Origin of the sequence: Jannaschia pagri (assembly GCF_019655435.1) — a bacterium.
GTDB classification, from domain to species: Bacteria; Pseudomonadota; Alphaproteobacteria; order Rhodobacterales; family Rhodobacteraceae; genus Jannaschia; species Jannaschia pagri.
Window position 1 is genome coordinate 109,002 of record NZ_BPFH01000004.1, and the last position, 54,847, is coordinate 163,848.

The 54,847-nt window shown below is 64.3% G+C and carries 58 protein-coding genes, 1 other RNA gene and 1 pseudogene (2 of these 60 only partly in view); 33 read left to right on the forward strand and 27 right to left on the reverse strand.

Annotation, left to right across the window (positions count from 1 at the left end):
- Positions 1–930 carry the 5' portion of a dihydroorotase gene (gene pyrC / locus K5R33_RS11490; RefSeq protein ID WP_220749191.1) on the reverse strand. 87 nt of this gene lie to the left of the window's left edge, so only the first 930 of its 1,017 coding nucleotides appear in the window; its start codon is at positions 928–930; its stop codon lies off the left edge, out of view.
- 93 nt (positions 931–1,023) lie between these two features.
- On the opposite strand from pyrC, the gene K5R33_RS11495 reads away from it, so the two are divergent.
- The 8 genes from K5R33_RS11495 to K5R33_RS11530 all read left to right on the forward strand — a co-directional run bounded on the left by K5R33_RS11495 (position 1,024) and on the right by K5R33_RS11530 (position 5,871).
- Positions 1,024–1,845: an urease accessory protein UreD gene (locus K5R33_RS11495; protein WP_220749192.1), complete on the forward strand. Its 822-nt coding sequence runs from the start codon at positions 1,024–1,026 to the stop codon at positions 1,843–1,845.
- Between the two features lie 12 nt (positions 1,846–1,857).
- A complete protein-coding gene (locus K5R33_RS11500; protein ID WP_220749193.1) occupies positions 1,858–2,178 on the forward strand; it encodes an urease subunit gamma in 321 nt (106 codons plus the stop codon).
- The gene (locus K5R33_RS11505) at positions 2,175–2,366 is read left to right on the forward strand and encodes a hypothetical protein (protein ID WP_220749194.1); all 192 of its coding nucleotides are present in this window, start codon (positions 2,175–2,177) and stop codon (positions 2,364–2,366) included. The genes K5R33_RS11500 and K5R33_RS11505 overlap by 4 nt, the downstream gene beginning before the upstream one ends.
- A complete protein-coding gene (locus K5R33_RS11510) occupies positions 2,363–2,668 on the forward strand; it encodes an urease subunit beta (RefSeq protein WP_220749195.1) in 306 nt (101 codons plus the stop codon). The genes K5R33_RS11505 and K5R33_RS11510 overlap by 4 nt, the downstream gene beginning before the upstream one ends.
- Before the next feature lies 1 nt (position 2,669).
- Positions 2,670–2,963, forward strand: coding sequence for a hypothetical protein (locus tag K5R33_RS11515; protein ID WP_220749196.1), 294 nt, complete (start codon positions 2,670–2,672; stop codon positions 2,961–2,963).
- A gap of 8 nt (positions 2,964–2,971) precedes the next feature.
- Positions 2,972–3,421 carry an Rv1443c family protein gene (locus tag K5R33_RS11520; RefSeq protein WP_220749197.1) on the forward strand — a complete coding sequence of 150 codons (450 nt, stop codon included), beginning with the start codon at positions 2,972–2,974 and terminating at the stop codon, positions 3,419–3,421.
- A gap of 102 nt (positions 3,422–3,523) precedes the next feature.
- Positions 3,524–5,233 carry an urease subunit alpha gene (gene ureC, locus K5R33_RS11525; RefSeq protein WP_220749198.1) on the forward strand — a complete coding sequence of 570 codons (1,710 nt, stop codon included), beginning with the start codon at positions 3,524–3,526 and terminating at the stop codon, positions 5,231–5,233.
- 14 nt (positions 5,234–5,247) lie between these two features.
- A complete protein-coding gene (locus tag K5R33_RS11530) occupies positions 5,248–5,871 on the forward strand; it encodes a hypothetical protein (RefSeq protein ID WP_220749199.1) in 624 nt (207 codons plus the stop codon).
- A 7-nt stretch (positions 5,872–5,878) separates the two neighbouring features.
- Here the strand turns inward: K5R33_RS11530 and K5R33_RS11535 are convergent, their stop codons facing one another.
- Entirely contained in the window at positions 5,879–6,082 is a 204-nt protein-coding gene (locus tag K5R33_RS11535) for a hypothetical protein (protein ID WP_220749200.1), read from the reverse strand.
- Between the two features lie 56 nt (positions 6,083–6,138).
- Between K5R33_RS11535 and K5R33_RS11540 the strand changes: the two genes are divergently transcribed.
- The 7 genes from K5R33_RS11540 (at position 6,139) to K5R33_RS11570 (ending at position 9,840) form a co-directional block, all read left to right on the forward strand.
- Positions 6,139–6,597, forward strand: coding sequence for an urease accessory protein UreE (locus K5R33_RS11540; protein ID WP_220749201.1), 459 nt, complete (start codon positions 6,139–6,141; stop codon positions 6,595–6,597).
- Complete coding sequence (locus tag K5R33_RS11545) at positions 6,587–7,204, forward strand: urease accessory protein UreF (protein WP_255576348.1); 618 nt, start codon at positions 6,587–6,589, stop codon at positions 7,202–7,204. The genes K5R33_RS11540 and K5R33_RS11545 overlap by 11 nt, the downstream gene beginning before the upstream one ends.
- A complete protein-coding gene (locus tag K5R33_RS11550) occupies positions 7,201–7,572 on the forward strand; it encodes a carboxymuconolactone decarboxylase family protein (RefSeq protein WP_220749203.1) in 372 nt (123 codons plus the stop codon). The genes K5R33_RS11545 and K5R33_RS11550 overlap by 4 nt, the downstream gene beginning before the upstream one ends.
- Complete coding sequence (locus K5R33_RS11555) at positions 7,569–7,976, forward strand: DUF3995 domain-containing protein (protein WP_220749204.1); 408 nt, start codon at positions 7,569–7,571, stop codon at positions 7,974–7,976. Before K5R33_RS11550 ends, K5R33_RS11555 begins: the two co-directional genes overlap by 4 nt.
- A gap of 16 nt (positions 7,977–7,992) precedes the next feature.
- A complete protein-coding gene (gene ureG, locus K5R33_RS11560; protein WP_220749205.1) occupies positions 7,993–8,616 on the forward strand; it encodes an urease accessory protein UreG in 624 nt (207 codons plus the stop codon).
- A gap of 104 nt (positions 8,617–8,720) precedes the next feature.
- Positions 8,721–9,122: a VOC family protein gene (locus tag K5R33_RS11565; protein WP_255576349.1), complete on the forward strand. Its 402-nt coding sequence runs from the start codon at positions 8,721–8,723 to the stop codon at positions 9,120–9,122.
- Positions 9,123–9,126: 4 nt separating this feature from the next.
- Positions 9,127–9,840 carry a helix-turn-helix transcriptional regulator gene (locus tag K5R33_RS11570; RefSeq protein WP_220749206.1) on the forward strand — a complete coding sequence of 238 codons (714 nt, stop codon included), beginning with the start codon at positions 9,127–9,129 and terminating at the stop codon, positions 9,838–9,840.
- Between the two features lie 475 nt (positions 9,841–10,315).
- Here the strand turns inward: K5R33_RS11570 and K5R33_RS11575 are convergent, their stop codons facing one another.
- The 9 genes from K5R33_RS11575 to K5R33_RS11615 form a co-directional block, all read right to left on the reverse strand.
- Entirely contained in the window at positions 10,316–11,098 is a 783-nt protein-coding gene (locus K5R33_RS11575; protein WP_220749207.1) for a TatD family hydrolase, read from the reverse strand.
- Between the two features lie 152 nt (positions 11,099–11,250).
- The gene (locus tag K5R33_RS11580) at positions 11,251–12,315 is read right to left on the reverse strand and encodes a DNA polymerase III subunit delta' (RefSeq protein ID WP_220749208.1); all 1,065 of its coding nucleotides are present in this window, start codon (positions 12,313–12,315) and stop codon (positions 11,251–11,253) included.
- Entirely contained in the window at positions 12,312–12,908 is a 597-nt protein-coding gene (tmk, locus tag K5R33_RS11585) for a dTMP kinase (protein ID WP_220749209.1), read from the reverse strand. Before tmk ends, K5R33_RS11580 begins: the two co-directional genes overlap by 4 nt.
- Before the next feature lie 183 nt (positions 12,909–13,091).
- Positions 13,092–14,255, reverse strand: coding sequence for a D-alanyl-D-alanine carboxypeptidase family protein (locus K5R33_RS11590; protein ID WP_220749210.1), 1,164 nt, complete (start codon positions 14,253–14,255; stop codon positions 13,092–13,094).
- Positions 14,256–14,304: 49 nt separating this feature from the next.
- Positions 14,305–15,531, reverse strand: a complete 1,227-nt coding sequence (locus K5R33_RS11595; RefSeq protein WP_220749211.1) for an SPOR domain-containing protein — start codon at positions 15,529–15,531, stop codon at positions 14,305–14,307.
- 48 nt (positions 15,532–15,579) lie between these two features.
- A complete protein-coding gene (locus tag K5R33_RS11600; protein WP_220749212.1) occupies positions 15,580–16,836 on the reverse strand; it encodes an FAD-binding domain-containing protein in 1,257 nt (418 codons plus the stop codon).
- A gap of 312 nt (positions 16,837–17,148) precedes the next feature.
- Positions 17,149–17,865: a glycerophosphodiester phosphodiesterase gene (locus K5R33_RS11605; protein WP_220749213.1), complete on the reverse strand. Its 717-nt coding sequence runs from the start codon at positions 17,863–17,865 to the stop codon at positions 17,149–17,151.
- 113 nt (positions 17,866–17,978) lie between these two features.
- On the reverse strand, positions 17,979–19,244 hold the full coding sequence (gene clpX, locus K5R33_RS11610) for an ATP-dependent Clp protease ATP-binding subunit ClpX (protein ID WP_220749214.1): 1,266 nt from the start codon (positions 19,242–19,244) through the stop codon (positions 17,979–17,981).
- 227 nt (positions 19,245–19,471) lie between these two features.
- A complete protein-coding gene (locus K5R33_RS11615; protein ID WP_220749215.1) occupies positions 19,472–20,119 on the reverse strand; it encodes an ATP-dependent Clp protease proteolytic subunit in 648 nt (215 codons plus the stop codon).
- A gap of 171 nt (positions 20,120–20,290) precedes the next feature.
- Between K5R33_RS11615 and K5R33_RS11620 the strand changes: the two genes are divergently transcribed.
- Positions 20,291–20,992 carry an ArsR/SmtB family transcription factor gene (locus K5R33_RS11620; RefSeq protein WP_220749216.1) on the forward strand — a complete coding sequence of 234 codons (702 nt, stop codon included), beginning with the start codon at positions 20,291–20,293 and terminating at the stop codon, positions 20,990–20,992.
- A gap of 16 nt (positions 20,993–21,008) precedes the next feature.
- Here the strand turns inward: K5R33_RS11620 and K5R33_RS11625 are convergent, their stop codons facing one another.
- Together K5R33_RS11625 and K5R33_RS11630 are read right to left on the reverse strand one after the other, a co-directional pair.
- The gene (locus tag K5R33_RS11625) at positions 21,009–21,998 is read right to left on the reverse strand and encodes a GT-B fold glycosyltransferase domain-containing protein (RefSeq protein WP_220749217.1); all 990 of its coding nucleotides are present in this window, start codon (positions 21,996–21,998) and stop codon (positions 21,009–21,011) included.
- A 5-nt stretch (positions 21,999–22,003) separates the two neighbouring features.
- Positions 22,004–25,201 carry a valine--tRNA ligase gene (locus K5R33_RS11630; protein WP_220749218.1) on the reverse strand — a complete coding sequence of 1,066 codons (3,198 nt, stop codon included), beginning with the start codon at positions 25,199–25,201 and terminating at the stop codon, positions 22,004–22,006.
- A gap of 148 nt (positions 25,202–25,349) precedes the next feature.
- On the opposite strand from K5R33_RS11630, the gene K5R33_RS11635 reads away from it, so the two are divergent.
- The 3 genes from K5R33_RS11635 (at position 25,350) to K5R33_RS11645 (ending at position 30,126) form a co-directional block, all read left to right on the forward strand.
- Entirely contained in the window at positions 25,350–27,650 is a 2,301-nt protein-coding gene (locus K5R33_RS11635) for a xanthine dehydrogenase family protein molybdopterin-binding subunit (RefSeq protein ID WP_220749219.1), read from the forward strand.
- A 52-nt stretch (positions 27,651–27,702) separates the two neighbouring features.
- Positions 27,703–28,719: a T6SS phospholipase effector Tle1-like catalytic domain-containing protein gene (locus tag K5R33_RS11640; protein ID WP_220749220.1), complete on the forward strand. Its 1,017-nt coding sequence runs from the start codon at positions 27,703–27,705 to the stop codon at positions 28,717–28,719.
- A gap of 174 nt (positions 28,720–28,893) precedes the next feature.
- On the forward strand, positions 28,894–30,126 hold the full coding sequence (locus K5R33_RS11645) for a spondin domain-containing protein (protein WP_220749221.1): 1,233 nt from the start codon (positions 28,894–28,896) through the stop codon (positions 30,124–30,126).
- Positions 30,127–30,159: 33 nt separating this feature from the next.
- Here K5R33_RS11645 and K5R33_RS11650 read toward each other — a convergent pair whose 3' ends face one another.
- The 4 genes from K5R33_RS11650 to K5R33_RS19070 form a co-directional block, all read right to left on the reverse strand.
- Complete coding sequence (locus K5R33_RS11650; RefSeq protein WP_220749222.1) at positions 30,160–31,473, reverse strand: HlyC/CorC family transporter; 1,314 nt, start codon at positions 31,471–31,473, stop codon at positions 30,160–30,162.
- A gap of 455 nt (positions 31,474–31,928) precedes the next feature.
- The gene (locus K5R33_RS11655; protein WP_220749223.1) at positions 31,929–32,861 is read right to left on the reverse strand and encodes a site-specific tyrosine recombinase XerD; all 933 of its coding nucleotides are present in this window, start codon (positions 32,859–32,861) and stop codon (positions 31,929–31,931) included.
- Complete coding sequence (locus tag K5R33_RS11660; RefSeq protein ID WP_220749224.1) at positions 32,858–34,375, reverse strand: hypothetical protein; 1,518 nt, start codon at positions 34,373–34,375, stop codon at positions 32,858–32,860. Before K5R33_RS11660 ends, K5R33_RS11655 begins: the two co-directional genes overlap by 4 nt.
- Positions 34,365–34,493 carry a hypothetical protein gene (locus K5R33_RS19070; RefSeq protein WP_255576350.1) on the reverse strand — a complete coding sequence of 43 codons (129 nt, stop codon included), beginning with the start codon at positions 34,491–34,493 and terminating at the stop codon, positions 34,365–34,367. The genes K5R33_RS11660 and K5R33_RS19070 overlap by 11 nt, the downstream gene beginning before the upstream one ends.
- Positions 34,494–34,623: 130 nt before the next feature.
- Here K5R33_RS19070 and K5R33_RS11665 point away from each other — a divergent pair, with 130 nt between their 5' ends.
- Both K5R33_RS11665 and aroB read left to right on the forward strand, forming a co-directional pair.
- Entirely contained in the window at positions 34,624–35,187 is a 564-nt protein-coding gene (locus K5R33_RS11665) for a shikimate kinase (RefSeq protein ID WP_220749498.1), read from the forward strand.
- Entirely contained in the window at positions 35,184–36,290 is a 1,107-nt protein-coding gene (gene aroB, locus K5R33_RS11670; RefSeq protein ID WP_220749225.1) for a 3-dehydroquinate synthase, read from the forward strand. The genes K5R33_RS11665 and aroB overlap by 4 nt, the downstream gene beginning before the upstream one ends.
- Positions 36,291–36,371: 81 nt before the next feature.
- On the opposite strand, the gene K5R33_RS11675 is transcribed toward aroB, so the two are convergent.
- On the reverse strand, positions 36,372–36,599 hold the full coding sequence (locus K5R33_RS11675; RefSeq protein ID WP_220749226.1) for an N-(5'-phosphoribosyl)anthranilate isomerase: 228 nt from the start codon (positions 36,597–36,599) through the stop codon (positions 36,372–36,374).
- A 93-nt stretch (positions 36,600–36,692) separates the two neighbouring features.
- On the opposite strand from K5R33_RS11675, the gene K5R33_RS11680 reads away from it, so the two are divergent.
- Positions 36,693–37,229: a hypothetical protein gene (locus K5R33_RS11680; RefSeq protein WP_220749227.1), complete on the forward strand. Its 537-nt coding sequence runs from the start codon at positions 36,693–36,695 to the stop codon at positions 37,227–37,229.
- 21 nt (positions 37,230–37,250) lie between these two features.
- On the opposite strand, the pseudogene K5R33_RS19075 reads toward K5R33_RS11680, so the two are convergent.
- The 9 genes and pseudogenes from K5R33_RS19075 to K5R33_RS11725 all read right to left on the reverse strand — a co-directional run.
- Positions 37,251–37,463, reverse strand: a pseudogene (locus K5R33_RS19075) (ribbon-helix-helix domain-containing protein); the annotation flags it as partial.
- Positions 37,456–37,665, reverse strand: coding sequence for a DUF4169 family protein (locus K5R33_RS11690; protein ID WP_220749229.1), 210 nt, complete (start codon positions 37,663–37,665; stop codon positions 37,456–37,458). The pseudogene K5R33_RS19075 and the gene K5R33_RS11690, both read right to left, overlap by 8 nt.
- A gap of 7 nt (positions 37,666–37,672) precedes the next feature.
- Positions 37,673–39,064 (reverse strand): class II fumarate hydratase, encoded by a 1,392-nt coding sequence (gene fumC / locus K5R33_RS11695; RefSeq protein WP_220749230.1) that lies wholly within the window; start codon positions 39,062–39,064, stop codon positions 37,673–37,675.
- Positions 39,065–39,383: 319 nt separating this feature from the next.
- Positions 39,384–39,869, reverse strand: a complete 486-nt coding sequence (locus K5R33_RS11700) for an SspB family protein (RefSeq protein WP_220749231.1) — start codon at positions 39,867–39,869, stop codon at positions 39,384–39,386.
- A 117-nt stretch (positions 39,870–39,986) separates the two neighbouring features.
- Positions 39,987–40,338: a transfer-messenger RNA gene (gene ssrA, locus K5R33_RS11705) on the reverse strand.
- Positions 40,309–40,689, reverse strand: a complete 381-nt coding sequence (locus K5R33_RS11710) for a DUF4345 family protein (RefSeq protein WP_220749232.1) — start codon at positions 40,687–40,689, stop codon at positions 40,309–40,311. The genes ssrA and K5R33_RS11710 overlap by 30 nt, the downstream gene beginning before the upstream one ends.
- 116 nt (positions 40,690–40,805) lie before the next feature.
- Complete coding sequence (locus K5R33_RS11715; RefSeq protein WP_220749233.1) at positions 40,806–41,804, reverse strand: glycosyltransferase family protein; 999 nt, start codon at positions 41,802–41,804, stop codon at positions 40,806–40,808.
- Entirely contained in the window at positions 41,804–42,835 is a 1,032-nt protein-coding gene (locus K5R33_RS11720) for an extracellular solute-binding protein (protein WP_220749234.1), read from the reverse strand. The genes K5R33_RS11715 and K5R33_RS11720 overlap by 1 nt, the downstream gene beginning before the upstream one ends.
- Positions 42,836–42,905: 70 nt before the next feature.
- Positions 42,906–43,643: a FadR/GntR family transcriptional regulator gene (locus K5R33_RS11725; RefSeq protein ID WP_220749235.1), complete on the reverse strand. Its 738-nt coding sequence runs from the start codon at positions 43,641–43,643 to the stop codon at positions 42,906–42,908.
- Positions 43,644–43,708: 65 nt separating this feature from the next.
- On the opposite strand from K5R33_RS11725, the gene K5R33_RS11730 reads away from it, so the two are divergent.
- The 11 genes from K5R33_RS11730 to K5R33_RS11780 all read left to right on the forward strand — a co-directional run.
- Complete coding sequence (locus K5R33_RS11730; protein WP_255576352.1) at positions 43,709–44,419, forward strand: DUF2182 domain-containing protein; 711 nt, start codon at positions 43,709–43,711, stop codon at positions 44,417–44,419.
- Positions 44,416–45,102, forward strand: a complete 687-nt coding sequence (locus K5R33_RS11735) for a DUF1326 domain-containing protein (RefSeq protein ID WP_220749236.1) — start codon at positions 44,416–44,418, stop codon at positions 45,100–45,102. Before K5R33_RS11730 ends, K5R33_RS11735 begins: the two co-directional genes overlap by 4 nt.
- Positions 45,099–45,605: a DinB family protein gene (locus K5R33_RS11740; protein WP_220749237.1), complete on the forward strand. Its 507-nt coding sequence runs from the start codon at positions 45,099–45,101 to the stop codon at positions 45,603–45,605. The genes K5R33_RS11735 and K5R33_RS11740 overlap by 4 nt, the downstream gene beginning before the upstream one ends.
- On the forward strand, positions 45,599–46,678 hold the full coding sequence (locus K5R33_RS11745) for a dimethylsulfoniopropionate demethylase (RefSeq protein WP_220749238.1): 1,080 nt from the start codon (positions 45,599–45,601) through the stop codon (positions 46,676–46,678). The genes K5R33_RS11740 and K5R33_RS11745 overlap by 7 nt, the downstream gene beginning before the upstream one ends.
- Positions 46,679–46,691: 13 nt before the next feature.
- Complete coding sequence (acuI, locus tag K5R33_RS11750; RefSeq protein ID WP_220749239.1) at positions 46,692–47,678, forward strand: MDR family oxidoreductase; 987 nt, start codon at positions 46,692–46,694, stop codon at positions 47,676–47,678.
- Positions 47,679–47,781: 103 nt separating this feature from the next.
- Entirely contained in the window at positions 47,782–49,173 is a 1,392-nt protein-coding gene (locus K5R33_RS11755; RefSeq protein ID WP_220749500.1) for a cryptochrome/photolyase family protein, read from the forward strand.
- 65 nt (positions 49,174–49,238) lie between these two features.
- Positions 49,239–50,450, forward strand: coding sequence for an SAM-dependent methyltransferase (locus K5R33_RS11760; protein ID WP_220749240.1), 1,212 nt, complete (start codon positions 49,239–49,241; stop codon positions 50,448–50,450).
- A gap of 1 nt (position 50,451) precedes the next feature.
- Positions 50,452–50,913 (forward strand): TrgA family protein, encoded by a 462-nt coding sequence (locus tag K5R33_RS11765; RefSeq protein ID WP_220749241.1) that lies wholly within the window; start codon positions 50,452–50,454, stop codon positions 50,911–50,913.
- Positions 50,910–52,031, forward strand: a complete 1,122-nt coding sequence (locus K5R33_RS11770; protein ID WP_220749242.1) for an NUDIX domain-containing protein — start codon at positions 50,910–50,912, stop codon at positions 52,029–52,031. Before K5R33_RS11765 ends, K5R33_RS11770 begins: the two co-directional genes overlap by 4 nt.
- A gap of 44 nt (positions 52,032–52,075) precedes the next feature.
- Positions 52,076–53,104: a cysteine synthase A gene (locus tag K5R33_RS11775; protein ID WP_220749243.1), complete on the forward strand. Its 1,029-nt coding sequence runs from the start codon at positions 52,076–52,078 to the stop codon at positions 53,102–53,104.
- Positions 53,104–54,847 carry the 5' portion of a mechanosensitive ion channel family protein gene (locus tag K5R33_RS11780; protein ID WP_220749244.1) on the forward strand. 674 nt of this gene lie beyond the right edge of the window, so 1,744 of the gene's 2,418 nt are visible here — the first part of the coding sequence; it begins with the start codon at positions 53,104–53,106; its stop codon lies beyond the right edge, outside the window. Before K5R33_RS11775 ends, K5R33_RS11780 begins: the two co-directional genes overlap by 1 nt.

The window sequence follows — 54,847 nt, forward strand, 5'->3', positions numbered from 1 at the left end:
CGCTGCCCCTTTCGTGAGGGTGACTGTATCCTCATTGGGTTCCAGCCCGTAATGGGCAGGTCCATGGAGGCTGGTGAAGCCTTCGAGTTTGTCCAGTGCTCCCTCTTCCTCAAACACATGGGCCAGACAGCTCAGCGCGATGGGCGCCGTGAAGCACCCTGCGGCACAACAGGTCGCCTCTTTCGCATGGGTCGGGTGCGGTGCGCTATCTGTGCCAAGGAAGAACTTCGGGTCACCGGACGTCGCCGCCTCTCGCAACGCCTCTTGGTGGGTGGATCGCTTGAGGATCGGCAAGCAGTAGAAATGCGGCCGCATCCCGCCGGCCAACATATCGTTGCGGTTCGCCATCAGGTGTTGGACCGTAATTGTCGCGCCGATGTTCTTGTTTTCACGGACGAAATCTACGGCCTCTTTGGTGGTGACATGTTCCGAGGTGATCTTAAGCTCCGGGTACGCGTTGCGCAGAGGGGCGAGGGTGCGATCAACGAAGGTCGCTTCCCGGTCGAAGATGTCGATCTCCCGGTCGGTGACCTCTCCGTGGATGCAGAGGGGCACGCCCGCCTCTTCCATTGCGGCGAGGACGGGGCGCACGGCCTCAATGTCGCGGACCCCCGACGCGGAATTGGTGGTGGCGCCAGCAGGGTACAGTTTGACGGCTGTGATCACACCAGCCTTGTAGGCGGCGACAACATCCGCTGGGTCAGTGGCTTCCGTGAGGTAAAGCGTCATCAGCGGCTGCGCGAAACCGGCTGTGATCACGCGCTCGCGGTAGGCGGCGGCCTGCGCGCCGGTCACGACGGGCGGGACCAAGTTCGGCATGATGATGGCGCGGGCGAAGTGGTGCGATTGCGGGGCCACGAGGCGCAGCATATCGCCATCGCGTAGATGCAGGTGCCAATCATCGGGGCGGCGGATCGTGAGGGTCTCCATGACATCGGCCCATAGCGCGAACCGCCCCGCGAAGGCCAGAGGCCCCCGTAAATCGGAGGTATGATCCCTGTCGGATCTGGGTATGATCTACGGATGACTGCACTTTTGCAAACTCCATCGACACGCATGCAAAGGGTCCATGGGGCGGCCAGCGTCCGACTGACGCGCGCGGGCCTATCAGATCTGCGCCAACAGGGCAGCGCCAAGGCGCTGTTGCCGCGTACGGATGATCCGGCGCCGGAGGTGGTGTTTCTGAACACCGCGGGGGGCGTGACCGGTGGCGATCGGCTCGACTACACCCTGACCCTCGGGGCAGGAGCTATGGCCACCGGGGCCACACAAACGGCGGAACGCGCCTATCGCGCCACGGGTGAAACGCCTGGCGTTGTGGCGACGACGATCAAAGTGGGGGCGGACGCGCGTCTGGACTGGTTGCCACAGGAGGTGATCGTGTTTGATGGCGCCCATCTGCGCCGCGAAACGGAAATCGACCTTAGTCCTGGTGCAACGGTTCTCTCCGTTGACGCGCTGGTCTTGGGCCGGGTGGCCCACGGAGAAAAGGTGACCTCAGCCCGTGTCGATGATGTGCGGACTGTGCGCCAAGGCGGTCGCCTGATGCACCAGGAACATGTGACGCTGTCCCCCGAGGCGCTTGGGTCGCTGGATGCCTTTGGCGATCATCGGGCCTTTGCCACCGTCGTCTTTATTGGACCGGGCGCCTGCGATGCCCTTGGGCCGTTGCGCGCAGCGCTGCCAACCGACGGGCCGGTGCGCGCCCAGGCCTCCGCTTGGGACGGGCGATTGGTGGCCCGATTTGCCGCATCGACTTTAGCCCCGTTGCGCCGTGCGCTGATCCGCGCCATCCTGCCCCTACGCGGACGGCCTGTGCCCCGTGTTTGGCAGAGCGATGTGTAAAGAGGTCCGTCCATGAATCTGACCCCACGGGAGAAGGACAAGCTGCTGGTCAGCTTGGCCGCCATGGTGGCGCGCAATCGGTTGGAGCGCGGCGTCAAGCTCAACCATCCCGAAGCCATCGCTTTGATCACGGATTTCGTCGTCGAGGGCGCACGCGATGGGCGCAGCGTTGCCGACCTGATGCAGGCTGGCGCCCATGTGGTGCGGGCCGAGCAATGCATGGCTGGAATCCCAGAGATGATCCACGATGTGCAGGTCGAGGCGACATTTCCGGACGGCACCAAGCTTGTCACAGTCCATCATCCCATCCGCGCAACGGAGGATGCGGCATGATCGGGATGACGGTGCCGACTGGTCGCGGTTTGATGGGCGAGGCCGGGGCGATTTGGCGGGATGCGCCTAGTATCTCAAACCAGGCGTCCCGCTTGGCGACTGTTTTGCTCGCGGCCAGTGATGCCGTGATTGCCGCGTTCAGCAAGGGATTTGCGGCCCGAACCGCCCGGTCGGAGGTGCTCCTATGATCCCCGGTGAAGTGATTTGCGCGGCCGGAGAGGTGACGCTGAACGCAGGCGCACCCGTGACCGAGGTCGAGGTGGCGAACACAGGCGACCGGCCGATCCAGGTCGGCAGCCACTATCACTTTGCGGAAACCAATGGCGCCTTGGACTTCGACCGCGCTGCGGCACGGGGACAGAGGCTGGATATCGCGGCTGGCACGGCCGTCCGGTTTGAGCCGGGACAAGTGCGGCGTGTCCGGTTGGTGCCCTTGTCAGGTGACCGGATCGTCCATGGGTTTAACGGTGCCGTCGGCGGGGCTCTCTGAAATGTTGCTACCGCTTTGGACGTCGCAGTTGCGCACGGCGCGCGTGATGATGGATGCGCATACGGTCATCGGCCTTCGCATGTTGGGATTTGCCGGTGTGATCGACAGCGCGCGGGATGAACCGCTGCGCATGGTCATGGAAAAACAGCACGCTTTCGCAGAGGCCGGGGCCGAAGCGACACGGGCGATGTGGCAAGGTCAGTCCGCGCTGCGGGCCTATGATCGCGCTTTGGCGCCCATCGGACGCACGGCCCACAACAATGCCAAGAGGCTGCGCGCGCGGCGCCTGTCCTGAGGTGAGCGATGACCACCCTGGTGTTTCGCCACCGGTTTGAGGCGCCAGCGCGAATGGTCTGGGGCATTTGCACGGATTTCGGGTGTTTGGCGCAGGTTTGCGCCCCTTTGATCCGCTTCGATGATTTGCCTGCTGGTCGGGTGGCCTCGGGCCAGGACCTGACGGTCGGGGTTCGGCTGGTCGGGATTTTGCCGCCCCAACCGTATCGCATGCGGGTGGTGGCATTCGATGACAGTGCCATGACCCTCCAAAGCGAAGAGACGGGCGCGGGTGTGCGCCGCTGGGCCCATGCCATTACCGTGCAGCCCAGGGGCGCGGGGCAGTGCGATGTCACGGATAGGCTCGACATCGACGCTGGTCTACTAACGCCGCTCGTGGCCACCTGGGCACGGATCTTTTTTCGCCATCGCCACCGGGGCCGCCTGCGGCTGGTGGCTGAGGCGCTCCGGTCCGCCTAAGGATTGGGCGCTCTGGCGGCGGAAGCGCTGTCAAGGCTTTGACAATAGGCCTGACAGGGGGTCTGACTGTGCGCACAGATACTCTCGTTTTCGGAGCCGCCCATGCCCGCCACCATCAGCCGCCGCAGCTATGCCGATATGTATGGGCCAACCACGGGCGACCGGGTGCGTCTGGCCGACACAGAGTTGTTCATCGAGGTGGAGCGGGATCACACCACCTACGGCGAAGAGGTGAAATTCGGTGGCGGCAAGGTCATTCGCGACGGGATGGGGCAGTCCCAACGGACGCGGGCCGAGGGGTCCATGGATACCGTCATCACCAACGCGCTGATTGTGGATCATACGGGGATCTACAAGGCAGACGTGGGTTTGCGGGACGGGCGCGTCGCGGGGATCGGGAAGGCCGGAAACCCGGACACCCAGCCCGGCGTGGACATCGTGATCGGACCGGGGACCGAGGCCATCGCCGGTGAGGGGCGGATCCTGACGGCGGGCGGGTTCGACGCCCATATCCACTACATTTGCCCACAGCAGGTGGAGGATGCCTTGCACTCCGGTCTGACGACCATGTTGGGCGGCGGCACCGGTCCCGCCCATGGGACGCTGGCCACGACCTGTACGCCGGGGCCGTGGCATATCGGGCGGATGATGCAGGCGATGGACGCCTTTCCCGTGAACCTCGCGCTGTCTTGTAAGGGCAACGCGTCGCGCCGCGCGCCTTTGGAAGAGATGATCGCCGCTGGTGCCTGTGCCATGAAGCTGCACGAGGATTGGGGCACTACGCCCGAGGCGATCGATACCTGTCTCAGCGTTGCCGACGACATGGACGTGCAGGTCATGATCCATACGGATACGCTGAACGAGAGCGGCTTCGTCGAGAATACGGTCGCGGCCATGAAGGGCCGCACGATCCATGCCTTCCACACCGAAGGGGCCGGCGGTGGCCATGCGCCGGACATCATCAAGGTCTGCGGGCTGGACCATGTGATTCCGTCCAGCACCAACCCAACGCGGCCCTATACGGTGAACACCCTGGAAGAGCATTTGGACATGCTCATGGTGTGCCACCACCTCGATAAGGCGATTCCGGAGGATGTGGCCTTCGCCGAAAGCCGGATCCGGAAGGAGACCATCGCCGCTGAGGATATCCTGCACGACATGGGCGCGTTCTCGATCATCGCGTCGGACAGTCAGGCCATGGGCCGCGTGGGCGAAGTCGTCATTCGAACCTGGCAGACCGCCGATAAAATGAAGCGGCAACGGGGTCGGTTGCCCGATGAGACGGGGGAAAACGACAACCTGCGGGTGCGCCGCTACATTGCCAAGTATACGATCAACCCGGCCATCGCCCATGGCATCGCCCATGAAATCGGGTCTATCGAGGTGGGTAAGCGCGCGGATCTGTGCCTTTGGTCGCCTGCCTTCTTTGGGGTGAAGCCCGAGATGGTGCTGGTCGGCGGAACGATTGCCTGTGCCCAGATGGGGGACCCGAATGCCTCGATTCCCACGCCGCAGCCGGTTTATTCCCGCCCCATGTGGGGGGCCTATGGCCGCTCGGTCGAGCGGGGCGCGGTGATCTTCGCAAGTCAGGCCGGGGTGGATTCGGGCGTCGGCGCATCGCTTGGGTTGGCCAAAGACCTGATCGCGGTGAAAGGGACCCGTGGGATCGGGAAGAAGGACATGGTTCTCAATGATTTGACGCCCGAGGTTGAGGTCGATCCCGAAACCTATGAGGTGCGCGCCAACGGAGAGTTGCTGACCTGCGAACCGGCCTGTGAATTGCCCATGGCGCAACGGTACTTCTTGTTTTGAGCGATGATGCGCCGGTGGTTGGGACTCCGTCGCGGCCGCATCCGAAGTATGTGCGCGTTGCGCGGGATTATCTGCGCGCGGCGCAATTGGTTGACGCCGAATACAAGCATGGTGACATTCGGTTTCAGATGCCGAGCTTGGCGCTCCTGTGCCACGGGACGGAATTGGCGTTGAAGTCGATGCTGATCGCAAATCCTGGTGCCGCAAAGAAGGCGGGACACAAGTTGCATGAAGCATTCGACATGCTGTCTGGGCAGCCGGCAGCGGATCACGTCTTTGCCGAAGCGGAAAACGCCATGCGTGACCTTCTCGCGCAAAAAACGCGGACATACGTCGTAGAGTCAGACAGTGGCGAGGCCGCGGATATCTCAGATAGTGGCGAGGACCTACAAATCGTAGCGCGGGATTGTTCCCAGTCGTTTGAGGTTTCCGACCTTCTCGCCTTTTGGGGACGCCGTCACGCTACAGATGGCGGTATGTTTCGATACCCTGGCTGGGAAAGGGATCGTCGGTACATGGCTTGGACGGCGGACGGCTTGATAGATGCCGGAGCACTCGCGCTAGGCGCCTGGGCGACCGCCCTGGTGGCAGCGCTGGAGAAACGCCTGCGCGCGCCCGAGACATCCGAGCAATCGTGAGCCTTGGTCACACCTGTGACGGTGACGCACCATTGCCAGCCGGGGGCCGCATCATAGCGATGGGCGGCAAGGGCGGCGGGTCCGCGAAGCTGAGAAGATGGGCACGCAGGCGCGATGCCTCGGCCTGGAGGATGTCGATCTGGGCCGTCACATCACCAAGTCGGTCGAGCGTGTCCGGCGCAGAGAGGGGAAGGGGGGCAGAACTGGTCATTCCCCTTCCTACCCCAGAAGGCGTAAACCAATGGTTAACAGAGCGGGAGCCTTACCATGACAACACTCGCGACGCCTGTTGAGGCTCTGCTGGACCATGTCCATGGGCCGTCGGAGGTGATCCGGCTGGACTATGATGGCCGTCTCCTGCGTCGCAAACGGCTGGTGACGGAGGGCGGTCGGCCCGTCATGTTGGACTTGGCCGAGTTGACGGATCTGAGCCATTACAAGGGGTTGCGCCTGTCCGACGGAACAGAGGTCGCGCTGGAAGCTGCGCCGGAGCCTGTCCTGATCGTGCGCGGCGACTTGCCGCGACTGGCCTGGCACATCGGCAACCGTCACACGCCTTGTCAGATGGCGGACGACCACCTGATAATCCGGGACGATCACGTGTTGCGCGGGATGTTAGAGGGGCTCGGCGCCCAAGTCACCGAGGGGCAACAGCCGTTCCATCCCGAGGGCGGAGCCTATGGTCACGGCCGCACGATGGGACATGCGCACGACCATGACCACTGACCTTCTGCGGCTGACGCAATGGCTGTCACCGGCCTTTCCGGTATCGGGCTATGCCTATTCCCATGGGCTAGAGGCCGCCATGGCGGAGGGTCGCGTTAAGGATGCCGAGACCTGCCGCACCTGGGTGGCAGCTGTTTTGGAGCACGGCAGTGGGGCCTTGGACGCTTGGGTGATCCGGGCGGTGATGGGCGGGGCAGAGGCCGCCGATATGGCCGATTTGATCCGAGCGCGCGCCGGTTGTGCCGAACGTTGGGAAGAAACACGCGCCATGGGGGCGGCGTTTTGTGAGGTCACCACCGGGATGGGTGAGCCGCCCTTGGCGGACTTGCCCTTGCCCGTGGCGCTGGGGGTGCGAGCACGGGGCATGGACGCGGGCCTTGTGGTGAGCCTCTACCTGCAGGCCTTTGCGGGGCAGTTGGTCTCTGCCGCGACCCGTTTCCTACCCCTTGGCCAGACAGAGGCCCAGCGGGTGACGCGCGCCTTGCACCCGGTGATCGCCAAGGTGGCCGCAGCAGACTGCGCGGACCCACCGGGCAACGCCGCACTGCTGGCCGAACTGGACGCCATGGCCCATGAAACCCTGCAACCAAGGATCTTTCGCACATGAGCACCTATGAGACCGGCAAGGCGCTGTCCGAACAGGTTAACCCGGGCATGGAGGACGCGCTGCGGGCGCGCTACGGCCACCTTGTCCCGACCCTGGCCGAGGGCGTGGTGGACTGGGCCTATGGTCGCCACTACGCCGATGAAACGCTGCCCCTGCGGGAGCGCTATATCGCGACCATTGCCGCGCTGACGGCCCAGGGGACGATCCCGCAGTTGAAGGTGAACATCGGCGGCGCGCGCAAGGCGGGTCTTTCCCGAGAGGAGATCGCAGCGGTGATCTGGCAGATGGCGCTCTATGGGGGGATGCCAGCGGCGATCAATGGGTTGAACGCGGCCCTAGAGGTCTTTGCGGCAGAGGATGCGGCGTGATCCTGGCTGCGGTCATCTGGACGGTGGTTCTGGCGGATGTGGCGGCGCTCCACCTGCTGTGGGCTGCGCGGATCTGGGTGCCCGTGCGCGACGAGACTGGTCTGGCCCGGGCCGTCGTTGGCCGCCGGGGCATCACGCAGATGCCGGGGCCAGTCGCCTGTGGCGCCGTCGCCTTGGCCCTGCTCATTGCCGCGACCTTGCCGTGGTGGAGCGTCTTCGGTTGGCGGGCGTCGGCGCTCTTTGCGGCGGCCGTTGTATTCGGGGTCCGCGGGCTGGCGATCTTTATCCCGGCCTGGCGCGACATGACCCCGGAGCAGCCCTTTCGCCGGTTGGACGCGGCGGCCTATGGTCCGATGTGTCTGGCGCTGGGTGCGCTAGGGATGACGCTGGCTGCGGCCGCGTAAACGGGAGGAGAGCGAGATGAGCCCCAACGGACCCCTGCGCGTGGGCATCGGCGGACCGGTCGGCGCAGGTAAGACGACGCTGACGGAACGTTTGGCCCGTGCTTTGGCCAAGGATCACTCCATCGCCGTCATCACCAACGACATCTACACGCGCGAGGATGCGGAGTTCTTGCTACGCGCCCAGGCTCTGCCGGCGGATCGGATTAAGGGCGTCGAAACGGGCGGCTGCCCCCACACGGCGATTCGAGAAGATGCCTCGATCAACCTGGCGGCCATCGCCGACCTGCGCGCGACCCACGACGACCTGGAGGTGGTTCTGATCGAAAGCGGGGGCGACAACCTCGCAGCGACCTTTTCGCCGGAATTGGCCGACCTGACCATCTATGTGATCGACACGGCAGCCGGTCAGGACATTCCGCGCAAACGGGGCCCCGGGGTGACGCGCTCGGACCTGCTGGTTTTGAACAAGACCGACTTGGCGCCCCATGTTGGCGTCGATCTGGAGATGGCGCGCGCCGATCTGGACCGGGCGCGGGGCGCGCGGCCTTACGTCATGGCGGCCCTGAGGCATGGCACCGGCGTTCCGGAGATCGTGGATTTCCTGAGGGTCGAAGGCGGCCTGGCGGTGCCCGCGACTTAATTTCGGACCGTCCTGACCCCTCCTGACAGAATGCTGTCAGGAGGGCTGTGCGATCAGGTCGTCAGTCGCCCCACAGCGGGCGCAGGACACCGAAAGGACAGATCATGAAAGATGTCGCCATGCCCGAATATGCCGCCTCCGCCCGCCCCGCCAATGCCCTGGTCTGGGCCGAGATCCCAGTCAGCGATCTGACCAAGGGCAGTGCCTTTTATGGCGCTGTTCTGGGCTACGATCTGACGCCGGAGCAGATGGGACCAAATATGACCGCCGTTCTGCCCACGGCGGACGGGCAGGGGGCTTCGGGCCATTTGTATGAGGGCAAACCCAGCGGTGACGGGCGCGGCCCGACGGTCAGCCTGGCGGTGTTGGATCCCTTGGAGGACGTGATGTCCCGCGTTTGGCAGGCTGGTGGTAAGGTGCTGGGGGAGGTCATCACGATCCCCTTCGGATCTTTCTTCTATGCCGAAGACCCGGACGGAAATTCCCTGAGCTTCTTCCGGTACTGAGCTGATGCGCCGCGCCGACCGCCTCTTTCGTCTGGTGCAGCTGATGCGCGGCGGCAAGCTGTGGACGGCGGCGCGGCTGGCCGAAGCGATGGAGGTGTCCGAGCGCACCGTCTACCGCGATGTGGCCGATCTGATGGCCTCGGGCGTGCCCATCGAGGGCGCGGCCGGGGTCGGGTATATGATGCGGGACGGCTATGACTTGCCGCCCCTGATGTTCACGGAGCAGGAGGTCGCGGCCCTGGCGTTGGGCGCGAGGATGGTGGTCGCTTGGGGCGGGCCGCAGATGGCGGCGGGCGCGCGGGAGGCTCTGTCGAAGATCGAGGCGGTGCTGCCCGACCCAGAGGTCGTCAGCGCCGCCCTCGCCCGTGTGGTTGCGCCGCCGGTTGGCATGTCCCGCGAGGACCGCGACCGCCTAGATGTCCTGGACCGGCAGGTCCGAGACGGCCTTGTGACGACGCTGGATTATGTCGATGCCTCGGGCGCCTCCACCCTGCGTGTGGTGCATCCGCTGGGGCTGTGGTTCTGGGGACGGCGATGGACGCTGGTGGCCTGGTGCGAGCTGCGGCAGGATTTTCGGATGTTCCGGCTGGACCGCATGGTCTCGGTTCTGCCCTCGGAGCAGCCGTTCCCGCGCCGCCCGGATCGGACGCTAAAGGCCTGTGTGGCGGCGATGGAGGCGAAAGAGGGCGCGTCCTTCCCGCCGGAGATGATTTCCTAGATCAGGCTTTGTCTTCGGCTGCCTGTTGAGGTGCCTCACGCTGTCAGTGCCGTCGCGAGCGGATGGACGCTTTGAAAGGTGTGATAACTATCTGTAGAAAAACGCTTTTGCGCAAGGACGGTCCCGCGTCCACCGCTACAGACGGTGCGGGTCGAAGTCGTTAACACAGCTTAACAATGTGTTAACCAAGGAAACGCTTTGACCAAAACACGTCTGACCGCCGCTACCCTGATCGCCTTGACCCTTCCTATGTAGGCTTGGGCTGCAGATGTCCCGACCGTCCCGTCCGCAACATCCGCTGAGGTCGCCCATGGGGGCGGGTGCCGCAAATCTTCCCCAGCCGGACAGTGTTGTCACGGTGGGTCACAGCCCGTCCACTGCCACTGAGCGGGAGGGCCAAAGCTCCCACCTAACGCCCTGTTGTGGGGCGTGGGACCCCGGCGTATCGCCGGGGTGGGGTCACCAGTTGGGGACGTTACGCGGACTTCGTAAACAGGCGCTCAAAGTTCGCCTCGGTCGCCGCAGCGAACGCGGCGTAGTCCAGACCAAAGACCTCCGCCCCTTTGCGCGCCGTGTGCGACACGAACGCAGGTTCATTGCGTTTCCCACGATAGGGCGGCGGCGCCAGATAGGGCGCGTCGGTCTCCACCAGGATTCGGTCAAGGGGCGCGGCGGCAAAGATCTCTCGCACCTCGGTGCTTCGGGGGAAGGCCGCAATTCCCGACATGGACAAATAGAAGCCCAAGTCGAGCGCCGCACGGGCCAGGTCCGGACCGCTGCTGAAACAATGCATGACGCAGGTGTAAGGCCTCGCGCGATGTTCTTCGGTCAGGATGCGCGCCATATCGGCGTCCGCATCGCGGCTGTGGATGATCAGCGGCAGGCCCGTTTGGCGGCAGGCTTCGATATGGATGCGCAGGCTTTCCTGCTGAATATCCTTGCTGTCGGCCGTGTAATGGTAGTCCAGACCCGTCTCCCCGATCCCGACCATCTTGGGATGTTGGGCCAGTTCAACGAGGTCTTCGACCGTGGCCAGAGGCTCCTCTGCGGCGGACATGGGGTGGGTGCCAGCGGCCCAGTAGATCGGATCATGGGCCTCTGCGATGGCGCGGACCTGCGGTGCTTGGCGCAATTTGGTACAAATGGTCACCATCCGATGGACACCCGCCCCGGCGGCGCGGGCCACCATTTCGGGTAGCTCCCCGTCGAATTGCGGGAAATCCAGGTGGCAGTGGCTGTCGGTGATAAGCGGTTCCATGGCGGGCCTATTGCGGATGTCAGGGGGCTGGCAGACCAACGGACCGAGGCCGCATTTGGCCATCGAGGCGGACCAAAAGCCATCGGACAGGGGCAGATCCAGCCGGGTTGCGGCAGGCCTTAAGCTGCGCCTGCGGACAGGGCAAGCCCGCCTCAGACCTTGCGCGCCTGCGCGTCGATGCGGGCCAGCGCATCCCAGACAATGGCGGCGGGGTCGACGTTCACTGCCCTGGCGTGGGCCGCGCGGTCGCCCACGTCCTGGGCCAATTGCGCCCAGCCTCGGGCCGCCTGATCGTGGGGCGACAACCGGCTCAGCAGCTCTGCCTCGGCCTCGGTCGCCCCCGCCGGAGCGCCGAGTAGTCCCGCTCGCGCCGCCTGGTGTAGCAAGCGCTCGATACCATCCATGGTCTGTTGCAGGCGGTCCGCGCCCGCCTTGCCGGCGCAGGCATCGGCCAAGGCCCGCGCGGCCCCACGATCCATTTGGGGCCGCGCGAAGAGCGACAACAGCTTGCCATAGACCTCAGCCCCCCCGTCCGCCAGGGCCAGCGCGGCGCCGACAGAGCCCTGGGCCAGGCGCAGGTGATCCCCCTCTGCTGCGCCGCCTGCCTGGACGACCGCTTGGACCAAAGCCTCGCCCGAGAGCGGCGCAAGGGGCAGCATGCGACACCGGGACCGGATCGTCGGCAACAAGCGCGCAGGCTGATGGGAGATCAGCAGCAGCGTGCTGCGCGCCGGTGGCTCCTCCAACAGTTTGAGGATCGCATTGGCTGCATTGGGATTCAGCGCATCGACATCATCCACGATGACCACGCGCCGCCCGTCCGATGACATGCCAAAAAACGGACCCAGGCGCCGCACTTCGTCAATGGTGATTTGGGTGGCCAAACGCTTGGTCTTGTCGTTCCAGGGCCGTCGCAGCAGCATCAGACCGGGCGCGGAGAGCGCCTCGATCAAGGGCAATTGTCCGTGCCCCGGTGGCGCGTCCAGCGTCGTGGCGACGGTCGGTGGATCCGTCAGCAGAAAGCGCGCGATCCGCCAGGCCAGTGTCGCCTTACCGACGCCGCGTGGCCCGGTCAGCAGCCAGCCATGGTGCAACCGTCCGCCGTTCCATGCGTCGATGAACGCCCGCTCCGCGGCCTGTTGCCCGAACAGATGGGGCGTGTGGCGCGGATGCGGAGCCTCGCCCGCGCGGTCCGGTTCCGGACGCTCCTCGCTCATGGCAGGTGAGCGCGCACACGGGCGGCCACGACGTCTGGTTCGGCGGCCCCGTCAATGACGCGGATCCGGTCGGGGTAATCCTTGGCCAGGCCAAGGTATCCAGACCGGACGAGCCGTTGGAACTCCAAGCCTAACTGCTCAAAACGGTCCTCGTCGTGGTCGCGGGCCAGCCCCCGCCGCAGCGCCTGATCCGGGTCCATGTCGATGACGAAGGTCAGGTCCGGCTCCCGCCCAATGACCAAGTCCTGGAGGGCATCGACCACATGCCGCTCCCCCCCGCGCGTGGCTTGATAGACCCGCGTGCTGTCGGTCCAACGGTCCGACACCACCCAGTCGCCACGGGCCAGGGCGGGCAACAGGCGCCGCTCCAAATTATCGCGCCGCGCCGCATTGTATAGCAGCAGTTCCGTGACGGGTGACCACCGCCCAGGGTCTCCTTCGACCAGAAGGCTGCGAATGGCCTCCGCGCCCGCGCTGCCGCCCGGCTCCCGACTGCGCAGCACGGTCTGACCCGTGGCCACAAGGTGATCTGCCAAGAGGCGCGCCTGGGTGGACTTGCCGCAGCCGTCGATGCCTTCGAAGGAAATGAACATGGGCCTCGCTTATCAGGGGGCCGCCCCACCGAAAACCCTGCATCGCCACGGCAGCGCCCGCGACGCACAGCGCCCAAGAGGCCATCGCTCACGTCCCCGCTTCGATGTTCCCCAAATATGCAAACGCACCCGCAACCCTCAGTGCGAAGCTCGCAAGCACAAGGACCAGCCCCTCAGCCTCGCTTACTGAAACCGCTCCAGCGCCGTCCCAAGGACCGTTTCGGCCACTTCAGCGCCCGCGATTTGGATCCGGCGCCACGGGCCCGCCACGGGCACATCTGCGCCAGCGATCAGTGGGACCTCGACGGGATCCAGCCCCGGATGGCTGAGCGTGAGGGTTCCGACACGGTCTCCGGCGGTGACCGGGGCGCGCAAGGGCCCTTCGTAGGAGATGTCGCCCTGGATCATCTCTCGCCCAGTGATGGGCAGCAGCACGGTGACCGAGTTGCCCGGAACCAGCGGGACGGTGGACACATCGCCCATGAAGACCTGCGCCTCCATGATGACCTCGTCCGGATCGGACAGCAGGGTTTCCTCAGCAAACTGCCGGAACGCCCAATTCACGATGCGCTCGCTCTCTTCGGCGCGGGCGGCCTCGGTCTCCAGGCCAGAGACCACGAAGCTGACGCGGCGGTCGCCTTGGGCGGCGCTGCCCACCAAGCCATAGCCCGCCTCCTGTGTGTGACCTGTCTTCAGACCATCGGCACCGATGCCCAGGCGCAACAAGGGGTTCCGGTTGAACCTGTTGGAGGGGGAGCGACCATCGAAGGCGAACTCCCGCTCGGCGAAGTAGGGGTAATACTGCGGAAACTCCGTCACGAGCCGTTCCGCCAGGATCGCCAGATCCATCATCGACATCACGTGCCCGGGTTCTGGCCAGCCGTTGGAGTTGCGGAAGACGCTGTTCACCATCCCCAGGTCGCGCGCGCGGTCCGTCATCATGGCGGCGAACCCGTCTTCGGTACCGTCGGGGCTCAGCGCTTCGGCCAAGACCGTGGTCGCATCGTTCCCCGACAGGACGACAACGCCACGGATCAGGTCCTCGACCGTCACGCGGTCCCGAGGATCCAGGAACATCGTGGAGCCGCCGTAGGCCGCCGCCTCAGCGGACACGGGCAACACCGTATCCAGGCTTAAGCGACCATCCTCCAGCGCTTCGAACGCCATGTTCAGGGTCATGAGCTTGGACATGGAGGCGGGTGGCAGGGGCACGTCGGCATTCTTGGCGAGCAGCACCTGACCGGTGTTGTGGTCGACAACGACTGCGGATCCGGCGCGGGTCTGGAACTCCTGCGCCCAAAGCGGGGCACAGGTTAACAGCAGGGTCGCAACGGCTGTGCGGAGCATGGCTTGGGTTCTCCGTCTCACTGGAAACACGAAGCCATGATATAAGGCCTCAGCCAGAGACTGCATAGGCGTCGGTGAAGCCCAATGACTTGGCTTTGCGAAGAACCGCCGCACGGTCGCTGGCCGTTGTCGCGGGGCCAACCACCACACGCCAATAGGTTCGGCCCCGGCTCTGTTGCTCAATCACGCGGGGCAGAACGCCTGCGTTGGACAGGGACGTGGCGGTATTGCGTGCGTTTTGCTCCACCGAGAAGATACCGATTTGAACATAGGCTCGGTCGATGCCGCCCGAGGGCAGGGGCGCCGAGCTTGCGCGCGGCTGGGCGGGGGTATCCAGCGAGGTCGCGGCGACGGAGGCCGGTGCAGCCGAAGTGGCGATGGGCGCGCTAGCGTCCGCGTCCAGAGTTGCGGCGGCGGGCAGGGGCTCTGGCTCCGCTGGGCGGCGCTTGCCGAAGAGACGTTGAAAGAACCCAGGCTTTTGACGGCCTTGATCGGAGGTCTCGGCGGGCTCTGGGGTGGCAACCGCAGCGCTTTCTGTGGGCGCCGGAGCGGTGTCGTCGTCCTCCAACCCATCGACGGCGGCGATGGCCGCCGCAAGGGTGTCGGTCGGTGCAGGGTCGGCGACCGCTTCTGGGGTCGGTGCCTCGACAGCTGGATCTGGGACAGCGGCTTGGATGATCTGGTCTTCGGCGACGCCGCTGGGGGCATCCGCCACGGCCTCGGGTGCGGTGACCTGTGGTGCGGCGGTGGGGTCGGGCACTTCTTCGCGCCGCAGGGCAACGACGTCGATTGTGGTGGGCGCACCGGCGATGATGCCAAGGGCTGCGGCGGCATCCGAAGACAGCTGCAGCGACGGCCCAGGATTTGACCGTTCACGCTTGAACAGGGCGCCGATCACGAATTTGCCGTTGGATTCGTTCCGAATGATGACCCGTTCAGGGTCTTTCACGCCAGGCGCGGCAACCCAGACGCCACCCAGTGACGGCCTGCCGTCCCACAGCGCGCGGTCATTGGCCTGAAACACCTCGGGCGCTTCGATGTCGCGTTCGATCAATTGGACGCTGCTGCTGCTCACGGAACTGGCCCGCGTCGCATCGCCGCCCCCGCCGGTGGTCGCCTGACACCCGGCTAGGACGGCCACAGCCGCAACGGTTCCGAGAAAACGAACGGTGACTTTGGGGGCACCAACCCACTGATTTGCCTGTCGCACTGTCCTGCGCCCCGTGCTCTGCTCTGCCGTGGTGGCCCGTTGATCGCGCCTACCACCTTGAGACATAGCGCATTTCCGGCGATCTGTGAACCCTTTGGCCCAGACACCCGGATCCTAGGTCTGCGTATCTTGCGGAATGGCCTCAAAAATGCGGCCCATCTTTGTCTTCACCTTAAAGAACCCGGCGGTGGCATAGGGCCAAGCGGCGGCGTCCCAGGCCCGCACGGGGCGCACGACCGGGCTGGGCAGACGCGGTGCAAGGCGATCCAGCTGTTCGCGCGCGGGGCCGACGGGCGTATAGGGCACGACGATCTGTTCCAAGCCAGCGTCCTCGGCCCAAGCGAGGATATCCTCCGGATCTGCGGTAACTGGACCGGTCTCGCATCGCTCCGCGCAGCGGGCCAGCGCATCCTGTGCCAGGTCGCTGGTAAATTGCGTCACGTGCGACGAGACGGCCAAAGGCGACCGCCCGTCCGGCGCGATTAGAACCGCCGCCGTCGCAGGTCGCAGCCCCCGAGACCACAGGAAATTCGGATGAAGGTCGTCCTCCGTCATCAGCAGACCCGTGCGCAGGGCTGGGTCCCAGGTCGCGTCCTCGGGAACCGGCGCGGGTGACGGATGCTCTGGCCCCTCCAAGGGCGTCACCTGATCTTCGCGCGCCAACTGATGGCCGAGCGTCTCCGCGTCCCACCGCCCGTCGGTATATTTCGCGATGTTCGAGGCACGCGCCCGATATACCTTGCCCCGGGTATGCAGCCCCGCCACCCACCGCCAGGACAGCGTGTTTGAGGCAGGATCGCCGTCCAAAAGATGCCGCAGAAAGAAGTCGGCCCCCAACTGCCAGGGCAGCCGTAGCGTGTGCATCCAGATCGAGGCGAACCACATCCGGGCGTGATTGTGCAGGTAGCCCGTCTCGACCAGTTGCTTGGCCCAATGGTCAAAGGGAGCGATGCCCGTCCGACCTTCGCAGGCATCTTCCCAAGCGGACCGCAAGCCGCCTTCGGTCGCCAGCCGGTCCTGGGCGCGGGTCAGGCCTTGGCGGTAGTCCAGCCAGATCGACGGGCGCCGCTCCAACCAGCTTTTGAAGTAGGTGCGCCAGAGGACCTCTTGCAGAAATTTCTCGGCTGTGGAGGGCGCGTACTTGTCCAGTACTGCCCCGGCCACCTCTGCTTCGGTCAAGGCGCGATGGCGGATATAGGGCGACAGGACACTGACATGGGGGTGTCCCGGCAGATCGTGATTGCGCCCATTGGCATAGGCGCGGCCAGCCCCGGGCAGAAACGCATGGAGCCGGTCCAAGGCGGCGGCCCGTGTTGCGGGCAAGCGGACAGGCTGATCAATGGCGGGCAGGGGGAGTTCGGTCTCTAACATAGGGCGGCAGTTAGGCCAGCCGGGTTATCCGTCCAGGTCCCTTGCCCGGGGGCGACCCTGCACCGCAGGGCTTGGAATTGCTCTTCGTTACGAGCGTGTCGCGGCACCACCCGCTTTTGGCGCGGGACTGGCAAAGGATCGCTTTGCCGACATTGGGCGCAAGTTATCTGGCGCGAGCGGCGACTGAGGGGTGCGAAAGGAGAGGAGGCAAGTATGAAGCTGTTGCGGGCCCGTCCCTACGATCATGTGCCCTGGTGATCGGTACGACCGCAGGTCGACGCCAATCTCCGCCGCGATGAGGTCAGCACTGCTTTACCTACCGTCCCGTAGCGCCTTGAACTGCTGGATGTGGTCGATGTTGACGAAATCTAGCCCGAGGTCGATCGCCTGCTGGAACAACACTGGGTCGTCTCTGTCTGTCCAGAGCTGGGTGCAGATGCCGCGCTCTTTGCATTCGGCGACCTCCTCCGCGTTGAGGGTTTCAGCAAAGAATTCCACGATAGCCGCGCCATGTCGCGTCGCCAGATCATCAATGCTGTCGCCGCTGGCCCGGTGAACCATCTGGGCAACATCCGGCGCGTGGCGTGCCATATCCTGGCGCATCTGCGGATCGAACGAACAGGTCATGCAGCGATCTGCGAGGCCCAGGCGGTCGACAACAGCTGCGATGGCGGCGCAATCGGCCTGTTTGACCTCAAGGTAGAACCCGCCCGCGACGCCTGACAACTCCGCCAAGAACGGCTCCAACCGAGGCAGGGTGGTGCCCGCAAAGGCCGGATCGAACCAGGACCCCGCATCCAATTGGTCGATGTCCGTAGAGACCATATCGGTCAAGGGGCCGGTGCCATTGGTCGTTCGGTCTACGGTTTCATCGTGCAAGACATAGAGCACGCCGTCGCGCGACTGCCGAATGTCCAACTCGATCCAGTCGCCGCCCATGGCAATGGCGCGGTGGCCGCTGACAATCGTGTTTTCCGGGGCTTCGAGGCAGGTGCCGCGATGGCAGATGATCCTGGGTGTTTGGGGCATGGCTGGATCCTCTGGGGCAGATGGCCAGCCGGTCGCGTAGCCACAGGCCAGCCCCCAATCCGCGCAACCCGGTCGGTTTCCGGCCGGGCCACGGGGTGTTTGTCAGCCGGGGCTTACCCCGCCGTGGCAGGCTCTTTCTGATCGTCGGAGTGGATCAGCAGGGGCTTCACCTCGCGGCGCACGGCCTCTTCGTTGACGACAACTTCGTCCACGGTTTCCATCCCAGGCAGTTCGAACATCGTGTCCAAAAGAATGTCTTCCATGATCGACCGCAGGCCCCGCGCACCGGTCTTCCGCTCAATGGCGCGTTTGGCGATGGCTTGCAGGGCGTCGTCGGTGAAGGTCAGCTTCACGTTCTCCAACTCGAACAAGCGCTGGTATTGCTTGACCAGGGCATTCTTCGGCTCCGTCAGGATGACCACGAGCGCATCCTGGTCCAGATCGGTCAGCGTCGCGATGACCGGCAGACGACCAACGAATTCGGGGATAAGCCCGAACTTCAGCAGGTCCTCTGGCTCCAACTCTTTGAACGCCTCGCCCACGGTCTTCTCCTCGGGCGCCTTCACGTCCGCACCGAAGCCCATGGACGATCCCTTGCCGCGTTGGGCGATGATCTTGTCGAGACCGGCAAAGGCGCCGCCACAAACGAACAGGATGTTCGTCGTGTCCACTTGCAGGAATTCCTGCTGCGGGTGCTTGCGCCCCCCCTGCGGCGGCACGGAGGCCACGGTGCCTTCCATGATCTTGAGCAGGGCTTGCTGCACGCCCTCGCCCGAGACGTCGCGGGTGATGGACGGATTGTCCGACTTGCGGGTGATCTTGTCGACTTCGTCGATATAGACGATGCCGCGCTGCGCCCGCTCCACGTTATATTCCGACGCCTGCAGCAGCTTGAGGATGATGTTTTCCACATCTTCGCCCACATACCCCGCCTCGGTCAGCGTGGTCGCATCGGCCATCGTAAACGGCACGTCCAAAATCCGCGCCAGCGTCTGGGCCAGCAACGTCTTCCCGCAGCCCGTCGGGCCGATCAGCATGATGTTGGATTTGGCCAGTTCGATGTCCGACTTCCCGGCGTGGTCCAAACGCTTGTAATGGTTGTGGACGGCGACCGACAAAACCCGTTTCGCGTGTTCCTGACCAATCACGTAATCGTCCAGAACTTCGCAAATTTCGCGCGGGGTTGGCGTCCCGTCAGAGGTCTTGAGCCCCGCCGCCTTGGTCTCTTCGCGAATGATGTCCATGCACAACTCGACGCATTCGTCGCAGATGAACACGGTCGGTCCCGCAATCAGTTTGCGGACCTCATGCTGAGATTTACCGCAGAAACTGCAATAGAGGGTGTTCTTGCCATCCCCAGAATTGTTATTGTTGGCCATGGTTTAAGCCTCCTCGATGGCGTGCCGAGCCGCTCGCGCCCGGACTGCGGGGGTGCCCCGTCCCCGCCCTAAAAATCCGTCATTTCAGGCACCCTAGAAACTTCGCCCCCGGGCCACAATGGCAAAAACCCGAACATATGGACGCGTGTGTCTCGGTTGCGCAGGGCGATGAAAAAGGGGGCTTGCGCAGCGCGCTAAGCCCCCCGGTGCCTAGGCTGTCGGCGCAGTTAGTCCGCTGCTTTGTCCTCGCCACCCGTGTCCGGGCCGCCACGGCTTTCGACGATCTCGTCGATATGGCCCCAATCCTTGGCCTCTTGCGGGGTCATCCAGGTGTCGCGGTCCAGCGCCTTTTGCACCGTCTCGCGATCTTGGCCCGCATGCTTTTCATAGAGGCGATAGAGACGTTCACGGGTCTGTTCGATGTGCCGCGCGCTGATCAGGATGTCCGAGGCCATGCCCTGGGACCCGCCCGAGGGTTGGTGAACCATGATCTCGGAATGGGGCAGGGCGTAGCGCATCCCCTTTTCCCCGCCGATCGCGATCACCGACCCCATGGAGGCCGCCATCCCGCAGATCAGCGTGGAGACCGCCGGACGGATGTACTGCATCGTGTCGTAGATCGACAGGCCAGAGGTCACCACACCCCCGGGCGAGTTGATATACATGCTGATTTCCTTGGACGGATTCTCCGCCTCCAAATGCAGCAATTGGGCCACGATCAATTGCGACATGCCGTCATGGACGGGACCGTTCACAAAGATAATGCGCTCCTTCAGCAGGCGGCTGAAGATGTCATAGGCCCGTTCGCCCCGGCTGGTCTGTTCGACCACCATGGGCACGAGGTTGTTCTGGAAGTGTTCGACTGGATCGCGCATCTGCTTGTGCCCCTTCGTGTGCCCGGTCGCGCCTGTCGCGGCGGGCCCTGTCGGCGAAACCTATGGCGACCGTCTGGGGGCTTCAAGCGAATGCGCATAGTTTGCCGGAAGTTGACGCGCCGGGATCAATCAGTTGACCGACCCTCGTGAGATTGGGATAGGCTTAAGCCCATGGGATATGACGCGATTTTGACCGCGCTCGCGGATCCGACGCGGCGCGCGATCCTGGACAGGTTGCGACAGGGGGCGAGGCCGGTCGGCCAGATCGCGGCCCCGCTGGCCGTGACGCGCCCGGCTGTGTCGCAGCACCTCAAGGTGCTGGTGCAGGCCGGTCTGGTCACCATGACACCCGATGGTCGGCGAAATCTCTATGGCTTGGCCCCGGGTGGGGCGGCGCCCCTGGTTCGCTGGCTGGGCGCCCTATCGGCGGTCGAGGTCGCGACACCCACGGGGGGATTGCATCGCTCCCTCGCCGTGCGGATCACGCCGTCCGAGGCTTGGCAGCTGTTCTGCGATGATCTGACCCTATGGTGGCCCGTTTCGACCATATCCCAATCCGCCCTGGCTGAGGGCGCCTTGCCCCAAGCGGTCGAGTTAGAGGCCCGCAAGGGTGGCCTCTGGCGTGAAACCCTCTTTGATGGCAGCAGCGCGCCCTGGGCCACCGTGGTGGAGGCCATTCCGGCAGAACGCCTGGTTTTGGAGTGGTCCCTGCTGGCGCCAGCCCCGGTGACGGTCACCTTCGCGGCGGAACCGGATGGGACACGCATCACCTTGAACCACGCCTCCGATGCGCCAGAGGCGGCAGACTTATGGGATCTTGTGTTGATGGAACGGTATGCCGCCGCCGCAGCCTCCAGCCTCTCAAACTTCTAAGGGCAAGGACGCGGTCTTAGCGAACCCACAGATTCTCGCGCTTCAAACGGTTTCGGATCGCCTGTTCTTTCCGGGGAAGGTTCGCTCGGTCGAACAAGGCCCGGGCCTTCGCGCCCTTCGGCTGATATATGAACCGCTTGAAGGGTTCATGGTCCTTCAACACGCGCTTGATCCGGTTTGGCGCCGCCGCCGCCTCAACGGCTTCAATCACGTGATCGGGCGCCGTAGCGTACATAAGAGGCATGAACCGGTAATGAAAACTGTGGGTTCCGTCAAAGACCCCATCCGCGATGCCACCCTTGTCGCCTGGACGCCCACCGCCCAATTCCTGGATGGCCAGCGGTAAGGCGGCCTGGTCGAGCCACGGGTCGAGCGTCTGCACGGCGATCTCGCTCGGGGGATCGTCGCGGATCATCAGGGCCGCGTCCAGGAAGGCGCGATGGAACCGATGCGCGTCGGCCCCGAAAAACCATCCGGCGTTGAAGTACAAATACCGACGCCAGTGTTCATCCGGCCAAGCCAGATCGAGCGTGTCTTCCAGGCGATTGCCGCGCCGCCGATGCAGGGCGCCCCAGATTTCAGTATATCCAGGGCCATAGAGTTCGATTGTAGGCCAGGTGTTCTCTCGCTTCATACTGGCCGAGGGCCGCGTCACATCGATGTCCAACGTCGCCAAGTCGCCTGTGATCACAGTATCGGTGTCGAAGAAAACGAAGGGCTCTGCGGGTGCGGCGGCGAGGGCTTCGATCTTGTTCCCCTGGGGATAGGAGCTGCCGAAGTGATTGGTCTCGAACGGCAGGATCTCTGCCCCAAGGTCGCGGAGCAGGTCCAATTGCGGCCCCTCGGGCAAGCGTGGGTCGTCTGACCAGCGTGGTCCGGGCTGTGGTTCTGCCACCAGCAGGCGCCCAGACCAAAGGGGCGCATGATGCCTGAGCGTCGCAGCAAAAAGGACCGCCTCATGCAGCAGGCGTCCGCGTTGCGCGACGATCAGGATATTGGCGTCCATGGTGACTAGTCAGCCTCCAGTTCCGCCAAACTGTCCAGGGCCGATTGCAAGACCGCAGCCTCGCCTTCCCGGGCGGCGAGGTTTGCGCGGGACTCTTCGACAACCTCGGGCGGGGCGGAGGAGACGAACTTTGGATTGTTCACCTTGCCCTGGAGACCTTTGATTTCCTTGGCAAGCTTCCCCAAAGACTTCTCCAGCCTCGCGCGCTCCGCCGTCACATCGATGACGTCGCCCAGGGGCAGGGCGAAGCGCCCGCCACCGGCTGCGACCGCGATGGAGCCTTTGGGCGCTGTGCCCTCGCTCAGGCCATCCAGGCGGGCGAGGCTGCAGATCATATCCTTATTTGTCTCAAAGGCTTGTGCAGCGGTCTTTGACCATTCGACGGCCACCACAGGAATACGCGCCGACGCGGGAACATTCATCTGTGCGCGGGCCGAGCGGATGGCCTCGATAAAGCCGATCACCCAGCGGATTTCCTCTTCCGACTTGGGATCAACGATCTGCGATGTAACGGTCTCTGGCCAATCGCCCCAAACGAGCTTGCCCTTGTGCCCCGTCACCTGCCAAAGCTCTTCGGTGATGAAGGGCATGAAGGGGTGCAGCAGGGTCATGCATTGAGTCAGGACCCACCCCATGACCACTTGGGTTTCCCGTTTCGCGTCGGCGTCTTGGCCTTGCAGGACGGGCTTCGAAAGCTCCACGTACCAGTCACAGACGACGTTCCAGACGAACTTATAGAGCGCGCCCGAGGCGTCATCGAACCGATAGGCGGTCAGGGCGGCGTCGACCTCTTCGCGCACGCGGGCGGTCTCTCCGATGATCCAGCGGTTGACCGTGGCTTGGACATCCTGCGGGAGCGCGCCGGGCGGTGTCGCATCGAAGGGCACCTCGTACATTTCGGCAAACCGAACGGCGTTCCAAAGCTTGGTCCCGAAATTGCGATAGCCCGCGATGCGCTGCGTCGACAGCTTCAGGTCACGCCCCATGGCGGCCATGGAGGCAAGGGTGAAGCGCACCGCATCGGCCCCATACTCGTCGATCAGGTCGAGGGGGTCGAGCACGTTGCCCAGCGACTTCGACATCTTCTTGCCCTTCTCGTCACGGACGAGGGCATGGACGTAGACGTCTTTGAAAGGAATCCGCGCTTCAAGGGGCAGGTCTTTGGGCAGAACGGAGGTCTGCATCATCATCATCCGCGCGACCCAGAAGAACAGGATGTCGAAGCCGGTGACCAGGACGGAGGTGGGGAAGTACTTTTCGAGTTCCTCAGTTTGCTCGGGCCAGCCGAGCGTGCCCAGCGGCCAGAGGCCGGAGGAGAACCAGGTGTCGAGGACGTCGGGGTCTTGGAAAATGGGAACTGGCTGTATGCGACCGGGTTCGTCCTCGTTCCCAAAGTAGTAGATATTGAGCGCTCGGTTAAAGTCGTCCTGATCGGTAACAAGCGTAATTGGGTACGGACTATAGTGCGCTTCAGCGGCAGCTATCGCTTCCTGTTGCGTCGCAGCGCAAATGTGATCCAACTCTGCCGCGCGCACTCTTCCATCCTTATCATCGATGGGTTCATGCACGATCCCAATGTTCGTGATCTTTCCCGCATTTCTCCCAGTGACTTTTGGCCCATACCAAACCGGGATCCGGTGCCCCCACCAAAGCTGCCGCGAAATACACCAGGGTTCGATATTCCGCAGCCAGTGGAAATAGACCTTCTTGTCGGCCTCGGGCAGAATCCGAACGGTGCCATCTTCGACAGCGGAAATCGCCTCACCCACGATCTGGTCCGTATCAACAAACCATTGGTCGGTCAGCATCGGCTCGATCACGACCTTGGAGCGGTCTCCGAAGGGCTGCATGATCGGTTTCGCCTCCACCAAGGGGACAGGCGCGGGCGCTTCGGCAGCCGTGTCCCCGCCCCGGACTTGCTCCGGGGCCCCGCCATCCGAGGTGCTGTCCTTGGATTTCTTCTTTTTGGACGGCGCGGCTCCCAAACGCGGATCATCCGCGGTGGTCATGACCGCCAGACCCTCGGCGGTGATCTCCGCGACGACCTGTTTGCGGGCCTCGAACCGGTCCAAGCCGCGCAGGTGGTCGGGGACGAGGTTGATCGCGTCGGTCTCGGCCTCGGTCAGGCTCCGCGCGCCTTTAGCCACCTCCATGGCCGTGGCGCTGGCTTCGGCGTACGGCGCGCCATCCGCACGGAGCGCGCCCTTGGTGTCAAGTAGGCGGTAGAGCGGGATGCCACCACGCTTGGCGACTTCATAGTCGTTGAAGTCATGGGCGCCGGTGATCTTGACGGCGCCAGAGCCAAACGTCGGATCGGGGTATTCGTCGGTGATGATCGGGATCTGGCGCCGCTGGTCCTTGGGTCCCACGGGGATTTCACAGAGCATCCCGACGATGGGCGCATATCGTTCGTCCGAGGGGTGAACGGCGACCGCGCCGTCGCCCAACATTGTCTCGGGCCGGGTCGTCGCGATGGAGATATAGTCCCGCGTCTCGCGCAGGGTGACGTTTCCGTCCTCGTCCTTTTCGACGTATTCATAGGTCGCGCCACCGGCCAGCGGATAATTGAAGTGCCACATGTGACCCGGCGTCTCGATGTTCTCGACCTCCAAATCCGATATCGCCGTCTCGAAATGGGGGTCCCAGTTCACCAGCCGCTTGCCGCGATAGATCAACCCGGCTTCGTACATCTCGACGAAGACCTTGATGACGGCATCGTGGAAGTTCTGCTGCGTCGGCTCGGGGTCGCCGGGCGCGCCGCCCATGGTGAAGGCCTCGCGCGACCAATCGCAGGAGGCGCCGAGGCGTTGCAACTGGCCGATGATATTGCCGCGGGACTTGGATTTCTGCTGCCAGACAAGATCGAGGAATTCGTCGCGGGACATGTCGGTGCGGCGGCGGTTGGTCTTGGCCAGCTCGCGCTCAACGACCATCTGCGTCGCGATGCCTGCGTGGTCGGTGCCCGGCTGCCAGAGGGTGTCAAAACCGCGCATCCGGTGCCAGCGGGTCAGGATGTCTTGCAGGGTGTTGTTGAAGGCGTGGCCCATGTGCAGGCTGCCGGTCACGTTGGGCGGCGGGATTACGATGGAGAAGGTCTCGGGGCGGGATTTGTTCGCGCCCGCCTTGAAGTAGCCGCCCTCGATCCATTCGGCGCTGATCCGGGCCTCGGCCTCGGCTGCGTTGAAGGTCTTGTCCATTGCCATCGTCGGTCTCCGGTGTCCTGCGGGCCAGCACGTACCGCGACGGGCGCCAAAGGGAAAGCCCGTGGGGCCCTTTGGGTGGACAGCGCGCCAATGCCCGCTAAGGTCCCCGATGCGCAGGAAATGCGCCGCAGTCAGCCAGAGGGTTCCCATGGACAAATTCGGCCTCAGCCAGCCCAATCGCCGCTTTGAAGACCCCCGCCATTTGACGGGGCGCGGCTCGTTTGTGGATGACCGCGCGCCGACGGATGCATTGCATGCCTACGTTCTGCGCTCGACCGTGGCCCACGCCGAGGTGGTGTCGTTGGATATCTCCGATGCTGCGGCGATGCCGGGCGTACACATGGTCCTTACCTCGGAAAGTATCGAGGCGGATGGCTTGGACAATCGGCTGACCAGCCCGGCGGCAAAGAACCCGCGCGACGGACGGCGGGGGGTCACGCCCCTGCGCCCCATGCTGGCGCGGGGCCGCGTGCGGTTTGTGGGCGAAGGGATCGCCATGGTCGTGGCCGAGACGCTGGCCCAAGCGCGGGATGCGGCCGAGGCGATTGTGGTCGAGACCGAGGACCTGCCGGTCAAGGTCGACGTGTCTGTGGGCGGTGCGCCCGTCCATGAGGAAGCCGCGGATAACGTCGCCTACGTCTGGGAGAAAGGCGACGCGGATGCGGTCGAAGCCGCCCTGCAGGGCGCGGCCCACGTGGTCCGTCTGACCGCCGAAGACAACCGGATCATGGTCGCCTCCATGGAGACGCGTGGCTGCTTCGCCGAGCCGGAGGGCGACCGGCTGCACATCTGCGTCAACGGACAGGGCGTCTGGGGCACAAAGGGGTCGGCGGCGCGGATCTTGGGTCTGGGTAAGGACGCCGTGCGGGTGACCAACCCAGACGTTGGCGGGGGCTTTGGCATGAAGTCCATGGACTACCCCGAGACCTTCCTTGTGGCCCATGCGGCGCGCAAGCTTGGACGGGCCGTGCGTTGGATGGGGGACCGCACCGAATCCATGCTGTCGGACAACGCGGGCCGCGATCTGTTGCAAACGGCTGAATTGGGCTTCGATGCGGACCTGAAGCTGGTCGCCTATCGGTCCACCAATGTGGCGAATATGGGCGCCTATCTGTCCGGCTACGCTCAGTTTATTCAGTCGGATCTGTTCAGCAGGATCCTGCCCGGTGTCTACGACGTGCGCGACGTCTACATGAAGTCCACGGGCGTTTTCACGAACACGACCCAAGTGGACGCCTATCGCGGGGCCGGACGGCCCGAGGCCATGTATATCCTGGAACGAGCCATGGACTTCGCCGCGAAGGAGTTGGGCGTGGATCGTTTCGACCTGCGCCGGCGGTCCTTCATCAAGGCGGATCAGTTCCCCTATGAGACGGCCATGGGCGAGACCTATGATGTGGGTGATTTCCACAAGGTCTTGGCGCGGGCCGAGGCGGAGGCTGACGTTGCGGGCTTTGACGCGCGCCGGGCCGCCAGCGAGGCGCAGGGTAAGCTGCGCGGTTTGGGCCTGTGCTACTACATCGAAAGTATCCTGGGCAGCCCGGAGGAAGCCGCGGAGATCGAGTTCACGGCTGACGGAAGGGTCAAGCTGTTCGTGGGGACGCAATCGAACGGGCAGGGGCATGACACGGTCTACCGCCAGTTTCTGGCCACCGATTTGGGCCTGCCGCCAGAAGCTGTGGAGGTCGTACAGGGGGACAGCGACCTGATCGCCAAGGGCGGCGGGACGGGTGGGTCCCGGTCCGTGACGGTCCAGGGCAGCGCGAACCGGGTGACGGCCCAAAAGGTGATCGAGAAGTTCACGCCCTTTGTCGCGGAGACGTTGGAGGTCGATGAGGTGACCTTTGACGAGGGGCAGTTCCGCTCCCCCGGCTCGAACGTGGTCATGACTGTTCTGGAGGCGGCCGAGGCCGCGCGGGCCGCAGGACGATCCGACCTTCTGAAGACACGCGAGACGACCGAACTGCCGGGACGTAGTTTTCCCAACGGTGCACATCTCTGCGAGGTGGAAATCGACCGGGAGACGGGTAACCTGGAGGTCGTGAAGTACACGGTGGTCGATGACTTCGGCGTTTTGATGAACCCGATGCTGGCCGAGGGGCAGGTGCACGGCGGCGTTGTCCAGGGCATCGGTCAGGCGGTGACAGAGCATGTGGTCTACGACGAAACAGGACAGCTGCTGACGGCCTCTTTCATGGACTATGGCATGCCGCGCGCCCATGGGTCGCCGATGATCGCGTTTTATTCGGAGCCGGTGCCCTCGACCGCCAACATCCTCGGCATGAAGGGCTGTGGCGAGGCGGGGACCGTGGGCGCCATGGCGGCGGTAGGAAACGCGGCTTTGGACGCGCTCTATCCTCTGGGGCTGAAACAGGTGGATATGCCCTTCACACCGTCCCGCGTTTGGGCCCTGTTGCAAGAGGCGCAGGGGGCCATCGCTGCCGAATAATCTGAGCATTTGGCGCCGCCTGCTGGAAATGCGGGCGGGACGGGAACGGGCCGTGCCCGAGGCGCGCAGCCATGTGGTTTTGCTGGACGGCACTATGTCATCTCTGGACCCAGGGCGCGAAACGTCCATCGGGCTGATCTGGAAGATGCTGGAGGAGGCGGGTCACGACTGCCTCTACTATGAACCGGGGATCGAATGGCGCGGGCTGCGCCATGCGCCCGAGGTCATGGCCGGTGTGGGGATCAACCGTCAGATCCGCCGGGCCTATGACTTTCTCGCCCGCCGGTATCGGCCCGGCGATCAAGTGTTCCTGCTGGGGTATTCCCGTGGGGCCTATGCGGTGCGCGCTTTGGCGGGGCTCATCGATCGCGTGGGCCTTCTGCGGCAGGAGGCTCTGACAGCGAATAGGGTGCAGGCGGCCTATGATTTCTACCGCTTGGGACCGACCAGCGCCCAAGCGCAGCGCTTCGCGGCGGAACATTGCTACCCGGAGGTCCGGATTACAGCCGTTGGCGTGTTCGATACCGTTCAGGCGGTGGGCATTCGCTGGCCCGTGCTGTGGCGGCTGTTCCCCGAGGTTCATGCCTTTCGCTCCCATCGTCTGGGGCGCAGCGTGGCCCATGGGTTCCACGCCATGGCCCTGGATGAGACGCGCCGTGCCTTCGCCCTGGAGCGGTGGCGGACCCGCGGCGCGCGCACAGACAGCGTCGAGCAGGTTTGGTTTCGGGGCAGCCACGGGGATCTTGGGGGCCAGTTGGGCGGGTTTGGTGCGGCGCGCCCCCTGGCGAACGTGCCGCTGGTGTGGATGTTGGATCGGTTGGCCAGTGTTGGGCTGGACCTACCGCAAGGCTGGCGGGACCAGTTTCCCGCAGACCCCGAGGCGCCATCGGCGGGCAATTGGCGGGGTTTCGGTCCCCTGTTCGTGGCGCGGGGCCGCCGTCCGGTTGGGCGAGACCCCAGCGAATGGCTCCACCCCACCGCTGCTGAGGCCCATGGGAACGGGCGGCTACGGGTCTGGCAGGCGAGGGACGAGGCTCTGGTGCCCCATTCTGTGATCACGCGGCGGTGATCCAGAGGCGATCCTGGATCGCGAACCTGTGAAAGCTGCGCGATGAATAGGGGCACTACTTGAAATATGTCATTGTAAATAAAAAAATTTTTGAGTTGACGAGGTGTCATTTAACGCGGGCCTCGGGGTTGGTCATTTTGTCGCTGCGCATCCTGCGCCAGCTTAGGATTGACCATGACAACCGAACTTCGCGTCTCTGTTAACAATACCTCCGGGACAGGCGGAACTGCTCTGACGCCCGTCTTCACCAGCTTTCACGATGGGTCATTTGACATTTACAATTTGGGCGAGGCCGCGACGCCTGGACTAGAGCAATTGGCCGAAGACGGTGCTTCGACCATTCTGACGGCCGAGGCCCTGGCCGCCGATGCCGATGCGCAGTTCGTGACCGTCACGGACAATGGTGCGCCCTTGGCCGCGACGGTTCGCACCAGCGCCACGATCGAGGTCGATGGGGCGTCGAACGGGTTTATCTCGCTGGCGGCGATGCTGCTGCCATCGAACGACGCGTTCATCGGGACCGCGACGCCGGTGCAATTGTTCGACGCCAATGGCGACTTCACGGGTCCATATCTGCGGGCGTTTGACGGTGCTTCGGTCCGCGATGCCGGGACCGAGGTCAACACCGAGCGGGATGCCGCCTTTATCAACCAGACGGCTCCCAATACCGGCGAAGACGAAGGTGGCGTGATCACCGTTCACCCCGGCTTTAACGGCTCGGCAGGCAACCCCGGTGGGGAGCAGATCATCCTGGGCGGCACGAACGCCTTTGGGCAACCGATCACGTCGGCGGCGGATTTCACCGTGCCCGGCGCCCAGGTGGCATTGGTGCATGTGAACGTGGTGGCACGGTTCAATGGCTCCGACGGGGATGACATCTATTTTGGCACCGATGCGGACGATCTGGTCTCGGGCGCTGACGGTGATGACGTGCTGCTTGGCGGTGCGGGATGGGATGTGCTCGACGGAGACGCAGGCAACGACATTCTGCTGGGCGGTGGCGGCGCCGATGACTTGAACGGCGGCATGGGCGAAGACGTCCTGATCGGCGGTGGTGGACCGGACGCCCTGCGCGGCGGTGCTGGCAACGACGTGCTGCGGGGCGAAGCCGGGGGCGACCGCCTCTATGGCGGCACCGGCAATGACGTTGTGAGCGGGGGTGAAGGTGCGGACGTCTTCGTCTTTGGAACCGGTGATGGGGCCGACGTCCTTCTGGATTTCGAGGCCGGTGTTGACCAGGTCGAGTTCCGTCTGGACGGCGTCAGCTCGGTCGGTGACCTGTTGTCGGCGGTCGATCTCATCCAAGTGGGTGACAATGTCGTCCTGGACTTCGGCGGGGGCGACTTGCTGACCCTGCGTGGGGTTGAGGTCGGCGATCTGACGCCAGCGGACGCGATCTTCGCCTAACGATGCGGGCCGAGGCGCGGGGTATCCCGCGCCTCAGGCCAGGGGACGGATCCGCAGTTGCGTGATGCGATTAGCCTGTCGTTCCCCGACCTCAAACCGGAAGCCGTGGAAGCTGAACACCTGGCCCGTGGTTGGGATAGATTGGGCCTCATGGATCACGAGCCCCGCGATTGTGTTCGCTTCGTCGTCGGGCAAGCCCCAATCTGTCGCGCGGTTCAGGTCGCGGATCGTCATGGCACCGTCGATGACGTAGCTTCCGTCGGCCTCGGGTTTCAGGATCGGCTCATCGGGTTGGTCGTATTCATCCGTGATCTCACCCACGATCTCTTCCAGGATGTCTTCGAGGGTGATCAACCCCTGGAGCGCGCCATATTCATCGACTACCAGGGCAAAATGCGTGTGTCGCTTGAGGAATTGCCGCATCTGATCATCGAGCGTTGTCGTCTCGGGGACGAAATACGGCTCCATCATCACATCGGCCACGTCGAAGGTTTTGACAGCCTCGATGCCGCCACCATCACCACGTACCGCGCGGTCCACGGCGCGCAGCAGATCCTTGGCGTGGATGACGCCGATGATGTTTTCAGGCTCCTCCCGGTAGACTGGCAGGCGCGTGTGGCGGGAATTCAGGCATTGGTCCAGGATGGTCTCTGGCGCGGCGTCCACGTCCACCATCTCAATCCCTGAGCGGTGGAGCATGATTTCTTCGACAAAACGGTCGCCCAGGTCGAGCGCGCCAAGCAGGCGGTCGCGGTCTTCCTTCTCGACCCCGCCTTCGGTGTGGCCCAAGGCGATGGCGCCCTCGATCTCCTCCCGCGCGGACATGATGGCGGCGTCAGCGTCGATGTTCACGCCAAACAGGCGCAGGATCATCCGAACGAGCGCACGTACGACACCCACCACCGGGCTGAAGATGCGGACCACGATGGCGATCACGGGCGCAACCCGGCTGGCCGCCGTCTCGGGGTTGGAGATGGCGTAGGTCTTGGGCAAGACCTCGGCAAAGATCAGGACGAGGGCCGTCATCACCAGCGTCGCCACAGCCACGCCGCCTTCGCCAAAGAGGGCCGTGAAAAGCGCCGTGGCCAAAGAGGCGGCTAAGATGTTCACGATGTTATTGCCCAGCAGGACCGAGCCGATCAGACGTTCGTTGTCTTCGGTCACGACAAGGGCCCGGGCCGCGCCCAAGCTGCCCTTATCGGCCTGCGCGCGTAATTTTCCCCGTGAGGCGGCGGTCAACGCCGTCTCCGAGCCTGAGAAAAAGCCCGACATGGCGAGCAAAAAGAGGATGGCAGCTGCGGTGCCCCAAGTGGCGCCCGTGCTGAACGTGCTGACGGCTGGTTCCATACGGCAGGTTATGGGGCGGCGGTGTGACGCGTTCAAGCGCGGAGCGGGTGCTTTTGCACCTGGCTGACCCGATCCGTGGATGCGGGTCTTCGGAGGCCGTCACGTCCATGTGCTGGAAGAGGTTAGCATTGGGCGGGAGGTCTGCCTGCGCGCGCGCCCGCTGGTCGGCAGGTGCGCTCGCGGGGTGGCGGTGGGTAGCATGATTTTGCCCGGCAACTTGGATCCCGTGCTGCCGAACGCGTAACGGCGCGCATCTCCACCCTAGACCCAAGCCGCGTACTAGACGCCATGTGGGACACGCGTGTGTGTCAGCTTTTGGTACGGCGGTAGAGGTTTGCGCAGTGCCGCGCAGGCTGTCTCGGCCTTGTGTCAGAAGCCTTGCGGTCCAAGCCTGTCTAACATCAACGTCTTTAGACAGGCCCGGCGTTGAGCAGTTGCCCGCGAGACCTTCGGAGTTACCCAGGCTCATCCGATTGCGCTAAGGGATGGTGGGTCATCACCAGGTCCCGAAGCCGCGTTTCCAAGACGTGCGTATAGATCTCCGTTGTGGAGATATCGGCATGGCCCAACATCGTCTGGATCGCCCGCAGATCCGCACCGCCCGACAAAAGGTGGGTTGCAAAGGCATGGCGCAGGACGTGGGGGCTGACTGTGCTTGGGTCCAGGCCCGCGTGCAGGGCCAGCGCCTTGATCCGCCCATGGAACCAGACGCGGGTCACATGGCCCGCCTTGCCCCGCGACGGGAAGAGGTGGGGCGACGGAGGCGTGCCCTTGGCTCGGGTGGCCTCCGCCTCTACCGTGTCGCGATGGTCCAGCCAGGCGCCGAGCGCCGCGCGCGCCGGGGGCGACAGGGGCACCATGCGTTCTTTGCCGCCCTTGCCGCGCACCAGGATCATGCGGGGATCCCCCCGCGTCGCGGAGACGGGCAGGGACACCAACTCTGTCACGCGCATCCCGGTCGCATAGAGCAGTTGCATCAGGCAGGTGTCGCGCAGGCGCTCGGCCTCGGTCTTGCCCAATGTCTCCGACGCCGCGAGCAGCGCATCGACCGCCTCCTCCGACAGGCTTTTGGGGAGGCTTTTGGGCTTGCTCGGGCCGGAAATACGGATGGCCGGGTCGTCGGCGCGCAGCCCTTCCTCGTGGGCAAACCGGTAGAGCCCGCGAATGGCGGCAAGCCGTCGCGCCCGGGTAGACGCGGCGAGGCCGAGCGCTTCGCAGGCAATCAGGTAACCTTCGATGTCCTGTCGGCGGGCACGCTCCGGGTCTATGCCCTTGGCGGTGAGGTGGCTGACGTAGTCCTCGATGTCGCGGCGGTAGGCCAGGAGGGAGTTGAGCGCCGCGCCCCGTTCGGCGGCCTGGACCTCCAGAAAGCGGTCCAGCCAGGTCATAGGAGCAAGATCTGCAAGGCCAGGCGACGGGCGCTGTCTTGGAGGCCAGCCGCGCGCAGGAAAGCGATGGCCTCCGAAATCGCGCGCGGGTCGCTGTCGGCGCGGTCGGCCACGAGGAGACCCGTTTCCAAAAGCGCCTCCCCCAGGCGTGCCTCGGCTGCCAGCGACAGGAGCGCCTCGGGCGGCGTGCCGGTCATCCCCTCGGCCACCGCCTGGGGGAGTGTGCCGAAGCGCGCCGGCAGGGTGTCGGCGCCCGTGGCCACCGCGGCGGCGAAGGCCAGGTCCGGCGGCACATCCCACCCGTCGTCGAGGGCGCGGCGGGCAATCGCCTCATAGTCGCCCGATAGGAGACCCAGCCGCAGGGCGTGGCCCCGAACCCCGTCCGTCAGATTGGCCTGGGCCACCCGAGCGCCATAGAGATCGGCCAGTGTCACCAGCAGGTGACTGTCGGCCAAACGCGCCATTGCTTCGGGCAGGGCTTGGGCAATTGCTTCGGCGTTGCCACCAAGCAGAGCCGCATCCAACCGCTGCACCGCCGCCGCCCGGTCCCAGACGCCACCCGATGCCGCCGGGCGCCGTTCCGTATAGAGCGACAACAACCGGTTTGGGTCGAGCGCCTGGACCCGCGTCAACCGCTCTGCCGCCTCAATTTGGGCCTTCCACCCAATGGTCGCCCGCAGGTCCGAGACCGCGAAAGCCAAGGGCAAATCACGGGTGTCTGGGGTCTCCCCCACGCCATCCAGCAGCCGGAAGGCCAGGGGCGTCATCGGGCGTGGCGGGACGGGGGGCGGGGCGCCCTCGAACATCTCGGGGTCCAGGAACAGCGCCAGCAAAGCGTCTTCCTCATCGGAAATGGCTCCGATCGCCCGGCCCGTATCGAGCGTCAGCGCCGCAGCTGCCCAATCGCCACTGCGCGACAGGCAAAAGATGCGCGCGGGCAGGGTTGGGGCGACGCCTGGGTTCGCTGTCATCGCGGCGCAGGCCCTTGTGTCGAAACCCGTCAGCAATGAGGTATCGAACCACCGTCGAAAGGCGCGCTTATCGGTGGCACCCGCGCGTTCCAGCATGGCTTGGGCTTGATCCAGTGCGCCGAACCTCAGCAGGGCGTCGATCCGGGCAAAGAACCAGGCGTCCGGATCCGTGGCGGCGCGGGGGGGATCCAACTCTGCCAGCAGAACCCGCAGCAGCAGCGTCTGCATGGCAGGCAGAGCATCCGTCGGTTGCCGCATCAACAGGTCGATCAGGCGCGCGGGATCGCTGGCGGCAACCGTATCGGCGGGCAGCCCGGTCAAGGCGGGCGACAGCAAACCGACGGCATCGCGGCGCGTCTGGCCCAGGGGCATGACGGTGATTTCGGTTTCAGTGATCGCGGTCGCAGGGGTCTCAGTGGGGCGGACCGGATCGGTCGTCGTGATCGAATCACTGAGCCAGGGAATGGCGGACTGCGGTGCCTCCTGCGCGGATAGGGCCGCGGCGGGCAGGGCAAGCGCCAGCAACAGGTGTTTAGCCTGCATCGATCTCAATCGTCTCGGTGACGATCCCGCTTTCGGGTTCAAGCAGATAGGAATATCCAAACAGGCCGATGGTGCCGAGCACAGCCAAGATCACTAGGTATTTTAGGACGCGAAACATGACCTGCCTGCCGGTTTGTCCAGCGACCCCGTCCGTGCCGAGGCCCCTTGGATTGCTCTCCCCATTGTGGCTGTCGGAGATATAGATGGCAATCGCCAGCGCAACAGGCCATGAGGGCGAAATGGAAACGATGGGCGACAAGACGCCGGTGCGCTGCGTGTTGACGCGGTCCGTGGTGCTGGTGGGGATGATGGGCTGCGGCAAGACGGCTGTGGGCACCGCCTTGGCCGAGCGCCTGGGCGTTCCCTTCCGCGATACCGACGAGGCGCTGGTGGCCGCTGCCCGGATGTCCATCGCCGAGATCTTTGAGCGGGATGGCGAAGCATTCTTTCGCGCCCGCGAAACCGAGGTCCTGCAACGTCTGCTGACATTGGAGCCGGGGGTCCTGTCCACCGGGGGCGGCGCGTTCCTGCGGCCAGAAAACCGGGCTGCCATTGCCGAGGCGGGCGTTTCGGTCTGGCTGCGCGCCGATGAGCCGCTCCTATGGTCACGGGTCAAGCATAAGACGACGCGTCCCCTGTTGCAGACAGACAACCCGCGCCGGACCCTAGGTGAGCTGTTGGCCGCGCGGGAGCCGGCCTATGGGCAGGCGACCCTGGTGGTGGATGCGAACCCCGATTACGCCATCGACGATATGGTCACAGAAGTGGTCGAGGTCCTGCGCGCGGCGGGGATCTTGGAGGAGCCGGAATGACAGAAACCGTTCACGTGCCGCTGGGCGACCGGGCCTATGATGTCCTGGTCGGACCCGGGCTGCTTGAGGCAGCCGAGGCGCATATTGCGCCGCTTCTGCGTCGGCCTCGGGTGTTCGTCGCCACTGAGGATCGCGTGGCACCGCTGCATCTGGACAGGCTGCAACGGGGGCTTGGCGCCATTACGACCGAGGCGCTGGTGCTGCCCGCTGGCGAGGCCACCAAGGACTGGGGCCATGTTATCCAAGTTGTCGAATGGCTTCTGGACCAGCGCTGTGAGCGCGGGGACGTTGTGGTGGCATTCGGGGGCGGCGTGATCGGGGATCTTGTGGGCTTTGCCGCCGCGATCCTGCGGCGCGGTGTCCGGTTCGTGCAGATCCCGACCTCCCTGCTGGCGCAAGTCGACAGTTCCGTTGGCGGCAAGACGGGTATCAACACGCGGCACGGCAAGAACCTCGTGGGCGCGTTCCACCAGCCATCCCTGGTCCTGGCTGACGTCAGCTTGTTGGACACCATGACGCCCCGCGATTTCCTGGCCGGTTACGGAGAGGTTGCGAAATACGGTCTGCTCGGGGACGCCGTGTTTTTCACCTGGCTCGAAGAGAATGGGCCGCAGTTGCGCGACAACGTCGATCTACGGGTCGAGGCCGTGCGCCACTCCGTGCAAATGAAAGCAGATATCGTTGTGCGGGACGAGACGGAGCAGGGGGATCGGGCGCTTTTGAACCTCGGCCATACCTTCTGCCATGCGTTGGAGGCGGCGACAGGCTATTCCGACCGGCTGCTCCACGGGGAGGGGGTGGCGCTGGGATGTGGGCTGGCCTTTGAGTTGTCGGCCCGGTTGGGTTTATGCGCGCAAGAGGACCCGAGCCGCGTGCGCGCGCACCTTCAGGACATGGGACTTGTGCGGGACTTGCCTGATATTCCTGGCGATTTGCCCTCGGCGGAGGATCTGCTGGACCTGATGGGACAGGATAAGAAGGTCCTCGATGGCAAGCTTCGGTTCATTTTGGCACGGGGCATTGGCCAGGCCTTTGTGACGTCGGATGTGCCGCCAGAGGCCGTGCTGGACGTGCTTCGGGCCTCGGCCAAGAGCTTTCGCTGAAAGCTCTTTCGCGACTTTTCACTGAAAAGTCGGGGCCAAGTCTTCTGCGAAGACTTGGGAAAAAGCCTCTCGCAGAGGCTTTTAGACGACGCGGCGGATGGGTTGGTCGTTGCAGAACACGATAATCTGACCGGCGTTTTCAACCGCGGACCATCCGCGACGCTGGACCTCTGCTAGAAAGACCTCGCGACCGACCATCGCCTCCACGTCGCGCAGCGCACGGCGCACTGTCCGGCCCCGCTGCGATGCTTTGGCCGCGAACACCGTGTTGAGCCAATGGGCCTGTCTGTCCGTCAGAATCGTCTCCACGGACCCACATTTGCGGGTCTGTCTTAACGTTGGGTTAAGCCTAAGACCTTCGTCCAGTGATGGCCGCGCGTGGGACAGGTGTAGACAGGGCACATGAAGAATACCGTTCTCGCGCCCTGCGTTGTCACTCTTGCGCTGCTCACGCCATCGGTCGGTCTGGCCGAACGGCATGGCGTCCATCTGGAAGCCCAGGACGGCGCGCGGATCACCATTGGGACCTTAGATCTGGCGCCGGACGGCGCCTATACCCTGGCGCTGGATGACGGGAAATTCAGTGACAATTTTCTGTCGATGCGACCGTTCCAGTGCCTCGACGGCCCCGACAAGCAATGGTGCTACGTCCCCTATCCCTATGAGAACGCCCGCGTTCTTGGTGATGATTTGACCGACCTAGAATACGACCTGTTGTTCGTTTGGAAGGGGGTCAACGACTACGGCATCAACATGTGGAACGGGGTCTACTATCGGTTGCAGCCAGAAGGGGATCGCATCGTCGGGACGTTGCATGAGATGGATATGGATAGGCTCGCCGTACCCCCCGCGCCGGGTCAGCTACGCCCCATCCGACCCGTCGATTTGGAGGTCGGTGATCCCGATAGCCATTGGCTGCCCCGTGTCGTCATCGAATAGCCCTTCGACCCCGAGGCTCTGCTGCAGATCTATCAGGACCGCAACGCGAATGGCGGAGGCGAGGCCCGCGCTGGCGCCCCGTTGACGGTCGATCTTTGCCGCCAGGGCGTTGATCGATAGACCGCGTGCCTTCGCCATACGGACAAAGGCGACCCAGAACGGCTGCTCTAACGAAACGCTGGTGCGGTGCCCGTGCAGGGTCAGGGACCGCTTCCTGGGTCGCGCGTCAATCATCGGACCCGGGCGGTGTGCTGTCAGACCCGTCAGTGCGATGCCCGTCCAAATGTCGCTCCGCCGTCTCCGCCTCTGTGGCCTGGCGGTCTTTTTCGGCTTTGGTGCGGCCAAAGCGGACGGTGTTGGCATCGGCCTGGGCCTTTGCCGTAGCCCGCGCCCGGTTTTTCCGGGCGCGGTTCAAGTTGATGATCTTGCCGGTCACCGGCGGCTCACTTGGGGCCGATCATGTCTTCGGGGCGGACGACGCGGTCGAAGGTCTCTTCGTCCACGAGCCCGAGGTTGATCGCCTCTTCGCGCAGGGTCGTGCCGTTCTTATGGGCGGTCTTGGCGACCTTGGTGGCGTTGTCGTAGCCGATGGTGGGGGCCAGCGCCGTCACCAGCATCAGCGATTCCTTCATCAGCTTGTCGATGCGGTCCACGTTGGCCTGCGTACCTGCGACCATGTTGTCGGTGAAGCTGCTGGCGGCATCGCCCAAAAGCTGCATGGATTGCAGGACGTTGTAGGACATCATCGGGTTGTAAACGTTCAACTCAAAGTGGCCCTGGCTGCCGGCCATGCCGACGGCGGCGTCGTTGCCCATGACATGGGCGCAGACCATGGTCAGCGCTTCGGCCTGGGTGGGGTTTACCTTGCCCGGCATGATCGAGGACCCAGGCTCATTCTCGGGCAGGATCAATTCCCCGAGGCCCGAGCGGGGGCCGGAGCCCAAGAGGCGCATGTCGTTGGCGATTTTGAACAAGCTGGCCGCAACGGTCTTGAGCGCGCCGGAGAACATCACCATGGCGTCATGGGCGGCGAGCGCCTCGAACTTATTAGGCGCGGTCACGAAGGGCAGGTCGGTGATGGCCGCGATTTCGGATGCGACCTTTTCGGCAAACCCCTTGCGGGTGTTCAGCCCGGTGCCCACGGCCGTGCCGCCTTGGGCCAGTTCGTAGATGTCCGGCAAGCAGGCCTCGACCCGTTCGATCCCTTTGGCGACCTGATGGGCGTAGCCGCCAAACTCCTGGCCCAAGGTGAGCGGCGTGGCGTCTTGCGTGTGGGTGCGGCCGATCTTGATGATGTCCTTAAATTCGTCGGACTTCGCGGCCAGCGCAGCGTGCAGCTTCCGTAGGCCGGGCAGCAGAACGTCCCGCGCCTGCATACCGATGGCCACATGCATCGCAGTGGGGAAGGTGTCGTTGGACGATTGCCCCATGTTGCAATGGTCGTTGGGGTGGACGGGGGTCTTGGACCCCAGCTCACCGCCCAAGATCTCGATGGCGCGGTTAGCGATCACCTCGTTGGAGTTCATGTTGGACTGGGTCCCGGACCCGGTCTGCCAGACCACGAGGGGGAAGTTGTCATCGAACTCGCCGTCGATCACCTCTTGCGCGGCTTGTTTGATGGCCGGCGCCAGGCCCGCATCCAGATCGCCGAAGGCTTCGTTGACGGTGGCGGCGGCCTTTTTGACCACGCCCAGGGCACGCACGATCGGCACCGGCTGCCGTTCCCAACCGATGGGGAAGTTCATGATGCTGCGCTGCGTCTGCGCGCCCCAGTACTTGTCGGAGGGGACCTCCAGCGGGCCAAAGCTGTCGGTCTCGGTACGGGTCTGGGTCATGGTCGCGTCCTGCGGCTGTCGCCGGGGTGGAGGCGTGGTGCCTGTCCTAGGCGCCCGTGCCCCATCCCGGCATGGGGTGTCCGTGCGTGTCGCCCTCGGGCGATACGGTGCGGCCTCCGTCTAGCGAAGGCGCGGCGAGCCGTCCATCCGCTGGATGGCGCTAACATAGGGTGGACGCATTGGTTTGTGTGGAACGATACGCCGTCAGCGACGGTTCAGGCGGCCAGACATGTGTTCGCTTGGTGTTGCGGGCAGACCTGCGCACGGCAGCGCGTTTTACACACTCCAGAAAGGACACGCCGTCTGGCTTACCCGACCGCTACTTCCGGAACTTGTCCAGACTGACGACTTCCGCCTCTTTCCGGGGGGCGTCCTCTTCGGGCTCCACCTCGGCGAAGGGGGCTTCTTCCACCACGTCGTCGTGATCAATGGTCTCTGTTTCGCCCCGTTCCTCGAACCGCAGACCAAACTCCACCGACGGGTCGACAAAGGTCCGGAGCGCGTCGAACGGGATCACCAGGGGTTCGGGGCTGTCCCCAAAATTGAGCGTCACGGAAAAGCCAGCGTCGGTGACCTCTAGCGCGTCGAACCAATGCTGGAGGACGATGGTCATATCGTCGGGATACCGCTCCCGCAGCCAATCGGCGATGTCGACGCCGGGGTGCTGGGTGTTGAACGATATGAAGAAATGGTGGTCGCCAGGCAGGCCATCACGGGCCACATCTCTCAAGATCCGAGCGATGAGACCGCGCATGGCGTCGTGCATCATGCTGCCGTAATCGATGGCACTTGTTTCGCGTGACATGCGCGCCCCCCAAAGGCTCAGCCTGCCCCAAGGTAAATCAGACGCCTCAGCGCACGACAAGGGGCATCGCAGGCCGATTGGCCGCAGGGGGAGCATGGGACTTGTGTGGCTGTGAAATGTGCAGGCTTCTGTTGCCAGGTGCCTGCGAACCCCGCCTTACGCTGCTAGGCGCAAGGAGTTAAGTTTTGGTCTTGCGCACTGCTTAGGCAGCGAGCGCAACCGGAGCTTTGTTGTCATTGGCAACTATAAAGCTTGAACCGATAACGGTGGTATCTCACCGAGCGAAAGCTAACCCCTTTAGACGTCCGTCGATCCTATTTCGGCCCCAAGGTCCCGCCAATGTGGGAGTTTGGTGGAGCCGCCGGGTACCGCCCCCGGGTCCGATCCGCTTATTACGGGCGCGTTTATCGCCATAGCGCCTTGCGACGCACCTCAGTAGTTAAGGGAACCCCACTCGCCCTTCAAGGCCCAGGTTGACGGTGAGAAGGGTCAGGCCCACTGCGACCTCGGTCCCAAAGAACCCCCATTTACGCTGCGTGCGACCATCGACGATCAAGGACGTCCCGCGCCCCAGGGCCCCGCCCAGCCAAATGCAGCCCAACATTGCAAAGGCCGTGGGCGTCGCAATCAACAGCGCGCCAATCCCGGCCACGACGAACAGCGCGCCCGAGGCCGCCCGCACCTCTGACAGGCCCATGGTGGAGCCGGTGTCCCGCAGATCCACCCTCTCCATCGTCCAAGCTGGGGCCAACCACCCCATGGCGCCAAACAGAATTGTCACCAGGGCCAAGAGGGTGTTGAGGATCTCGACAAAGGGCATCGGCTTTCTCCTGAGGACGGTACGGACACCCTCTCAAGTCTGCTCAAGGCCCTATGGTTCCCGCGACACCCGGCGCTTAGCCGCGCCACCGCTTTCTCGCCTGGTCCCGCGGCTCGTCAGCGGCCCAGGCGCCCCCGCAGGTGCGCGACCTGCGTTCGGGCCTGATCGGCTAGGGTGTTACGGGCGTGCTGCCCAGCGGACCGCAAGCGCGCAGCGAACCCAAGGGGCGGCCTTGGCCCGGGCTGTCGGATCATTGTGGGCCGTTTTGGCCGCGCCGCCGGGTCGGGTGGACCAGCAGCCAGTTCCGCAGCGTATAGATCGGCGTAGGCGCGGTGCGCCGCCGGTGCGAGCCGATAGAGAAACCGGTGACCGGGTGCGACGGCGTCCATGCCCCGGCGTGCGATATGGTCCACGAGACTGGGCTTCGGCCCATGGTAGTGGATGATTTGTGCGCGTTGGTTCACGCCCCAGTATGGCTTCCAATTCATCTCAAGTGGCAAGGCCCCTGCGCGGCCTTCAAAGAACTGGTTAAAGCTGGCCTGGTCGTGCGTGGGGTAGGTGAAGTTCCCCGTAAGACGCTCGGTGATCTGGGCACGAAATTCCGCGTCGATGCCGCGCAGACCGGGCACGTTCATCAGCAGAACGCCGCTGTTGAACGGGTGCCACTCGGTGCGCCATCTCTCTGGGGCCACCGATAGCAACTCCGGTCCGTCCAAAACGTCGGGCAGACCCCGGAACAGAACATCGATGTCCGTGTAAAGAACGAAGGTATCTTCGGTTTCCAACCGCGGAATATCTAGCCGCAGCCAGTGCCCTGCAAACGTCTCATAGGCAGTGCCATAGGCCGGGCGCAGCAGGGGCTCCAGGCTGGGCCGGTGGCGAATGACGGTGACGCCCATGTCGCGCATGACTTTCAGCGCCGGGGCCCGTTCCCCATAGTACAGACACACCGGTTGCAGCGTCGTATGCCGCAGGCAGGAGTGGATGGCGGCGCGCAGCAGTTTGAAGGTCCGGCCGCGCATCGCCTCGGTGTTGGCGCAAAAGTACCATTTGCGCAGTGGGATCAGGTCCGCCCGCGCGGCCCCCTCATCGGGTCGCACAGGCGGTGTGGGCATCAGAAGCCGGCCTTGATCCGCTCGAATGTGGCGTTCTGCATCTCCCGCAACTCGGCGGGCATGGGCAGCTGCGCCAGGACGGGTGCCGAGATGGTGCCTAGCCCGGATGCGGTCAGGGCGTCTTCCCCTTGGCTGACCATGGCGGCGGCATTGGACTGACCATACCCCGCCTCCAGCAGCGGCACGGTCGAGGCCGGATCGAGGATCGCATTGATGTAATCGTAGGCCAGCGCCTCATCCCCAGTGCCTTCGACCATATTCACATAGCCGCAGAGCCACAGCGACGATCCTTCGGTGGCCTCGCGCTGAAAGCCGATGGGAAAGCCTTCGTCGGCCATGGTCGGCAGCGTCTCGTTCCAGGCCCAGGACACCAGAACTTCGCCCGAGGCCAGCAGTTGCGACAGCTCGGCCGGGTCGGTCCAATAGGTGCGCAGGTTCACATGGGCTTGGCGCAACCAGTCGGAGGCGGCCTCGAACTGTTCGGTGGTTGCGGTGGACCAATCGGTCACGCCGGTCGCCAGGTAGGCCAGGGCGTAGGCGTCATCGACGTTGTCGGGCAGCGTCATGCGCCCCTGATACTTGGGGTTCAGAAAGACATCGAGGCTGGCGACATCCTCTGCGGGGACCTCATCGGCGTTATAGGCAATCGCGGTGGAGCCATAGTCCACAGGCAGGAAATACACATCCTCGGTGGCGGTGACCGCGCGGCCCGTCAAATCGGTGCTGAGGTTGGCCCATTCAGGGATTTGAGACACATCCCAAGGCTCCACGATGCCGGAGTCGACGAACTTCGTGACCGATCCGGCGCAAATATGGGTGACGTCTGCCTTGAAGCCAGAAGACAGCTTTTGGAAGGCCTCTTCCTCGTCCCCGAAGAACGCGAAATCCGGGCTGCTGCCGTGCTTTTCGATGTAGGGGCCGTGGAAAGCGGGGTCTTCGAACCCGGCGTAGTCGAAAACGACCATATCGGCCGTGGCGGGCAGGGCGAGCAGGGTCGCGGCCCCGCCCAGAAGAATGGCTTTCAGGGTCATTGGTCTCTCCCGTATTGGACCTTGTTTTTTGCGCACCCTAGGGGCCGCGCCGCGCCGCGGCAAGCGGGCTTCAGGCGCGCCCGCGCCGGGCTTGTCCGCTATGGAAAAGCCGGACCATCACGTGTTCCAGTGTGCCAAGGATCCGCCGGGCCTCGCCACCGTCGCGCGCGCGCATGGCATTGGCTAACTGTCGGTAGAGCGCGGCGATCTCGGACCGGTCGCGGTCGGGGTAAGTGATCATGTTCATCAACGGCTGCATCGCCTCCACCGCGCCGGCAAGTTGATAGCTGAGCACGGGGTTTTTGGCCGCATCCACAAAGGCCCGGTGAAAGGCCACGTCGGCGGCGCAAAAGGCCACGTCGTCGCAAGGAGCACTCAGTGCGGCGATAGCCTCTTTCAGCGCGGTCAGATCCGCTTGGTCGTGGTTGGCGCAGGCAAGGTCCGCACAGGCGCGTTCCAGGGCAAAGCGCGCCTCTGCCGCCGTTTCAAAGTCCACGGCGTTCATGGACAACAACAACGTCGAGGTCGCCACGTGCTGCGCCACCGCCGCGTCATATGTCAGACGATTGACGAAGGCTCCGCCCGCATGGCCCCGACGCGTCCGGATCAGGTTGCGCGCAGCCAACCGTTTTAAGGCCTCCCGCACCGTCGCGCGCGAGCAGTCGAACTGCGCGGCCAGATCCGTCTCAGAGGGCAGGCGGTCCCCGGCCATCAAATCGCCTTCGGCAATCCGGGCGGCAATCTGATCGGAAATGTCGGTGGAGAGTGGCTTGGGCGGAGACAAACGCGAATTCCAATTGTCAGACATTTAATTGTCTGACATTTGATAGGAGAGAATCACGCGTCGCACAAGGGAACCGGGGAGGGGAGAACTTGCGCCATCTGTCTCGCATGACCGCGCCCCATTGGTTGGCGCTTTATGCCGCTCTGTTGTTGGCGTGGATCGGCGTCTGGTCCATGTCCTCGCCAAGCACCTGGGCCACGGCCCTACGCGACCTGTGCTTGACGCCTGCGGCGCAGGCCGGGTTTCCGGGTCTCTTTGCCATGTGGCTGATTATGTCGGCGGCGATGATGTTGCCGACGGCGATCCCGGCCTTTGCCACCCATGACAACATCGCGGACACCCAAGACACTGGCGGCGGCGCGGCCCTCGTTGCGGGCTACGGTGTGGTCTGGGTTGGGTTTGCGGGCGTCGCGGCCGCGGTCCAGCTCGGCGTCGGTCGCTTGGGCGCGCTGGACAGCCCTCTGCTCGCCACAACTCTGCTGGTTGGTGCGGGCGCGTACCAGTTCAGCGCGTTCAAGGATGCCTGCCTGTCCAAATGCCGCCAGCCGCTGACCTTCATGATGCAGCATTGGGACGAGGGGCCTTGGCGCATGGGATTGCGGCTCGGCGCCACCTGCTTGGGGTGCTGCTGGGCCTTGATGGCGCTCGGTCTGATCGGCGGCACGATGAGCCTGGGCTTCATGGCGTTGGCGACAGTGTTGATGACCCTAGAGAAACTGAGCCGCGGACGCATCGTCCCGTCGGCCATTGGACTTGCTTGCCTCGCGGGGGCGGGCTTCATGATCGGAGGAATTCTATGACCAAGATTGCTGCTCCGGTGGTCACAAGCCGCCATCCCGACGCGCGCCCGACCGGCGCGGGCCTGACGCCCTGGGCGATCAAGGGCGAGTTGATCCTAAACTGCAATTGCACGGTCTTCTGCCCTTGCGTCGTGTCGCTGGGCAAACACGCTCCGACGGAGGGATACTGTCAGGCGTGGTCCGGGATCCGCATCGACGAAGGTCACTACGGCGACCAGGATCTGGGCGGTCTAAACGTCGGTCTGCTGCTGGAAATCCCGGGTCTGATGGCGCGCGGCAACTGGAAGGCGGCGGCCTTCATCGATGATCGCGCGAACCAGGCGGCTTATCTGGGCCTGATCGAGATTTTCTCAGGCCGCGCAAAGGGAACCACCGGGTTGTTCAAACTGCTCGTGAGTGAGTTCCTGGGCGCGGAACGGGCCAAAATCAGCTACGAGACCGAGGGCAAAACCCGTCGCTTGATGGTCGGCAAGAAGATCCAAGGCGAAGTCGTGCCCGTGCAGGGCAAACGCTCGGGCGAGGATATCGTCGCCATGAACACCGAGTACTGGATGGGCCCCGACATCACGGTGGCAACCGCTAACAAGGGACGCGTTCGCGCCTTTGGCCGGGTCTGGGACTTTGACGGGCGCAGCGCTGAAATCTGCCAGATCGATTGGTCCGGCCCGGAGATCCCGAAGTGATCACGGCGGATTGGGTGCGCCTGATGGCGCGGCACACCGCCTGGCAAAATGGTTGGATGGGCGAGGCCATCGTCGGCTTGCCAATTGAGGAGGCCCAGGCCAATCGTGGCCTTTTCTTCGGCTCGATCTTGGGCACGGCCAACCACATCCTTTGGGGCGATCGGGCCTGGCTTGCGCGGCTGGACGCAGGTGACCCGCCCGACGTAGCACCCGCCGACCATACGCGTTTGACACCCACGCCGACGGCCTGGGCCGTGGCCCGGCAACGCACCGATGCCGCCATTCAAGAATGGGCGGATGGTCTGACCGGCCCCCTGGACGGTCACGTGCTGTGGACCTCCGCCCTGACCGGCGCAGAAAACCGCACACCCCGTGCGGTGGCCGTGACCCATCTGTTTCTGCACGGCGTTCACCATCGCGGGCAAATCCATGCGGCCCTGACGCAAATGGGCGTCAAGACCGCCGACACTGATCTTCCCTATCTGCCGGAGGCCCAATGGTAGCCCTCGCACGTTCAAACCGGGTCCGTCGGACATGGTGGACCGACGCCGTCGATAAGGCCGGATGCACGGCCTATACGGTGTACAACCGCATGATGCTCCCCGCCTCGTTCGGCGGCATGGACGTCGATGCCGCTCACCTGAAACGGGCGGTACAGGTTTGGGATGTGGCCGTGGAACGGCAGGTGGAAATCACAGGTCCCGATGCCGACACGCTGATGCAACGGCTGACACCGCGCGATCTGTCACAGTTGCAAGTGAATCAATGTGCTTACGTGCCGATCTGCAACCACTATGGTGGTATGCTGAATGACCCCGTCGCATTGAAGCCGCGCCCCGACACGTGGTGGATTAGCTTGGCGGATGGTGAGCTGCGCCTCTGGATCGAAGGGATGGCCGAAGCCGGCGGCTACGGCGTTCAGGTCTTCGAGGCGGATGTCCAACCCCTGGCGATCCAAGGTCCGTTGGCGAATGAATTGGCGGCGCGTGTGTTTGGCGAAGACATCCGGGCGCTCAAGTTCTTCCGCCACGCGCGGTTTCCGTTCAACGGGACTGAGATGATCGTGAGCCGGACGGGGTATTCCAAACAAGGCGGCTTCGAGGTTCACGTGGAGCGTCAGGCCGATGCGATGCCGCTCTGGGATGCGCTGTTTGAGGCAGGTCGCGACTTGGACGTGCGCGCCGGTTGTCCGAACCTGGTCGAGCGGATCGAAGGCGGAATGTTGAGCTACGGCAACGACATGACGGATCTCGACACGCCGTTTGAAGTGGGCCTCGATAAATACGTCCAGGTCTATGACTGCATCGGCGGCCCGGCCCTGAAGGAACATGTGTCTGACCGTCGGTTGATGGCCGTGGAGATGGCCGGTCCGGTCCCGAACTGCGACCGCCGCTGGCCCATCCTCTTGAACGGAGAGCGGATCGGCGTCGTGACCTCGGCCGCCTGGTCCATTGAGTTTAGCTGCGGCGTCGCCATCGGGATGGTGGACCGTCGATGGGGCGCCGGTGAGGCCGTGCTGGTCGAGACCCAAGATGGTCCGCGCACGGCAACACTCAGAGAGAAATTCTGGAGATAGAGAGGTTTATGGGATGACGTTCAAGGCTTTGGTGGTCGAACGCGACGAGGACAAGAAGACACAGGCATCCGTTCAGGACCTGACCGAGGATCGTTTGCCCAAGGGGGATGTCACCGTCGCCGTCGAATACTCCACGGTGAATTACAAGGACGGTCTGTGCATCGGGCCGGGCGGCGGGCTTGTCCGCAGCTATCCCCATGTGCCGGGGATCGACTTTAGCGGCACAGTGGAAGCCGCTGACGATCCACGGTATTCGCCCGGCGATAAGGTCGTTTTGACAGGGTGGCGCGTGGGGGAGGCCCACTGGGGCGGGCATTCCCAAAAGGCGCGGGTCAAAGCCGACTGGCTGGTCCCTCTGCCCGAGGGATTGACCACCCGTCAAGCCATGGCTGTTGGGACGGCCGGGTTCACGTCCATGCTGGCGGTTCAGGCTCTGGAAGATCAGGGACTTAAGGACGGCCCGGTTCTCGTGACTGGCGCGGCCGGTGGTGTCGGCTCCGTCGCTGTGGCCCTGTTGTCTGCCATGGGGCGCGAGGTGGCGGGCGTCACCGGACGACCGGATCAAGCTGACTATCTGACCGCCTTGGGGGCCACGCAAATCGTCGCCCGTGAGGAGCTGTCTGAGACAGTGAAGCGTCCGCTCGAGTCCGAGACATGGGGTGGCTGTGTCGATGCTGTCGGGGGTGCCATGTTGGCGCGCCTGCTGGGGCAGATGCAGTATGGGGCCTCGGTCGCGGCGGTTGGCCTTGCCGGTGGTGCGGCGCTGCCCGCAACGGTCATCCCCTTCCTCCTGCGGGGCGTCAACCTGCTGGGCATCGACAGCGTGATGCAGCCCTATGACAACCGTCTGCGCGCCTGGTCGCGCATCGCGGAGCTTTTGCCCATGGACAAGCTGGAGGGGATGATCGTCCCGGCAACCTTGTCCGATCTGCCCAAGCTGGGGGCGGACATCCTGGCCGGGCAGGTCCGCGGACGCGTTGTCGTTGACGTGAACGCCTGACCGAAGGGAACCCGTCGCAAAAGGGTGGGCGGCCCGCGCCGCCGACCTAGCTGCCTGGTAAGGGCAAGTGACGGAGGGACCTTTGGCGCCGATACTCTACTGGATGCGCCGAGATTTACGGCTCTCCGACAATCCCGCGCTGACCTGGGTCGTCCAACAGGGGCGGCCCGTGATCCCGGTCTTCTGTCTCGACGAGGTCGTGGAGACCTGGGGCGCGGCGCCGAAATGGCGGCTCGGTCTGGGGTTGGACGTGCTGCGGGGCAGCTTGGAGGACGCCGGCGCCCGTCTTATCCTGCGGCGGGGGCAGGCCTTAGACGTGCTGCGCACGCTGATCGAAGAGACGGGCGCCGATACCGTGGTCTGGAACCGGCTGTACGTTGCCGATGAGCGCACCCGGGATACCGCAGTTAAGGAAGCTCTGCGCTCAGACGGTCTGACGGCCCGCAGTTTCGCTGGCCACGTCCTGTTCGAGCCCTGGACTGTCGAGACTGGGTCCGGCGGGTACTACAAAGTCTACACTCCTTTCTGGAAAGCCGTGCGAGACCGAGACCCCGGCGCCCCTGAACCCGCGCCCAAAGAGTTCGCCGCGCCGGAGGTTTGGCCCCAGAGTGAAGCGCTAGACGATTGGGATCTGGGGCGGGCCATGTCACGGGGCGCCGCCGTCGTGGCCCCCTATGCCCGCGTTGGCAGTGCCGCCGCCGAGGGGCGGTTGGGACATTTCATGGCCCATGGCGTCGCAGACTACGACAGCGGGCGGGATAAGCTGGCCGAGGATGGGACCAGCGGCCTGTCCGAAAACCTAACGCTGGGCGAAATTGGTATCCGCACCTGTTGGGCGGCTGGGCAACGGGCGATGGCAGACGGCAAACCGGGGGCGGAGACGTTCCTGAAGGAGTTGGTCTGGCGCGACTTCGCCCACCACCTGGCCTATCACACGCCGCATTTGACGTCCGAGAATTGGCGCTCGGAGTGGGATGCCTTCCCCTGGTCCGACGACAATGATCTGGCCGAAGCCTGGCGGAGGGGCCGAACGGGGGTCGAAGTCGTCGATGCTGGCATGCGAGAGATGTATGTGACGGGTCGGATGCACAATCGTGCGCGGATGCTGGTGGCGAGCTATCTGACCAAGCACCTGATGACCCATTGGAAGGTCGGCGCGGATTGGTTCGCGGACTGTCTGATTGATTGGGATCCCGCGTCAAACGCCATGGGATGGCAATGGGCGGCGGGGTCTGGCCCCGATGCGTCTCCGTTCTTTCGGATCTTCAACCCTGACACCCAGGCCGAGAAGTTTGACCCGCGCGGCACCTACCGTCGCCGGTGGTTGGCCGAGGGACAGGCAAAGCCCAAGGAGACGGCGGACGCCTTTTTCGAGGCAATCCCAGAGAGTTGGGGGCTGACGCCCGGGCAGGGCTATCCCGCACCTATCGTCGACTTGAAGGAAGGTCGGGACCGGGCGTTGGCGGCGTATAAGCAACGGGACACGGGCCAATAGGCAAGGATGACTTGCCCCGGGGGGAACGGGGTGGTTTCGTGTACAAACAAGGATTTGGGGGACAGATGGACGTCATCACAACGCCGCACGGGCAGGCGAACCTGCCGCGGTACTTCGGAGCCGCGTGGCAGATGCTGGAACAGATCCGCTCCGGCCGGATGGATGTCGTGCTGCCCGATGGCCGCCGGTTCCGCCACGAGGGCCCGGAGCCCGGTCCCGTGGGCGAAATCACGGTTCACGACCCTAATGTCTTTGCCCGGCTGATCCGTGAAGGGGATCTGGGCTTCACCGATGCTTACCTGGAGGGCCAGTGGAGCACGCCGGACCTGATGGCCTTGTTCGACCTGATCAACAAGGAAGGCGACAGCCTGATCCAGCAACAGCCGGGGCTGGCCTTCCTGCGGGCCTGCGAGAAACTTCGCTTTTGGTTGCAGCGGAACACGAAGGCTCAGGCCAAGAAGAACATCTCCGCCCATTACGATTTGGGGAATGATTTCTATGGGTTGTGGCTGGACGATACCATGACTTATTCGGCTGGGATCTTTGATACCGGACAGGAAAGCCTGGAGACGGCGCAAATGTCCAAATACGCCTCCATCGTGGATCGGATGGATGTGGCCCCCGGTGACCACGTGCTGGAGATCGGCTGCGGATGGGGCGGTTTTGCTGAATACGCCGCGAAGGAGCGTGGGCTGCGTGTCACGTGCCTGACGCTCAGCCGGGAGCAGTTGAAGTTCGCCCAGGACCGCATTGATCGGCTTGGCCTTTCCGACCGCGTTGATTTCAAATTGCAGGACTACCGAGACGAGCGCGGCACCTATGATGGCATCGCCTCCATCGAGATGTTCGAGGCGGTCGGGCAGCGGTACTGGCCGTCCTACTTCAACACGTTGCGCGACAGGTTACGGCCCGGGCGACAGGCCTCGTTGCAGATTATCACCGTTCCCGACCGGCGCTGGCAGGTCTACATCGGCTCCATCGACTTCATTCAGAAGTACATCTTCCCGGGCGGCTTTCTACCCGCACCCTTCCGACTGTCGGAGGAGATCCAGCGCGCGGGATTGGAAGAGGGGTCCTCCATCTCAATCGCGAAGGGATACAGCCTAACCCTGCGCCGTTGGTTCGACCGCTTCAACGACCAATGGGACGAGGTCGCGGCCCTGGGGTTCGATGACCGTTTCCGGCGCATGTGGAATACCTACCTGACCTCTTGCGCGGGGGCCTTCGAATACGGCAATTGCGACGTGATACAGATGATCGTTCGAAAGCCCGCGTAACATGCCCACACCCGCCAAGCTCGTCTGCGCCGTCCTCTTTGCGGCCCTGTCCTGGTGGGTGGCCGACACCATCGTTCGAGAGACCTTGCCCGAGGGCGTCCGCGTCGGTCGGTTCCGCGAATGGGTGGGCCTGGCGGGCGTGTTCATCGGCTGGAAGCTGATCGGCAAGACCTGCTCGGGCCCGCTGAACAAAGGCACCACGATCACCGTTGCGATCACGGCGGGCTTGGCGGGGGCGCTGGTGCTAACCGTTGGCGGGCTGCTTATGAACAGTTTTGTCACCATGATCGGCGAGTCCCTTGACCGGACCTATACCGAGGTGGGGCAAGCCGCGACGGCCTGGATGCAGTTTCTGTGGAAGGATGCGCAGACCGTCGCCAACCCGCTGGTCCTTGGGACGCTGTATGGCGGCGGGGCGCTCGTGGGGCTGATCGGTGGGATTACCGGGCGCATCACGCGATGAGTCGCTTGTTTCTGTTTGGCACCCTGCGGTGGGCGGAGCTGCGCCGCGCGGTGGCCGGTGAGGACATCGCCGTGCGGCCCGCCACTCTCGATGGTTGGCATGTGGAGCGCGCAGTGGCGGGCGATTGGCCTGTTCTGGTGCCAGGCGGTCAGGTGCAGGGCGTCGTAACAGATGAACTCACCCCTGACGCGCGGGACCGTCTGGATTGGTATGAGGTTGCCTTCGGCTATGGCGTGGAGCCTGTGGACCTTACCGCCGATGGCGTGTCGATCCGCGCGGACGTCTATCGCGAGACCAGCGGCGCGGGCGGGACCGGAGCAGCTTGGGACCTGGACGCCTGGATTGATGCGCACGGGGAGCGGACGGTGATCGCTTCGGCGGAAGTGCTGCGCGCCAAGGGCCGGTTGTCGCCTGACGAGGTGCAGGCCATGCGCCCCGTGATCCACGCCCGCGCCCACGGCGTGGTTATGGGCCGCGCCACCAAGAGACCTGTGACCATCGGCGGCGGCCCCGACGCCAAGGACATTGCCGTGCGGCAGATCCGATATCCTTACGACGGATTTCACAGGGTCGAAGAGTGGGTGCTGGACCATCCGCGCTATGACGGGCGCCGCAGCGGCGACATTCAGCGGGCCATCAGCCACGTGACGAATGCCGCGACGGTTTTGCCATATGATCCGGTCCGCGACCGTGTCTTGGTGGTGGAGCAGATCCGCGTGGGCGCCATCGCCAAGGACGATCCACACCCTTGGATCCTAGAACCGGTGGCCGGTTTGATCGACGCGGGCGAAACGCCGGAGAGCACGGCCCTGCGCGAATGCGCGGAAGAGGCGGGATTGACCGTCACGGCGGACGATCTGCATTTCGTGGCGCGCTATTATCCCAGCCCGGGGGGCTTGGCCCAGGTGCTGCATTCCTATGTGGCCTTAGCGGATTTGCCCGATGGGGCGGGGGGGCTGCACGGGCTGGAGGATGAGGCCGAGGACATTGCGGCACATCTTCTGTCGCTCGATGATTTGCTGGCGATGATCCCCACCGGAGAAGCTGCAAATGCGCCTTTGATCCTCAGCGCACAGTGGCTTGCGCTCCATCGGGATCGGTTGCGGTTGAACGGGTGACGGGGGGCGTCTAGACCCATGGGGCTGACGACGGAGGGGCGCCCATGACGATCCATAAGAATCTGGCGGATGCCATCGGCAATACGCCCCTGATCCGGCTCAATAAGGTGTCGGACGAGACCGGGTGCGAGATCCTTGGCAAGGCCGAGTTTCTGAACCCAGGTCAGTCGGTGAAGGACCGCGCCGCGCTCTATATGATCCGCGACGCTGTTGCGCGGGGCGATCTGAAACCGGGCGGCACCATTGTTGAGGGCACGGCCGGGAACACGGGCATCGGCCTTGCGCTGGTGGGCGCCTCCATGGGGTTCAAGACGGTCATCGTCATCCCAGAGACCCAGAGCCAGGAAAAGAAGGACATGCTGCGCTTGGCGGGGGCAGACCTCATCGAGGTTCCAGCGAAGCCGTATCGGGATCCGAACAACTACGTGAAGTATTCGGGCCGCTTGGCCGCGAGACTGGCCGAAACCGAACCCAATGGCGCGATTTGGGCCAATCAGTTCGACAACGTGGCCAACCGACAGGCCCATATCGAGATGACCGGCCCCGAAATCTGGGAGCAGACGGGCGGTAAGGTTGACGGCTTCATCTGTGCTGCCGGATCGGGGGGCACCGTGGCTGGCGTGGCCGCAGCGCTCCAGCCGAAGGGCGTGAAGGTTGGTCTTGTGGATCCCATGGGCGCCGCGCTCTATTCCTTCTACACGGAGGGTGAGTTGAAATCCGAAGGCGGGTCGATCTCTGAGGGGATCGGCCAAGGTCGGATTACCGCGAATCTGGAGGGATTTGCCCCAGATTTCGTCTGTCAGGTCCCCGATGGGGAGGCGCTGCCCATCGTGTTCGATCTGCTGCAAGACGAGGGGCTGTGCATGGGCGGCTCGACCGGGGTGAACATCGGGGGCGCTGTCAAGATGGCGCGCGACATGGGGCCGGGCCATACCATCGTGACCATCCTCTGCGACTATGGCACGCGGTATCAGTCCAAACTCTATAACCCGGCGTTCCTGCGTGAGAAGGGCTTGCCCGTTCCCGGATGGTTGGACGGACCAGGGCGAGAGGTTCCGCAGGTTTTCGAGTGATGCTGCGCTTACTTCTAAGCCTGGCGCTGGTCTGTGCGCTGGCCACGCCCCTGCGCGCACAGTCCGAGGCTGTGCCGCCCGAATGGACGGTCGTTTCCGAACGCGCCGTTTCCCTGCTGCAATCCGAGACGGTGTCAGACGCCGCGCTTGATCGGCTGCGTGCGCAATTGGTCGACTGGCGCGCCCAGTTCGACGAGGCGCGGACGGCCAACTCCGGACGGATCGCCACCGTTCGGGCAGAGATCGACGCCCTTGGTCCAGCCCCTGCAGAAGGGGAATCCGAGCCTGAGGATGTTGCCAGTCGCCGGGCTGAGTTGCGGGAACAGCTTGAAACGCTGCTGGCGCCCGTGCGCGCGGCGGAGGTTGCCTATAACTCGGTAAACGGCCTGATCGCCGAGACGGACACCGTTATCGAAGGTCGGCGCGCCGCCGCGCTTTTGTCGCAAGAGACCCCGCCGGTGAACCCGGTGACATGGTGGCCTGCCGTGACGGCGGCGAGTACGTGGTTCCTCTCCTTAGCCGGACAAATCGCGGCGCCTTTTACCAGCGGTGAGGCGGGTCAAGTCCTGCGGGAGGACGGCCTGCGGATCGGGTTGCTCTCGACCCTGGCGCTGCTTTTGGTGTTCCGGTCCTATGGGTGGCTCAGCCGTTTGCGGGCGAAGGTCCTGCCCGAGGGGCCAGCCACCCCGTTGGGACGGTTGTCCGAGTTGGGTCTGACGTTCCTGCGGATGGTGATGCCCGTCTTGGGCCTGGTTGTGGCTCTGCGTGTGGTCGAGGAACTGGGTGTCGGCGGTGCCGCTGCGGACGCCATGATGCGAGCGTTGCCCGTCATGGTCGCCTGGCTTTTGGTGTCCCGCTGGCTGGCGGCGCAGGCGTTTCCCGCGCAGGACAACGCCGTTACCCTGTTTCCTGTTGCGCCGGCAAACCGGTTGGAAGGTCGGTTCCATGCGATCTTGCTGGGCATCATGGCGGCCCTGGCCGTGTTGGTCTACGAGATGTCCGACAGTTCCAGGGACGTGGCGCAATCCCGAGCCGTCTTCCATTTCGCCATTTCGGTTGTGGCTGGCCTGACGCTGATCCGTTTGGGCCAATTCCTGCTGCGCGAAGCCAAGGCAGACGCCGAGGACGGGGATGCCAGTTTCTGGTCTCAGGTCAATCGCCTGGTCGGTCGGGCGCTGATGATCGTGGGGCTGATTACGCCGCTGGCCATTGGGGCCGGATACGTGAACCTGGGCCTTGCGATGCTCTGGCCCACGGTGATGTCGATCGCTCTGCTGGTGGGGATCGGCGTGGCCCAAGCCGTGGTCTTCGATGCCTTTGCCGCCATTACCGGACGGACCGAGACAGCGCGCGACGCCCTTGCCCCGACACTGGTGGGCTTTGCGCTGGCGGTGGCCTCTCTGCCGCTTTTTGCTCTGGTTTGGGGCGTGCGGCTGCAAACCCTGGGCGAGTGGTGGCAGGCGTTCTTGAACGGGATTGCCATCGGCGAAACACGGTTGTCGCCGGAAAACTTCCTGACCTTCGTGCTGGTCTTCGTGGCCGGCTACATGGCCACGCGTTTGGTGAAGGGCGTGCTGCGGACCAGCGTTCTGCCCAAGACCAACTTGGATACAGGCGGCACCAACGCGATCCTGTCGGGAACAGGCTATGTGGGGATCACGCTGGCGGCGCTGCTGGCGATTACCACGGCGGGGATCGACCTGTCGGGCCTGGCCATCGTTGCCGGTGCGCTCTCCGTTGGGG

What these genes read in the sequence shown, in the direction of transcription:
- K5R33_RS11495 (WP_220749192.1), top strand. Translation starts at nt 1,024, where the DNA reads ATGACTGCACTTTTGCAAACTCCATCGACACGCATGCAAAGGGTCCAT.
- K5R33_RS11500 (WP_220749193.1), top strand. Translation starts at nt 1,858, where the DNA reads ATGAATCTGACCCCACGGGAGAAGGACAAGCTGCTGGTCAGCTTGGCC.
- K5R33_RS11505 (WP_220749194.1), top strand. Translation starts at nt 2,175, where the DNA reads ATGATCGGGATGACGGTGCCGACTGGTCGCGGTTTGATGGGCGAGGCC.
- K5R33_RS11510 (WP_220749195.1), top strand. Translation starts at nt 2,363, where the DNA reads ATGATCCCCGGTGAAGTGATTTGCGCGGCCGGAGAGGTGACGCTGAAC.
- K5R33_RS11515 (WP_220749196.1), top strand. Translation starts at nt 2,670, where the DNA reads ATGTTGCTACCGCTTTGGACGTCGCAGTTGCGCACGGCGCGCGTGATG.
- K5R33_RS11520 (WP_220749197.1), top strand. Translation starts at nt 2,972, where the DNA reads ATGACCACCCTGGTGTTTCGCCACCGGTTTGAGGCGCCAGCGCGAATG.
- ureC (WP_220749198.1), top strand. Translation starts at nt 3,524, where the DNA reads ATGCCCGCCACCATCAGCCGCCGCAGCTATGCCGATATGTATGGGCCA.
- K5R33_RS11535 (WP_220749200.1), bottom strand. Translation starts at nt 6,082, where the DNA reads ATGACCAGTTCTGCCCCCCTTCCCCTCTCTGCGCCGGACACGCTCGAC.
- K5R33_RS11540 (WP_220749201.1), top strand. Translation starts at nt 6,139, where the DNA reads ATGACAACACTCGCGACGCCTGTTGAGGCTCTGCTGGACCATGTCCAT.
- K5R33_RS11545 (WP_255576348.1), top strand. Translation starts at nt 6,587, where the DNA reads ATGACCACTGACCTTCTGCGGCTGACGCAATGGCTGTCACCGGCCTTT.
- K5R33_RS11550 (WP_220749203.1), top strand. Translation starts at nt 7,201, where the DNA reads ATGAGCACCTATGAGACCGGCAAGGCGCTGTCCGAACAGGTTAACCCG.
- ureG (WP_220749205.1), top strand. Translation starts at nt 7,993, where the DNA reads ATGAGCCCCAACGGACCCCTGCGCGTGGGCATCGGCGGACCGGTCGGC.
- K5R33_RS11565 (WP_255576349.1), top strand. Translation starts at nt 8,721, where the DNA reads ATGAAAGATGTCGCCATGCCCGAATATGCCGCCTCCGCCCGCCCCGCC.
- K5R33_RS11570 (WP_220749206.1), top strand. Translation starts at nt 9,127, where the DNA reads ATGCGCCGCGCCGACCGCCTCTTTCGTCTGGTGCAGCTGATGCGCGGC.
- K5R33_RS11575 (WP_220749207.1), bottom strand. Translation starts at nt 11,098, where the DNA reads ATGGAACCGCTTATCACCGACAGCCACTGCCACCTGGATTTCCCGCAA.
- K5R33_RS11580 (WP_220749208.1), bottom strand. Translation starts at nt 12,315, where the DNA reads ATGAGCGAGGAGCGTCCGGAACCGGACCGCGCGGGCGAGGCTCCGCAT.
- tmk (WP_220749209.1), bottom strand. Translation starts at nt 12,908, where the DNA reads ATGTTCATTTCCTTCGAAGGCATCGACGGCTGCGGCAAGTCCACCCAG.
- K5R33_RS11590 (WP_220749210.1), bottom strand. Translation starts at nt 14,255, where the DNA reads ATGCTCCGCACAGCCGTTGCGACCCTGCTGTTAACCTGTGCCCCGCTT.
- K5R33_RS11595 (WP_220749211.1), bottom strand. Translation starts at nt 15,531, where the DNA reads ATGTCTCAAGGTGGTAGGCGCGATCAACGGGCCACCACGGCAGAGCAG.
- K5R33_RS11600 (WP_220749212.1), bottom strand. Translation starts at nt 16,836, where the DNA reads ATGTTAGAGACCGAACTCCCCCTGCCCGCCATTGATCAGCCTGTCCGC.
- K5R33_RS11605 (WP_220749213.1), bottom strand. Translation starts at nt 17,865, where the DNA reads ATGCCCCAAACACCCAGGATCATCTGCCATCGCGGCACCTGCCTCGAA.
- clpX (WP_220749214.1), bottom strand. Translation starts at nt 19,244, where the DNA reads ATGGCCAACAATAACAATTCTGGGGATGGCAAGAACACCCTCTATTGC.
- K5R33_RS11615 (WP_220749215.1), bottom strand. Translation starts at nt 20,119, where the DNA reads ATGCGCGATCCAGTCGAACACTTCCAGAACAACCTCGTGCCCATGGTG.
- K5R33_RS11620 (WP_220749216.1), top strand. Translation starts at nt 20,291, where the DNA reads ATGGGATATGACGCGATTTTGACCGCGCTCGCGGATCCGACGCGGCGC.
- K5R33_RS11625 (WP_220749217.1), bottom strand. Translation starts at nt 21,998, where the DNA reads ATGGACGCCAATATCCTGATCGTCGCGCAACGCGGACGCCTGCTGCAT.
- K5R33_RS11630 (WP_220749218.1), bottom strand. Translation starts at nt 25,201, where the DNA reads ATGGCAATGGACAAGACCTTCAACGCAGCCGAGGCCGAGGCCCGGATC.
- K5R33_RS11635 (WP_220749219.1), top strand. Translation starts at nt 25,350, where the DNA reads ATGGACAAATTCGGCCTCAGCCAGCCCAATCGCCGCTTTGAAGACCCC.
- K5R33_RS11645 (WP_220749221.1), top strand. Translation starts at nt 28,894, where the DNA reads ATGACAACCGAACTTCGCGTCTCTGTTAACAATACCTCCGGGACAGGC.
- K5R33_RS11650 (WP_220749222.1), bottom strand. Translation starts at nt 31,473, where the DNA reads ATGGAACCAGCCGTCAGCACGTTCAGCACGGGCGCCACTTGGGGCACC.
- K5R33_RS11655 (WP_220749223.1), bottom strand. Translation starts at nt 32,861, where the DNA reads ATGACCTGGCTGGACCGCTTTCTGGAGGTCCAGGCCGCCGAACGGGGC.
- K5R33_RS11660 (WP_220749224.1), bottom strand. Translation starts at nt 34,375, where the DNA reads ATGCAGGCTAAACACCTGTTGCTGGCGCTTGCCCTGCCCGCCGCGGCC.
- K5R33_RS19070 (WP_255576350.1), bottom strand. Translation starts at nt 34,493, where the DNA reads ATGTTTCGCGTCCTAAAATACCTAGTGATCTTGGCTGTGCTCGGCACC.
- K5R33_RS11665 (WP_220749498.1), top strand. Translation starts at nt 34,624, where the DNA reads ATGGGCGACAAGACGCCGGTGCGCTGCGTGTTGACGCGGTCCGTGGTG.
- aroB (WP_220749225.1), top strand. Translation starts at nt 35,184, where the DNA reads ATGACAGAAACCGTTCACGTGCCGCTGGGCGACCGGGCCTATGATGTC.
- K5R33_RS11680 (WP_220749227.1), top strand. Translation starts at nt 36,693, where the DNA reads ATGAAGAATACCGTTCTCGCGCCCTGCGTTGTCACTCTTGCGCTGCTC.
- fumC (WP_220749230.1), bottom strand. Translation starts at nt 39,064, where the DNA reads ATGACCCAGACCCGTACCGAGACCGACAGCTTTGGCCCGCTGGAGGTC.
- K5R33_RS11700 (WP_220749231.1), bottom strand. Translation starts at nt 39,869, where the DNA reads ATGTCACGCGAAACAAGTGCCATCGATTACGGCAGCATGATGCACGAC.
- K5R33_RS11710 (WP_220749232.1), bottom strand. Translation starts at nt 40,689, where the DNA reads ATGCCCTTTGTCGAGATCCTCAACACCCTCTTGGCCCTGGTGACAATT.
- K5R33_RS11715 (WP_220749233.1), bottom strand. Translation starts at nt 41,804, where the DNA reads ATGCCCACACCGCCTGTGCGACCCGATGAGGGGGCCGCGCGGGCGGAC.
- K5R33_RS11720 (WP_220749234.1), bottom strand. Translation starts at nt 42,835, where the DNA reads ATGACCCTGAAAGCCATTCTTCTGGGCGGGGCCGCGACCCTGCTCGCC.
- K5R33_RS11725 (WP_220749235.1), bottom strand. Translation starts at nt 43,643, where the DNA reads ATGTCTGACAATTGGAATTCGCGTTTGTCTCCGCCCAAGCCACTCTCC.
- K5R33_RS11735 (WP_220749236.1), top strand. Translation starts at nt 44,416, where the DNA reads ATGACCAAGATTGCTGCTCCGGTGGTCACAAGCCGCCATCCCGACGCG.
- K5R33_RS11745 (WP_220749238.1), top strand. Translation starts at nt 45,599, where the DNA reads ATGGTAGCCCTCGCACGTTCAAACCGGGTCCGTCGGACATGGTGGACC.
- acuI (WP_220749239.1), top strand. Translation starts at nt 46,692, where the DNA reads ATGACGTTCAAGGCTTTGGTGGTCGAACGCGACGAGGACAAGAAGACA.
- K5R33_RS11755 (WP_220749500.1), top strand. Translation starts at nt 47,782, where the DNA reads ATGCGCCGAGATTTACGGCTCTCCGACAATCCCGCGCTGACCTGGGTC.
- K5R33_RS11760 (WP_220749240.1), top strand. Translation starts at nt 49,239, where the DNA reads ATGGACGTCATCACAACGCCGCACGGGCAGGCGAACCTGCCGCGGTAC.
- K5R33_RS11765 (WP_220749241.1), top strand. Translation starts at nt 50,452, where the DNA reads ATGCCCACACCCGCCAAGCTCGTCTGCGCCGTCCTCTTTGCGGCCCTG.
- K5R33_RS11770 (WP_220749242.1), top strand. Translation starts at nt 50,910, where the DNA reads ATGAGTCGCTTGTTTCTGTTTGGCACCCTGCGGTGGGCGGAGCTGCGC.
- K5R33_RS11775 (WP_220749243.1), top strand. Translation starts at nt 52,076, where the DNA reads ATGACGATCCATAAGAATCTGGCGGATGCCATCGGCAATACGCCCCTG.